A 57671-nucleotide genomic window follows, 5' to 3' on the forward strand; every position below is an offset into this window, starting at 1 on the left:
GTTGCAATAATCCCGACAACAGGCTTTCTCACGACAGGAACAGATGCGTATCCGAAGGTTGCCAAAAGCGCAGTCACTCCTGGTGTCACTCTGGTGCCTTTTCTCAATAAAACGCTCCCTTTTTGGGCGTCTTCACCTGTTTTTGAAATATTGTCTCCCGGCTGAAAGCGACGTTTTAAAGACATAAACGCCTTCCCATTCTCTTCAAAGGTTTGAGTCAGCTCAATCATGACGACAGCATCTGCTCCCTCGGGAATTTGCGCGCCAGTCATAATCCGCACGGCCTGAAACGGGCCAAGTTCTTTTTCAGATACAGCTCCCGCTCCAATATGGTCAATGACCTCAAACCGAACGGGGTTCTCACGTGAAGCTTCAGCCGTATCGCACGCTCTGACAGCAAAACCGTCGTATGGCGAACGGTCAAATGCGGGTACGTGGTGATCCGCTGTTACATCTTCAGCTAAAAATCGATGAAGGCTGCCTTCAAGCTCCACCCATTCTGTTTCCCCTTGTTTTTGAAAATGGCTGACACGCCGAACTGCCTCGTCTACCGGAATTGGTGTTCTTTTCTCCAGCATTCTGACCCCTCCTGTTGTTACAATCCAATTACTCTTGCCAACACGGAATTGGCTTCTTTCACATCATTTGTTCCATGCACCAGTGCCCGTCCGTCATTGAAAATGACGATTCTGAAATCCTCGTAAAAAATATGCAGCAAAAACGCATTGGCCTCGACCTTGCCGATTGTTTTCAGCCGCCCGATGAGCTCCTGTTTCGGAATTCTTTTTAATGACTCCGACCTTATCTGGACTGTATCACGGCCGCACAGTACAGCAGCTTTTGGTGTGTTCCAGTCTTGGAGATAAGGATAAACCGCTTGTGCTCCGCAAGACGGGCAATCCTCACGGCGCACATGATTAACGTTAATCTTCATATGCGAGTTGTTCCAAACATCGAATGTCACAAACCCATGCTGTATCGCTTTTGTTTGCCCTGTTAACAGTTTTAAAGCCTCAGCCTGCTGATAGGCCGAAACGATATGCACAGCGGGCGGAATAATGCCGGCAGTATCACACGTCGCCCCGCCGACAGGAATTTGTTCAAACAAACAAGACAGACATGGGGTTTCTCCCGGAACAATCGTCATGAACATCCCTTGGCTGCTTACACAAGCGCCATAGACCCACGGTGTCTTTGTTTTCTGGGCAAGATCGTTTATCAGCATGCGGGTTTCAAAATTATCTGTCGCGTCGATAACGACATCTGCTTTTTCAATCAGCGGCCCGAGCGTTTCGGCTGTTCCTTCGGTAGCATATGCCTCAATATGTATTCCGCTGTTAATCGCTGATAGATGCGCTTTGGCAGCCATGGCTTTCGGCATGCGGAGCTTGGCGTCGCTTTCTGTATAAAGCTGCTGCCTTTGCAGATTGCTCCACTCCACATAGTCACGGTCAATGATTGTAATGGCACCGACCCCCGCTCTCGAAAGCCCTTCAGCTCCTGCAGTCCCGAGCGCTCCTGCACCGACAACCAGCACATGGCTGTCTGCCAGTCTTTTCTGGCCCTCTTCCCCTATTTGCTTAAATCTAATTTGCCGCGAATAACGCTCCTCCATCAAACCTGTTCTCCTTATCTTTTATGTCATCTTAACATGTTTTTGCCCCATCAGTCCCGCCTGAAGGAGTCCGTTTTTTCTTCCAAACAGCTGAAATCATCACGTGTATTCACGTTGATAAACTCCGCCGGGTTGGCTCCAATTTCTTCAGCCTGTACGTAACAAACCGAAATTCGGCCTAACAAATCTGATATTCTTAATCTCTTCTCAGAAAGCTGATCATATAGAATGGGCATGATTCGTTTATGGTAAATTGCAATCAACGGCTGCTCCCGTCCGTCTGAAATCGGGACGATCGCGTCTGTACCGGGAGTCATCAGACGCTCGAGCTCCAGCATCGTCCTTCTTTGGATCAGCGGCGTGTCACAGGAAAGCACAGTATAAAGCTCGCCGTCTGTCTTTTTAAAAGAGGTATATATACCAGCCAATGGCCCCATGCCTTGAAATGGCTCAGCATCTTGATACACTTCATTTTCACCGTTTTCTTGAAATCTATCAATAAACTCAGGACGGCTGATGATAACCGCATGTTCTCCAAGCGCCTTTTTGGCCCATTCGTATAACATCCTGCCCCTCCATTTCACAAACGCCTTCGGTTCTCCAAAGCGCCGTGAGGCTCCTCCTGCCAGCAGTACGTTTATATGCTCCATATCATCTCACCCCTATTTCGTTAAAAGCATAGCAAAAGCAAGGTCCCAACGCCACTGCTTGTCTGTTTATTAAAGAGGAATAGCTGTTCAGTATTTGCATATTGTAGTGTTAACATCATGAGGGAGATGGTTCGAATGAAAAGATCAGGTCCTTTTTTCCATGACGTGTCTCAGGAGAACCTTTATTTAAAATCAGAGCTTTCAAGATGCCATAAGCTGATTTCCGAACTTGAAGCAACCTACTTCCATCAGAAAAATAACAAACTGCTCAAAGAAAATAACGATATGAAAGAAAAACTTCAGCAGCTGTCTGCCGAATTAACACAAATGTCAACGAAAGAAAAACACGCCTTCCACACCAGCCAAACCCTGCATCAAATAAGAGCTGAACTGCTTGATAAAATCGTTGCGTTGCAAGAGCTCCTTTCTGCTGAAACCTATAAACGCAAAGCCGAAATTGAAGAAAAACATAAACTTCATATTGCTAAAATTAAAATGGAAGAAGAAAATAAAAATCTGCAAAAACGACTCAGCCATCTTCAGGCCTCTATTGAGCAGGAACAGAACGCATTGCTTCAGGCAAAACAGCAAACTGAAAAGATAAAAACCGAAAACGGACGTCTAAAAGAGCAAATGGCAGAAAAAGAATATCAGCTAAAACATATTAAAATAGAAGTCGATCATATGAAAGATCGAATCATAGAAACGAAAGAAAGGCTGCTCGAAATAGAAAAAACAAAAGAAAAATTATTTCACGAAACTATTATATCGTATAAACGGCAGCTTGATGAAAGTGATGCCTGGATTGCTTCTCATTTTGCCGATATTGATGGCGGCACGAAACAAAAAGAAAAAACGGAAGAAGAAGCTCCAGCGGTCTACGAGCAGCCAAATCATGTAGATACTATACTTGAAGATGTCACCAAACAGATACATGCGCTTCAAAAACAGCTCGCCCGCGCCCAATCATCAGATCAGGCCATGAGCCATACAATCGAAGAACTGAAAAGCAGAGCCGCTGAGGAAAAGCCCTATCAAAAATGGGTCTATAAGCTTAATCTTGAAAGAGAAACCAAATCTTCACAGAAAAAAAACCAATAAAAAAACTGCTTGCGCACTATGCCAAGCAGTTTTTCTGTATGTTTATCCATTTGCTGATTCTGCAGATTCAGCTGATTCTGCAGGTTCGATTTCGCCTTCTAAAATGTACTGGCCGCGATACGGCTTTTTCACTTCCGGATACATTTTAATTAAGCTTTGCATGAATGTTGTCATATTAGGGATTTCAAGACCGCTTTCTTTTTCAATCTCTTTTTGAAGCTCGGAGCTCTTAATCGCCGCGTTGTGGCGTTTTAAGGTTTTAATGGCAGCTTCGCGCAGCTTAGCTGCTTTTGATCCGGGTCTTGCCGTTCCTCTTCTTCTTCGTGTTGTTCCGTCTGGTATACCGGCAGGAAGGGAGGAAGCAGATTGAAGCTGAGGCTGAACAGACTGCTGCTGTGAGTGCGGCTGATAGCTTCTGATTTCCTGAGCCGCAAGCTCAGCGAGAACCGGCAAAGAGTCAGGTTTTTTTTCAGAACGAAAATCCTTTTTGATTTCGGAAGGGCTTCCATTTCTGTCCAGCTCTCTTAATTTTGCGTATATTTTATCACGTTCGATTTGATATTCACGAATGACTTTCACTTCAGCTTCATTTAATTGTTCTAACCGCAAGCGCAAAGCTTCTCTTTCATTAAACATTCCTCAATGTACCCCCTATCAAAATTAACATCTTTAATTAAGATATTAGATTACAAAAGTAATTTTATCAACTATTATTTTAGCATTTTACTATTATATTTACTCTATGAAAAATTCCTTATTTTCTGAAAAAAAATCAACTTTTCAAAAGAGTCCTTTATTCTCAAGGGATTAAGCGTCTTTCAAGTTCATTTGGTATAATGTTGAAAATATATATTTTACTTACTTCTTTAATGAAATTTAGTGTATTATCTACAATTTTCGAGTTATGGCATATGAAATTTATCTAAAATTGTGGAAAAACATAAAAAATCAGCTGTTTTTTTAGCGTATCAATCCAATAAATCACCTTTCACTATGCCCATATTTGGAAAAATAAGCTTCTTACCTTTCCGATTACTTTCTTGTACAAATAAAAAAACCTGATGAGATCAGGTTTTTTATGAAGAATTATTCAGAATCCTGTTCTGTTTCAGACAGAACGCGGTTCACACGTTTTTCAAGCATTTTCATCCCGCTCCCGCCAGCTTGAAAGTGACGGAGCTGTCCTGATTTATCAAACACATAGTATGCAGGCACATAATCATTTTCAAATGCATCAGTTAAAGCATGATCACTGTCGACAAAAATCGGCTGAGTGATATCATGTTCATCAGCTATTTCTTTAATTTTGCCGAGGTCAAGGTCATCCTCGGAACGAGGCATATGCACAGCTACAACGTTCAGTTTATCTTGATATTGATCACGAAATACATTCACTTGCGGCATCGCTTCTTTACATAGATGGCAGCTGATGGACCAGAAATGAATAAGTGTCGGTTTATCTCCGATCAATTGCTCTCTCGTTACTTCACCATTGAACCAAGCTTTTTCTCCAGTCAATTCAGGCATTGGCTGACGTAATTTCATTGCTTTACCCTCCTATTAAACAAAAGGCCTAACGAATATGTTAGACCTTTTTTCCTTCTTAGAAAGAATTAAAGTGTTTTTTGGCCCGGTTTCCAGTTGGCCGGACAGAGTCCGCCAGTTTGCAGCGCTTGTAGAACACGTAGCGTTTCATCAACGTCCCGGCCAATGTTGTTATGGAAAACAGTTTGATATTGGAGCTCGCCTTCAGGATTGATAATAAACAATCCGCGCAGAGCCACCCCTTCTTCTTCAATTAAAACGCCATATTCACGGGATACCTCGTGGTTAGTATCAGCCGCAAGCGGATATTTCAGCTGGCCAAGACCATTTTCTTTACGGTCCGTATTAATCCACGCCAAATGAGTATGGATAGTATCAGTTGAAACTCCGATTACTTCTGCATCAAGATCTTCAAATTCGTCATAGCGGTCAGACATTGCTGTAATTTCCGTCGGACAAACGAAAGTGAAGTCCATTGGATAGAAGAACAGCACTGTCCATTTGTCGTTTTTCATGTTTTCCTCAAGACTTACTTTGCCAAATTCTTTACTTGCAAGGACTGCTTCCATTTCAAAACGAGAAGCTTGTTTACCTACCATACGCTCTGCCATATGTATCCCTCCAATTTATAGTTTGGCTTAAAAGCCGGAATCACATGATAATAAAGGGTGTTTACCCATATTTCGTTAACAACATCACAATGCCCATTATAAAGGAGCAGATTTTGCGAGTCAATTTTTAACAAATTATAGATATCTTTGGCTGGGACATTTTTGAATAAACAGTTTAACATGGTCAAACATGGGGTAACAAATCTCAATACGCAGTAATCACTTCAGAAAAAGGAGCTCCAACATGGATTTTATTAAACAATACGATTGGGCGGGACTTATTACAAATGCCAGTGTTCTGCTCGTTAAACTCGTCATTATGATCTTTCTCTACTTTATTGTTCGATCATTTAGCATGAAAATTATAAAGCATCTGTTTGCAAAATTCGAGGATCAGAACAGCTTGTCTAAAGGACGTGCATATACGCTCCAAAGTCTGACTTTTAACATATTTTCTTACATATTGATTTTTATATTCTTCGTCATGGTTCTGGATTTGTTTCATTACAATCCAAGCGCTCTTTTAGCGGGAGCAGGAATTGTCGGACTGGCTGTCGGATTTGGCGCTCAAGGGCTTGTCAGCGACATTGTGACAGGTTTTTTTATTCTGCTTGAAAAACAATTGGATGTCGGAGATTATATTACGGTTTCCACCTTTGACGGGATTGTCGAACAGGTTGGCTTAAGAACAACTCAAATCCGCAGCTTTGACGGAACACTGCATTACATCCCAAATAGAAACATTACAAACGTAAGTAATCATTCCCGGGGAATCATGCAGGCACTGGTTGATATCAAAGTGCCGGCTGAAAGAAACATTGATGAAACGATTCACATTTTACAGCAAGTATGCGATGAAACGGCAGCCGCTCTTCCGCAAATAAAAGAAGGACCTAATGTCATTGGGATTCAAGAACTGGGTACTTCCGAAATTGTGATCAGAGTCATTGCCAAAACAGAAAATATGGAGCAGTGGCGAGTCGAGCGAGTGCTGCGAAAGGAAATAAAAACCGCTCTTGACCGCGCTTTTCCTAAAGAAACAGAGTAAATAAAAGAACCGAAGCTTTTTGCTTCGGTTTTTATTTTACTGAATTCTGCTTTCAACTTCGCTGCAAATTTCTTCAGCAGTCATCCCGGAAGCTGTAATGACAGGTGCTTGTGTTACCGTATCGGCTATGCCTTGCACATTATGATCAAGACCTGTTACGACACAGCAGTCACAGCCTTTTGCATCGTCAGGGCTTTTCATCATGACAACGTCATATCCTTTTTCTTTTAATGCGGCTTCTACATCTGATAACGATTGTTCAATTCCAATTTTTTTTGCCATTATTGAACACCTCCGCTTACTAGAGTGCTCATTTCTTGGAATTTTATTCTTTCATTTGTACTTAATTGGCATAAACAGAAAAATAACCTGTCATAACGTTAACCGCTGTTTCTATCGCATTTTCATCGGGATTCAGCTTTGCGTGATGAAGCCCATGTTCAGAGTCAGCACCTAACCAGAACATGAAGCCGGGATATTTTTTCAGCATGTAGCCAAAATCCTCTCCAGTCATTGCTTCTTTTGCTTCGATTACTGTTGCCAGTTCATGTTCAGCAACAAAAGACATAAATTCTTCTGTCAGTCCGCTCGTATTGTAAACTTGGTGATACACAGACGGATATGTCACTTTTCCTTTGCAGCGGAATCCGATTTCGATTCCTTTCACTATAGCTTCAATCCGTTCCTTTACCTGTTTCATCGATTCTTCAGAAAGCGTGCGGATCGTGCCTTCCAAGTGAGCTGTTTCCGCAATAATATTTTGTGCCGAGCCTCCTGTAATGGTACCCACCGTAATAACCGCGCTGTCCAGCGGATCTGTGTTTCTAGAGATGATCGTTTGCAGCTGTGTGACGAGTGTGCTTGCTGCTACAACCATGTCTTCGGCTAAGTGCGGATAGGCCGCATGTCCCCCTTTTCCTTCCAGATCGATGACAAGCTCTGATGTATTCGCAAAAAGGAGTCCGCTTTTTGTCGCGATCGTGCCCACGGGCAGCTCTGGAGCAATATGCAGTGCGGTGATAACATCAGGCTGCCACTTTTTTAACACATCACTCTCAAGCATTGGTTCCGCGCCGCCAGGTCCTTCCTCTGCCGGCTGAAACAGAAAGAGCAAATCATGTTTTACCGGGTTGTTAATAAAATGGTCAATAATGCCGAGTGCAATCGTCATATGCAAATCGTGGCCGCAGGCGTGCATGTTGCCGTGATGCTCTGATGCGTATGGAAGACCGGTCTGCTCTTCAATGGAAAGCGCATCGATATCCGCTCTATATGCCAGCATTTTTTCCGGCGCTGTCCCGTTCACCTTTACAAAAAGCCCTGTTCGCCATTTCTCAATTTCAATTCTGTCTTGCGGATATTGTTCCAATACATTTAATAAATACTGCTGGGTTTTGAACTCCTGAAATCCAAGCTCCGGTATACGGTGCAGATCTCTGCGGATTGCAATGAGCTCCTCTTTCTTCATTTTCATTCCTCCTGCCTATACGAATAAGGCGTGGATATATCATCCACGCCTTTTTTCATCAAACGATTTGTTACAGCTGGCGTAATTCCTGTTTGATCTCAGTTTTGCCTTTTGTTTTCTCATCAATGTCTTTGATTTTTTTAGCAGGTGTTCCCGCAACGACAGTATATGGCTCAACATCGTTTACGACGATCGCGCCCGCAGCAACAACGGCTCCTTTACCTACTGTTACGCCTTCAAGAACAACAGCATTTGCGCCGATCACAACATCGTCTTCAATGACAACCGGTTGAGCGGATGGCGGCTCAATAACGCCCGCAAGTACTGAACCCGCTCCGATATGGCAGTTTTTACCGACAGTAGCTCGTCCGCCAAGGACAACGTTCATATCAATCATTGTACCTTCGCCAATGACTGAACCGATATTGATAGAGGCACCCATCATGATGACTGCATTATCACCGATTTCAACTTGGTCACGAATGATCGCGCCCGGCTCGATACGCGCTTTGATATTTTTAAGGTCAAGCATTGGAATCGCAGAATTGCGGCGGTCATTTTCAACCACATAGTCTTCGATTTTGCTTTGATTTTCTTCAATTGCTGTTTGGATTTCGCTCCATTCACCGAAAACGACACCAGTGTTTCCGTTGATAAAAGCTTTCGCAGATTCGCCGAAATTGATTCCTTCCAGCTCACCCTTCACGTAAACCTTTACAGGTGTAGATTTTGTACTATTTTGAATAAATGAAATAATTTCATTTGCGTCCATCATTTTCATATGTAAAGTCCTCCTCCTGATTTTCTACCTCATTACTGTATCAAAGGAAAGATGCAAAGACAAGAAAAAAAGGAACAGCCGCTTTAGCAGTTCCCATTGGGCGATTAGACAGCGCATCCGCTTTTCTTTGCGAATTGTCTCCCGAACTCCATTAATTCTTCCTCTTCTTCACCTTCTGGATTATTTTCGATTTTAACTGAAGGCAGCACAATTTCGCCTCCGCGTTCTTTTATTTTTGCTTCGAGCGTATCAACTGCTCCGCAGAAAAATTCATATGCAGTATCACCGGAACCGAATACAGCACATGATTTGCCGGAAAAATCAATCTCATCCATGTCTTCAGCAAGGTCTAAAAATTCATCAGGCAGATCTCCGTCTCCCCACGTATAGGTTCCCATAATAATATGATCATATTCGTTTAACAGCTGTGCATCATCAATATCCATCGCTTCGAAACGGTCTGCTTCCGCTTCCGCCTCTTGAAGCCCCTTCTCAATCAAATCTGCCATTGCTTCAGTGTTGCCTGACATTGTTGCATAAACGAGCAAAATCTTTCCCAATTCTATTTTCCTCCTCTAATGAATCATTGCTGAAACTTCGTACGGCTGGACAAATTTACATTCATACAAGCCTGCACAAAAGAAATTCTCTTTCCGATTGGCCACTCTCCATCCATGCCCCTTAACGGTATCGAACCATTTCAACGACCTGGCTCCGAGATCAGCCTGGTAAATTCTCGAATAACCATTTTCATCTTGCGTTGTAGTAACATATATAATTCCATCATCCTCTGAAATATCAAGGAATGATTCTTCTTTTCTAATCATGCTGGATTGTATAGTGAATTCTTCGTCAGTCAACATATTCCGTACAGTGACAGCACCGTGCTTTCCTTTCACAGACCCCATCGCCGCCACCAGCCATTTTTCATTGAACACGAGCATGGATGCCGTCATCCGGGTTTCTTCTTTTTTAACGATTTGGACAGTGCCACGTTTAAAATCGTAAGCCCAAATGCCTCCAAAATATTTGTGTATTTGCGTGCCGATAAAAAGACTGCCGCCGTGCAGACACAACGAACGAATAACAGGCGGGTGATCAAATTCTGCAAAAGGTTTGGCTACGCGCCACGAAACCCCAAAATCATCCGATACATAAACGCAATGCTTGCCGTGAGCGCAGACAACCCCGTCGTTTCGGCCGGTAATCGCCCACACTGCTGCATTTGTCGGAAAACTCGATATCGTCCAGGTTTTCCCTTCGTCAGACGAGCGAATCACCGTTCCCTTTTCACCGACGCCAAATAAGTAAGGCCCTATGTAACTGATGCAATGTATTTTGCTTTTCAAACGAAAAAGCTTTCTCCAGCCCTGCTCCAAAGAATAATGAAAAATGCCTTCTCTTTGTACCGCCACAAAATAACCAGAAAATACCGATGCTGTGACAGCAGTCGCTCCTTTATGAAACATGGATTTTTTCCTTGTTCAAATAATCTGCCCATGCAAGAAAACCTCTCGCAAACGCTCGGCAGCTTTCCACATCCTCCTCTGTTTCAGGCGCCAGTTCGACTTTCAAAGTTTCCTGATAAACAGCAGCCCCCGCCTCTTGCAGCATGGCACTAAACAAATTAACCGCCTCACAAAACTTTGGATAAGAATAATCGCCAGATCCGAAGCAGGCTGTTTTTAAGCCATTAAGCTGAAGCTGTTTGACCTCTTCAAAAAAGTCCTCCGCTTCGTAAGGCAAATCGCCGTCTCCCCATGTATAGGTGCCAATCAGCACGTAATCATAGGAGGTCAGAGCAGATACATCCGCGTCATCTATCTCGATGCAGTCAATGTCCAACTCATATTCCTGAAATGTATCTCTTATAACAGCCGCAATGTCTTCTGTATTTCCTGACATACTGGCATATGTAATCAAGGCTTTAGCCATGTTATCACCTCATCAATTGATAATGATTTTCAATATCATATGTATCACTTTAAATGATAATGATTTTCATTGTCAATATACAAATTAAAAAAGACAGCATATCGCTGTCTTTTAAAATGGATTTTCTTGATCCAACATATCCTTTATGACTTGAACAAAAGCTTGAACTTGCTTCAGCTCAAAGGCAGGTTCATAGCCTAATAGCCATGTATCCCGCCCAATCGGATGCTCTTTTGTGTCTAACAGAGGCATTTTATTGACTTTATCTTCGTTTTGAAGAGTAACTGACGGCAAAATGGCATAACCGATTCCATGCAGCGCCATCTGTTTGCACGTTTCAATCTGATCAACCAATATCGTCTGTTTTGGCGACGTTTTAAATTTTTGATGCCACCAGTGCTGAATTTCCTGAAAATAAGTGCTGTCACTTTTAAACTGGATAAACGGCCGTTCTGTATGGGCAATATCTTCGATGCAGGAAATTTCAGTGTCCACTAAATACAGGTGATCTGTCATTAAGTAATCTTTACGGCCCTTCCACTCAGGGTTTCCTCTTATAATGCCGATATGAACCTGATCCTCATATAAACTTTTCAGCATTTCGCTGCTCCAGCCGGTAATAAGCGAGACCTTTGCGTTCGGGTACTTTTCCACATACGTCTTCAGGACTTTAGGGAGCCAATGCTGGCCGATTATCGAGGCGACAGCAAGCTTCAATGTGCCGTGAATTTCACCTTCGAGCTCATCAATATTTTCTCTTATTCTTTCCTGCTCTAACGTTGCATCATTCGCAAACTGAATGATTTTCTCACCGGCTGGGGTTACCGTTAATCCTTTTTGAGACCGTAAAAAGATTTTTGTGCCCCACGCCTTTTCAATCGTTTGTAAACGCTGAGATAAAGCCGGCTGAGATACAAAAAGCCGATCCGCCGCCTTTCTCATATTTAACTCCTCAGCTAAAACTACGAGCATATGAAGCTCTTGAAGCTGCATGTCGTCCTCCTTTTTATGATCAATAAGTTTTTCTTATCTCCCATTCTAATAAACTCTCTGGGGCTGATTCAAGTCCTTTTCCGGTTTAAAATATGTATGCGCTTTCTTTGTTGCTCTGCCAATATAATGAAAATAGGCCGCAAAGCCTACTTATTCAATGATCGTATGTGTTTATTTAACTCCTTTAATACCACTCTTCTCGTGAAAATCCCTTCAAACACCTGTTCATCATTTTCAACACAGACAAATCCGTTATTAATGACCATGCTGAATCCCTTCATAATTGGATCATTTATATGGAGGCGCGGAATGTCTGTCAGCATAACTTCCTCAACCGTAATCTGGTCAAGCTTTTCAAACTCAATTCGCTCAAGCCCAAAAATGCTGTTCATAATCATATTTGTACCGATTAAACCATGTAAACGATAGGAAGCATCTAGAACCGGGATGGCTGTGTATCCGGTTTTTGTCAACACTAATAACGCGTGCTCAAGGTTGTTGCCGACTTGAACGTGCGCTACTTTGTCCGCCTCAATCATAAATTGTCCGACTGTTGCCTCAAGAAGCTGGTCTGATTGTAAGCTTATCATGTTTTCGACCCCTTTTCATTTTCATCAACAATACATTCCCTATACTACAATAATATAAGCTTTATCAATAATTGTCGAAAAGTTTCCTTTCAATAAAAAAGATACTCTTTATACGAGTATCAATTATAGAGTGCTCCATTAATTTTCAAATCGAAATCGGTCGTATAGTGTTACAAGTTTTTTGTAGGTGGTTCCGTCAACGTTTTTGGTTCCTGTCTCTATATCGTTGATCTCACTGCTTAAAAGCTCGATAGCATACTCATGGTTGATCAGGATATTCAGCAGAAGTTTTTGTTCTTCTTCTGTAAATCGTTCACCGATAAGACTCATTCGCAATCAGGCCCCCTGTTTTATACTGAATACCTCTGAAAGCAAGACAACTTACTTTCAGCTCTACCGCTAGAATAAGTAATCAGAAAACAAACGTCAACCGCATAATTCGACAATTCCCTTGGCTTTTCAGCCGGAATTATTTTGTGAAACGATTTGCATAGCTGAAGGCAGTGTATGAATCCGGTTTAATTTTTGCCTCTATCCCCATGGAAGTGATGCGTCCTGTCATTTCTTGAATCAGTTCTTTTGTAAGCCCTTTTTTCCCAATATCCAAGTGGACCTCAAAGGTAAGATCCGCTCCCTCACCGGTAAAGGGCAGGAGCAGATCGGTAATATCCATTAAGTGTCCATCAAGAATATAAGCGGCCGTTTCTTGGCTGTACGCCGTTTCTAACGAAATCTTCTCCCGAAGGCTATGTATGGGTCTGTCGACTGTATGATTTTTCAAGCAGCCCCAAGCTCCCTTGCCTGTACGATGCAAATGCAATGCGGTAATAAACTTTGTGTAATCGCGGTAAACCTGTGAATCAGTTCCAATAGATAACACATAGGAGGAACGGGGGTCCTTTCGAATAAAGGCTTTAAGCCGTTCCATCACATCTTGAAAGGTCATCTGTGCTTCTGAAAGATTATAAAACAGAAAAGAATCAGCCATGCCGACACTCCTTTTCAAGGATTTACAACCATGAAACAAGTATGTTCCTTATCGTTTATTGCGATTACTTTTTGCAGAAGCGAGAGCTGGTTCCCCCTATTTCAGGAATCTTACTGAAGAAGTTCAAAGATTTCGATGGAAACCATGTCGATATTATCAAACGGATATGTGTTAGGTTTTTCACCTTTTTGGAAAACCGTCAGCTCAAACGTTTGATTTTTTTCGAAATATTTAACACTGCATATTTTCTCACCATTTACTTCGAAATAACGCTGCATTGGCTCGTTAGCCGCTTCCGCTGTTTCTTGCAGACTTTGCAGCCGTGTGATGATACCCATTAATTGTGACATTCTAAAAAAAGACTCCTTTCAAAAAGCAACTTCAAATCAACAAGTATTTATTATAATACAAGTTCTATTGAGCATCATACCATAAAGTCGGACAGGATGGCATTTTCCCTGCTGAATTTAAGAAAAGAAAAAAAGTGAAAAAACTATTTTTAATTAGTTTGAGGCTTTTTTTGAATGTCATGCACACAATTATGATTTTTTTGATATACCCTCAGAATCAAAAAGCCTATTTGCAACTTCCTAAACATTTTCTTTTGATATTCCTGATGCAAATTCCTCCGGCGTTCTCTGAAATCTGAAATCGGCCCGCCCTTTTGGAGTCAACTTCTGGACCCGTCATACTGGAGATACGAGATCGTAAAACAGTTTTTCATGTCTTCTTGCTTCGAAAGTTAAACGACTGGAACATGGAATGATTCAGAGTGGGCATCACGGCGAAATTCTCCGCCTAATAGGCCTTGCACGGCCGCTGCCGCATTGGCATCGGGGTGTTCGGGCGCGGGACCATTTCTGTTCCTCCGGCGTTCAACGTTTTCCACTAGTAAGATTTATTGTTTCAGTGGATTGTCTTATGCTTTGGTAAATAAAAAAAACTTGGCGGGGGTAGCGCCAAGCTTTTTCGGATCTTGATCTGATAGAGGGGTTGGGGAACAGAGAGTAGGTTCTCTCTATAAACAAATGATAATGATTATCAGTATCAATGTCAATCGTTTTTACATATTTTTTTCAATTTAATAAAAAAACGGCCTTTCAGCCGCTTAAATCAACCCATCCTGCTCATATAAATAAGAATAGGGCAAGTCTATAAATAAATACATCTGATCATCCATCGGATACGAAAACGTTCTGATCATTTCACCTGTTTCCAAATCACTGTACAGATCACTGAAAAACCCTTTTCTGAGATTTCTCATTCTCATAATGTTCTCCAGAAAATAAGGACGCCAGCTCCAATTCTTTTCCGCGTATTCCGGCTGGTAAATCCATTCTCCATCTTGTTTAAACACATTTCCCGTCAGCTGATCGCCTTCTTCATCACACATGTAAATTCTAAAGCTGCAATCTGTCAGCTCTTCCGCCAGCTTTTTAATAAAGTCATCATCAGAAGACAGATTGTTTTTTCTTAAAGATGTCACAGCTTGATGCACTCGTTTGTAAAACTGTTCAGAGTGCTCATGGACGGTTTCAAGCTTCTTTTTCTCATGTGTAATAAATTGGTGAAATTCAGTCTTAAGTCTTCGCTTCAATACATCTCTCTCTAGAAACTTTTCAGATGGAGACAACAAGTAATACCCCTGAAAATAGCGGCCTCCGTTTCTCCAAGCGTACTGAAGCTGGAAGTTCGCTTCAATGTCTTCAAACAGCAGCGCCGCACCGATTTTTCTCGCTAATAAAGATATACTGTACAGCACATGCTCATATGACGGTGACGGCTGTGATACTTTCAGCGCCTGCAAATCGATTTTTAACAGATCTGGTGAAAGCAGTGCGATTCTGTCCAGGTTGCTGCTTTCTTTCCCGATGTTATCAACTGCGATTTTAATTCCGTATGTACGATAGTAGGCAAGCATATGGTAGAGCTGTTCCATATCCCCTTCAAAATTGTGCTCCGTAATTTCAAGCACAAAACGATGAAGTTCGATTCCCTTTGCTTCATACTCTTTCAAAAGCTCCAGAAAGCTTTCACCATGATCAAGCATCAGCAGATTGGCATCCTGATTCATAAAAATCAGCAGATCAGAATCCGCCTCTAAAAAGCAGTCAAGAGCTTGGCGGATAATTCTGTTATCAACCTCTAATTTATATTCTTCGGGTATCCCAGCGTCTAAAAAGAAGGGACCGAGACTTTGGATTTCCGAATCTGCCAGAATTCGTCCAAGCACCTCATAACCGATGATCTTCTGTTCCTCGGCACTGAAAATCGCCTGGTAATATGGAAGGACATCATCAATGTTCGTTAAAATATCAAGTGGATCCAACATGTTATCACCTGCTTCTCTATCTTTGTCTGATTATACCACATTGAATCCAAAGATTAATATGCTTTAAAACGGATAAGGATTCAGCCATTGCCCTCCATCCATTGTGATACAATCCCCGTTTATATAAGATGCTTCGTCAGAAAGCAAAAACGCAGCCAAAGCGGCGATTTCCTCCGGTGTGCCCAGCCGGCCGAGCGGTACACTGTTCATGGTACGTGTCATCGCTTTTTCCGATTCAAATAGTTTCTCCGCACCGCCTGTTCGTTCAATAGGACCGGGGGCTATCGCGTTTGTGCGGATTCCGTATTGGCTCCCCCACTCCACGGCCAGCGTTCTTGTCAGTGACAATACCCCTGCTTTGGCTGCAGCGGAATGGACGACCCCCGCCCCCGCTCCCCAAGCGTATGTGGCGGCCATATTTAAAATGACACCCTTCTGCTGCTGTTCGATCCAATGTCTGGCTGCAGCTTGGCTGCAAAAGAATGTGCCGTTTAAAACAATCTCAATAACGGCTTTCCATCCATTTGGCGTCAGCTTTTCTGCCGGGCAAATAAAATTTCCGGCCGCATTGTTAATCAGCGCATCAAGCCGGCCAAAGGTTTTTATCGCTTCTGTCATCATGTCTGAAGCGGCTGAATCAGAACGGACATCCATTTGAAAACAGGCGACCTGCCCCTCAAAGGTTTCAATGTCTCGTTTCGTTTCCTCAAGTGCTTCCTCGTTCCTCCCTGTCACCATAACGTACCAGCCTAATTCAGCCTGTTTTTTTGCCATTGCTTTTCCCATGCCGCTTGACCCGCCGGTAATAATAACCGTCTTTTTTTCCATGTTTCTCCCCCTTTGTCATGAATGAGTGTTCATTCAATATTATTCTATCATTATATGCCTGCCTCTGTCAGTACATGCTCACATGAGATTTTTTCAAGATACAGATGATATAATAGAAAAACTCTATTAAAGGTTGGTTTGAAAATGAAAAAGATGTCCAGAAGGCAATTTTTGAAAGGAACGTTCGGCGCTCTTGCTGCCGGGGCTTTAGCGGCCGGCGGCGGATACGGCTATGCCAGATATCTGGAGCCGCATATGATCGAGACAACCGAACACACAATCAAAAGCTCTCTCATCCCGCACGGATTTGACGGTTTTAAAATCGTGCAGTTTAGTGATACACACTTGAGTGATTCTTTTACTCTTGAAGATTTAAAGACTGTTATCCAGTCAATTAATGAATATAAACCTGATCTCATTGTGTTTACAGGTGATATCATCGATAATCCTGATACGTACCAGCAACACCAGGCAGTTATTCCATTATTGAGAAAACTACATGCGCCCTTTGGCAAGTTTTGTATTTACGGCAATCATGATCACGGAGGCTATGGAACTGCCGTTTACAAAAGCCTGATGACGGCCGGCGGTTTTACGGTATACCGCAATGGGTATGAAACATTGTCGCTTGCAGATGGCAGCGAAATCGAGATTGCGTCACTTGATGACTTAATGCTAGGAAGCCCGGACTATGAAGGCATCCTTTCAAGGCTAAGCGACAGACTTTTTTCTATTCTGCTCGTCCATGAGCCTGATGCAGCGTTAAAAACAACAGGCTATCCGGTGAATCTTCAGCTTTCCGGACATACACACGGCGGCCAGATTCAGCTTCCTTTTTACGGCCCGATTATTACGCCTCCTTATGGAAAGGTCTACACAGAGGGAATGTATCAAACAGGCAGCACTCATATTTACGTAAACCGAGGCCTCGGGATGACCAGACTGCCTTTGCGGTTTCTAGCCAAGCCTGAAATCACTGTCTTTACCTTAAAAAGCGCAAATTAATGTAGCAGGATGGGCTCCTCATCAATACCTATAAGTAAAAAAGAGAGGATGAGGAAACTGCTTACGTACCAAGTAAAGCAAGGTGAAACACTAAACAGCATCGCGGCTGATTTCAGAATCAGCGCCGCTGCATTGCTCAAGGCTAATCCGTCACTGCAGGCAGGGCTCACTGCGGGACAGTCCATTGCCATCCCCGGGCTGCCGGACCCTAATACGATTCCATATCATATATCAGTCTCAATCGGTGCGAAGACCCTTACGCTCTTCCAGAATGATCAAACAATCAAAACCTATCCGATTGCGGTCGGTAAAATACTGACCCAAACACCGACTGGCGAGTTTTATATTATTAATCGGCAGCGCAATCCCGGCGGCCCATTCGGCGCCTATTGGCTAAGCCTTTCTAAGCAGCACTACGGAATACACGGGACGAATAATCCCTCTTCGATTGGCAAGGCTGTCTCTAAAGGCTGCATTCGCATGCATAACAAAGACGTGATCGAACTCGCTTCAATTGTGCCAAACGGAACAAGAGTCACCATTAACCGGTAATGTTTTCTTATTTGTTTCAAAAACAGGCGGTTTATAATATGATAAAGTGGGACCTTTAGGGTAAGGAGCGTTTTTATGGATATATTTAAAAATCGTAATTTTGTTCGTCTATTTTTCGCAGCACTCGCTTCTCAAATGGGCACGACAGTAGGCAACATGGCATTTGCTTTTTTCTTGCTGGACCGCTTCAGCAGCCAGCCTTCATATACGACCTTGGCAGAGCTGATGTATTCTCTCCCGACCGTATTTGTATTTCTGATCGTGGGAGTCGTCGCGGACCGGTTTGACAGAAAAAAGGTAGCGGAAAACTGCGATTGGATTAGAGCAGGCCTGACTGTCGTCCTTTTTTTCACTTTATTTACCGGCAATATTCCTCTTGTTTTCTGTATTTTATTTGTCAGAAGCGCTGTAACAAAGTTTTTCTTTCCGGCAGAAAACAGTTTGGTACAAGCCATTCTGCCGAAGGAGCATTATGCGAAAGCGGCTGGGCTTAATCAGATGCTTTTTAGTATTTTTATGGTGTTCGGAGTCGGAATAGGTGCTTTTATGTACAACACAATCGGCATTGAAGGCGCCATTATTCTCGATTTTGTCAGCTTTATCATTTCCGGGCTCCTGATCCGCAGCTGCCGAATTCCAAAGGAAGCCCGACAGCCAAATGGTGCATTCAGCTGGAGAAAAGCTTCTGTTAAAGATTCAATAAATGATTTTAGGGAAGGCATTCTCTATATTTCAAAAAACAAACTGCTGGCATCTCTGATTTTCGGCTTCTTCATTTTTGGATTTGTCAACGGGGGATTCGCCGTATTGCCGATGTTTACAATGAAATATGGATTGGCGCCTGACCGTTATGAATGGCATACGTCTGTATTTACGATCGCACTCGGTTTTGGGCTGCTGGCGGGAAGTGTTATCGGCACAATCATCTCAAAAAAAGTGAAACCTCACTTTTTAATGTCGATACCGATTTTCATTGCGGGTTTGTTGATTTTCGTCCTCGGCTATACAAATGTTTTATGGGTGTATTACGCGGCATCCTTTGCCCTGGGAATGTGCATCGGACCGGTCAACATTGCTATCGGAGGCTGGATGCCAAAGATTGTTCATCCTAAGCTGATGGGACGTGTAAGCGGCTTGCAGGACCCTTTTATGATGTTTGCACAGTCTCTGACACTCGGCTTAGTTGCGCTGTTATTCCCTAAGTTCGTTTCAAACATTGATTATCTTTATTACGGCATGGGCGTTATCACCTTGATTGTTTTTATTTTTTATTTTGTTGCACTGCCAAAATACAGTGCACAGGCTGTGGAAGTGAACGTTCAAGAAGCATTTCAAGAGCAGCCCAAAAAGAAAGCAAAATCTGTATAATATAGGTTATAAATGCGCTTTTTTTCTCAGAAAAAAGCGCATTTTTACAATCAATATTTGCATTTCAACTTTAAAAAAGTATAATCTAATCATATAGAACTTGATAAGAGCAAAGGAGAGAAATAATGGACGACCATGCATATACGAAAGATCTGCAGCCAACCGTAGAAAATCTTTCAAAAGCAGTTTACACAGTGAACCGCCATGCAAAAACCGCCCCCAACCCTAAATACCTATATCTGCTGAAAAAACGGGCTTTGCAAAAGCTTGTCAAAGAAGGTAAAGGAAAGAAAATAGGGCTTCATTTTTCAAAAAATCCAAGGTTCAGCCAACAGCAATCGGACGTGCTTATCTCAATCGGAGACTACTATTTTCACATGCCTCCAACTAAAGAAGACTTCGAACATCTTCCGCATTTAGGTACACTTAATCAGTCGTACCGAAATCCTAAAGCTCAAATGTCTTTAACAAAGGCGAAACACCTATTGCAAGAATATGTCGGCATGAAAGAAAAGCCGCTTGTGACAAATCGCCAGCAGCCAGCTTATCATAAACCCGTCTTTAAAAAACTCGGCGAGAGTTACTTTTAAAATAAAAACAGCCGTGCCCCTTCGGGCATCGGCTGTTTTTATTTATTCGATAACATACGTATCCACTTTTTTAATCAAATCACTGATCTCAGGCTTGCTGATTTGCTCATCTGCGCCAACGACTTCTCCGCGGTGACGCAAATCATCGGTAATTAACGATGAGAAAATCATAACCGGAACTTCTGAGCTTTTCGGATTTTCCTTCAACAGCTTTGTGAGCCTGTGTCCGTCCATTTTTGGCATTTCAATATCAGTGATGATCATATCAATCTGTTCTGATAAATCCGTTTCGTTTTCAGCAAGGTTCATAATGTACTCATAAGCCTCTTTTCCGTTTTCAAACGAAGAAACATTGTTGTACCCTGCTTCTTTTAACTCATCCTGCAAAAGACGCATCAAAAGCGGTGAGTCCTCTACAATGATAAGCTTTTTATCAGCTCTTCTTTGATCGAAGCCCTCGGTATGCATATTGTACGTATCCACACCTGAGTCTGATTCAATATCATAAATAATTTTTTCATAGTCAGGCAAAAAGATCATCAAGTCTTCAAGCTTAATAATTCCGGTAAGGTGCCGCTCCATTCCTTGATTTAACGATGTCGGCTTTTCAATTGCTTCCCAGGATACTCTGTGAATTTGAGAAACAGAGCCGACATGGAAAACAATTTTCCTTTTATTAAATTCAGTCACGATATATTTCTCGTCTTTTGATCCATCAGGCTCAACTCCAAAAAATGAGAAGAGGCTGATCACAGGGAGAATTTCTCCTCTGATCTTAATCATGCCTTCTACATGCTGATGGGAGTGAGGCACTGTTGTCACCTCGACTGGCTGAATAATTTCTCTTACCTTCATGACGTTAATTCCGAAAGCATTATCGCCCACGCCAAACTTCACAATTTCTAATTCATTTGTACCAGAATCCAATAAAATCTCGTATTGTTGTAACGACACTTCAATCCCTCGCTATTCGCATTCAGTATTGTACTGTATATATCGGCGTAAATTGTAAAAAGTGAATGGCATGGCTCTTCAAAATCGGATTCGGATAGCGTCTTGCCGCGTTTCTTAAAAAAAGAAACTTTTTTCCTAATAACCATTGACTTTCCAACTAGCAGTGATAAAATAGTCAAGGATTTTTCCAAAGAAGGGTGTAAATAATGGGTACCTTAGTAATATTTAAAGTAAATGAAATGACTGTTTTAGAAGATATCAGTGAAGAGACTTACCTGGATATGAAGAAAGAATCAGCTGACCTTCAAGAAGAGCATCCCCCGTATATGATTTGGCACCAAGACCTTCATTTTGATTATGGTTATTAATGAAATCGGCACATATAAACAATAATAGAACATGATACAATAAAGACAATCAAAGCGCTGGTTGTCTTCTTTTTTTCTGTAAAGAAAGGTATGTTTAGAAAAAAGGTGCATACAATCGAAATATATCGGCTAAAAAGATGACAAATGGTCAGCTAGTGGTAAAATAGGATAAACTCATTATATTTGTTAAGGTGATGAATTATGGAACATTTGCTGAATCCGAAAGCAAGAGAGATTGAAATTTCAGGAATACGCAAATTCTCAAATCTTGTAGCTCAACACGAAGATGTCATTTCACTTACAATCGGCCAGCCTGATTTTTTTACGCCGCATCATGTGAAAGCTGCCGCAAAAAAAGCCATTGATGAAAACGTGACGTCATATACTCCGAACGCCGGCTATCTTGAGCTGAGACAAGCAGTACAGATTTATATGAAGAAAAAAGCGGATTTCAACTATGATGCTGAATCTGAAATCATCATCACAACAGGCGCAAGTCAAGCCATTGATGCTGCATTCCGGACGATTTTATCGCCTGGTGATGAAGTGATTATGCCAGGCCCGATTTATCCAGGCTATGAACCTATTATCAATTTGTGCGGCGCTAAGCCTGTTATTGTTGATACCAGGTCACATGGCTTTAAGCTTACTGCCCGCCTGATTGAAGATGCTCTGACTCCTAACACCAAGTGTGTCGTGCTTCCTTATCCGTCAAATCCTACCGGTGTGACTTTATCTGATGAAGAGCTGAAAAGCATCGCCGCCCTTTTAAAAGGCAGAAATGTCTTCGTATTGTCTGATGAAATATACAGTGAATTAACATATGACAGACCGCATTACTCCATTGCTACGCATTTGCGGGATCAAACGATTGTCATTAACGGCTTGTCAAAATCACACAGCATGACTGGCTGGAGAATTGGATTTTTATTCGCGCCGAAAAACATTGCAAAGCACATTTTAAAGGTTCATCAATACAATGTGTCATGTGCGTCATCGATTTCTCAAAAAGCCGCGCTTGAAGCTGTGACAAACGGCTTTGACGACGCCCTGATTATGAGGGAACAATACAAAAAACGTCTGGACTATGTGTATGACCGCCTTGTTTCCATGGGACTTGACGTTGTCAAACCGTCAGGCGCGTTTTATATCTTCCCTTCTATTAAATCATTTGGAATGTCTTCATTTGATTTTAGTATGGCTCTTTTGGAGGATGCTGGTGTGGCACTCGTGCCGGGCAGCTCATTCTCAAAGTATGGTGAAGGATATGTGAGACTGTCTTTCGCATACTCGCTGGACACGCTAAGAGAAGGGCTGGACCGCTTAGAAATATTTGTATTAAAAAAACGGGAATCCATGCAGACGATAAACAACGGCGTTTAAGCCGTTGTTTTATTTTTTTGGAAATGAAATTTTAAACGCTGTGCCTTTTTCCGGCTGGCTGTCTACATGGATGACTCCCTGATGATTTTCAATGATATTATATGTAACCATCAGTCCAAGCCCCGTGCCTTTTTCTTTTGTCGTTAAAAATGGTTCTCCAATTCGGTTCAGCACCTTTTCAGGTATGCCTTCTCCTTCATCTTTGACAGTGACATGAACAGAATGCTCATCCTCAGTTATGATAATGTCTACTGTTCCCCCGTCAGGCATTGATTCAACCGCATTTTTAATTAAATTAATGAATACCTGCTTTAATTGATTCTGATCCCCGTTTATATAAATGCTGTCTCTTTCATAGCTGGTTCTGATAAAAATGCCATTCAAATTTGCCTGCGTTTCCAGCAGGGCCGAGACCTCACCTATTAATTTTTTCAGGTTCAAATATTCTTTAACGGCATTTTGCTGGGGTTTCGCCAGCATGAGAAGCTCACTGAGTATTAATTCAATGCGGCTGAGTTCAGAAAACACAATATCAAAGTAATGTTCATTTTCTTCCATTGTCGGTTTCATCAGCTGCAAAAATCCTTTGATCGCTGTCAGCGGGTTGCGGATCTCATGGGCGATTCCCGCCGCGAGCTGCCCTGCGATTGATAATTTTTCCGATTGCAGCATCAATTCTTCTGTTTGTTTTCTCTCAGAAATGTCCCGAAGAATGACTTGGACAGCCGCTTCACCAAAAAAGGTCGTCGGAATGCAGACCATCTCCGTATAAATGACCCTGTTCTGGAAGGTGAACCAGGATTGCTTGACAATTTCTGATTCTGTTTTTTGCTCGGCGATGTTTTGAATTCTCTCTTTTACGTCCTCATGATCGCAAGGGTGCAGCTGATCATATATGTTTTTGCCAATTAAATCCTCATAGGTAGCCGCTTCAAACAGTGAAATTCCCGACTCATTCATAAACACCCATTTTCCATTATGAATCACCGCAATGGTATCGATTGAATTTTGAATGAGCAGCTGATATCGTTCACGGCTTTTTTGCAGGATAGTTTGGAATTTTTTTCTTGAAGAGATATCGATCAGCAGCAGCAGTTCAGCCTGCTGGTTTTTGTAGACGGTCGGGGACGCTTTCACTTCTAAATGAACAGGTGTGCCATCAAGCCTTTTCCACGTCTGTTCAATCATTCCGACTTCCATTCCTTTTTGCATTCTTATAATCCTGTTTTTCACGATATCGTGATATTCTTCTTCAATAAATTCATAGGACCATTTGCCAATAATAGCATCCTTGCTTTTCGCTCCGAGCATTGAAAGCATTGCGCTGTTTGCATAGACGATCTTGCCTTTGACACTGATGCATAGCGGACTCGGGAGATTTTCAACTAACCGCTCATAATCATCCGTTATATATGTAGTCGATTCCGGGCTTGCAGGCTCGATTTCATGTTTTTCGCAGTTTAGGGATTGATGGCCTTTTTCTTCTTCAAGAACTTTCATTTTCAAAATGATTTCCCGTTCTGTCCGCTCAGCTCTTGTCGTAACAATTTCTACCGCAGCCTCCACCCACACAATTGTATGGTCTTTTTTTATAAAACGAAAGGTACACGGCATCAGGTGATGTTCATTATAAAAATAGCTTTCAACTAAAAATTGGTCTTCCTCATGCAGGAACGTTTTGAGGAATGATCCGATCATCTCTCCTTGGAGATAGCCCAAATGCAGTTTGGAGTTGGCAGATATATAAATGATACGTCCATTAGAGGCCAAGACTGCATGAATATCGGTTTTTGTTTGAAATGGTTTAACATGCTGCGTATCCTGTTCCACAGAATCCCTCCTTTGCATGATCATCTTGTTTCACATATACAGATTGACTTTTACCTAGTATGATTCGCTAGAAAATGAGTATTCTCCTTCTATTCTTATAGTGAACGTCAATTTTTGAATAAATGAAAGGGCGCACAATCTTTCAGATGTGCACCCTCTTTTTACTTTTTATTGTGTTTCTTTTCGAGCTCTGCGTAAGCGTGAATAGCTCTTTTGGCAATGAGTTTGTTAATTGGATCGTGGTCGTTTGCTACAGAAGGTACAACAACACTGAAAGCCACTTTTGGATTTTTCGACGGGTAATAGCCTACAAAAGTTAGGTTATATGTTTTTTTCCCCCACCAATTACGGTTCGTACCGTAGTAAAATGTTTCCGCTGTTCCTGTTTTTCCAGAAACATCTTCTGTAAACGTATTTTTAGCAGTCCCTGAAGCGGTAACTAATTTCATTCCGGTCTTTACCTGCTGTATGTCACTGTCTGTATTGTTAATTTTATTGAGAATATTTGGCTTTCGTTGTTCAATTGTTTTTCCGAGGCCGTCTTTATTGCTGGGCTCATGAACACTTGTAACAATTCTTGGCTGAATACGGTAGCCTCCATTAGCAATGGATGAGATGTACTGCGCCATTTGAAGCGGTGTGTATGTATCGTATTGGCCGATTGCCAAGTCTAAAATTAACCCCCCTACAGTTTCAGGCGTGGTTTGCATACCGGCTGATTCCTGAGGCAGATCAATACCTGTCTTTACACCCAGGCCAAACTGACTGTAATAATTTCTCATTTTATTCAAATCCTTCTGATCAGCAGGCAGAGGTCCATGCGGCTTATATGTTACACCTGCAATGTGCATGGCGACATTAAACATATATACGTTAGAGCTTTTTTGCAAAGCGGTTAATTCATTGATCGTTCCCATGTTGGTATAGGATTTTTTTATGAGATTTGTTCCTAAATACATCGGCCCATCAAAGAAATATTTATAATGCGGAATCCCGTCCTGATAGCCGGCAAGTACAGTCGCACCCTTTACTGCTGAACCCATTTCATATTGGGTTGTGAATGCTCCTATTGCATAATCTTGAACTTTATTTGTTTCTAAATCTATCTTTTTTCCTGCCATCGACAAAATATCGCCGTTATTCGGATCCATCATCACAACAAAGGCCCGGTCAAGCATATAGTTTCCGCGTGCACGGCTGTTTCTCACTTCTTCTTCAATAATTTTTTCTATCTTTGCCTGAAGCTCCATATCGAAAGAAAGCCGTAGATCGTATCCCCTGCTGCCTTTATCAATGGTTTTTTGGCTGACGACATTTCCTTTATTGTCTTCTACGTATTGCACTTTTTCTTTATGGGAATTTAAGTAGTCTTCATATTGATACTCTAAATAACTTTTCCCCACTCTGTCATTATTCGCATAGCCTCTTGTTAAGTAGAAATCTTTCCGGTCGCTCAGCAGGCCCTGTTCAGGTGTTGTGACGCCTCCGAAAACGGAATAGAGGGTTTTGTCATAAGGATATTTTCGTGTCCAATCGTTTACAATGTCAATCCCCGGAAGCTCTTCTAAATGCTCAGAAACAATTGAAATTTCATCATATGTTAAGTCATTTTTTGGTCTTTGGCTGGAGCTTTTCTTCTCATCAAGCAGCGTTCCGTTTTTTCCATTGCTGTTGCTTTCATTTGGGTTCATCGCCTTTACGATTTGAGGTTCGTAAGCATTACCGCTTGAAAACCTTGTATATATCGCTGCGATTTCCATTTCTTCGTCATTTCGCTGAATAGCCTTCAAATCTTCATCCGAAACACGCTCAATTTGGAGCTTGTAAGCCTCAGCCCCTTTTAGATCGCTTTCAGATTCCTTAAGCAGAGCGGCAGCTTTTTTCGGATGGGATGCGATCCAGTAATCACGCAAATCTCTATCCTTCAAAAATTCAGTATCAATATGAATGAAAGCAGCAAGCTTCTTCGCTGTTTTGATTTTATCCTCTGTTTTTGTGCTCGATGTTGAAACATAGACAATTTCAGGTACGCTCTGGTTATCGACAGCAACTTTCTGATTTCTGTCATACATCTTCCCTCGAGGCGCGGGATAATACGCTGTTTTTGCATTTGCTATCTCAGCGTCTTGTTCATGCTGTTCGCCTTCAACAATTTGAACAACGCCAAGCTTAAAGATTAATGCAGTGAATAGAAGAAAGACAGCAAGGAAAAAAAGGTTCATTCTGATGGCTCTGTTTCCTTTGCTCTTTTTCTTTGGTTCACGTCCTATTTCAGTCACTTCTGGTTACCCCTCTCAAATCATTCAATATATTTACATATACTGAGATTAATTGTAACACCTTTGTAATAGTTGTTACAGCAAAAAGGGATAAAAAAAGCTGTCAATATAAAAGCATATTTAAATTTAACTAACGATTCAAAAAAAAGGAATACATGTAACAGTGTGATAAAACATGATTTGCAGCTGATTCCCTGCTTTTCAAGGATTCAGCACACATTGGTTACAAAAATGACAATCTCTCTTTGTCAAAGGGAAGTGATGGATACTTTATGACAAAAAAGCTATGTTATGATTTTTTTGTAGCAACAAACAACTCTAGGAGGTTATGAACTAATGAAGAAAGCATTTATTTTATCTGCTGCCGCTGCGGTTGGATTATTCACATTCGGGGGCGTACAGCAAGCATCAGCGAAAGAACTCTCCTGCCAGCATGTGGTAAAGGTGAAAATGGGGAACACAGTGCAAAACATGTCTCTTAACGATATAGTAAAAAAACTTCATATTAAAACAAATATCAAAACATTAAACGCTGCAAATGAAAAAGAGCTTAAGCAGCTTCTTCAAAAACATGCGAAGCAGTCTAACATGAACATTCAGGATGTTCAAAAGACAGAGACTGCAAAACCTGCGCAAAAAACTACAAAAAAAGCAGCTGCTGAAAAAAACACTGCTGCTAAAGCACCTGCTACTGAACAAAATACTGCTGCTAAAGCACCTGCAGCTGCTGAAAAAACAAACAAAACAACATCTGCGCCTTCATCTGTAAGCGCGTATGAGAAAAAAGTTGTTGAGCTTACAAATGCAGAAAGACAAAAACAAGGCTTAAAGCCGCTTCAAATTGATGAAACGTTAAGCAAATCTGCACGCGCAAAATCTCAAGATATGAAAGACAAGAACTATTTTGACCACCAAAGCCCAACTTACGGCTCACCGTTTGATATGATGAAATCTTTCGGTATCAGCTACAAAACAGCAGGTGAAAACATCGCTAAGGGTCAAAAAACGCCAGAAGAAGTAGTAAAAGCTTGGATGAACAGTGAAGGACACAGAAAAAACATTCTAAACGCTAACTTTACTCATATTGGTGTCGGTTACGTTGAGTCCGGAAGCATCTGGACACAGCAATTTATCGGAAAATAATACAAAAAAGATTGCCTGTACGGTACAGGCAATCTTTTTTCATTTCACCCAAAGCTTATATATACTTTGAGTCCCGCTGTTTTCTTCGCCTTGTGCAGCGAGCTTGTCATATAAGGATTTCGCAAGGGACAAGCCTGGCATTTCTTCTCCCATTAATTCCGCTTCCTCCAACGCAATTCCCATATCTTTAATAAAATGCTTCACATAAAAACCCGGTTCAAAGTTGTCTTGCAGCATACGGGGAGCAAGATTTGACAATGACCAGCTTCCGGCTGCGCCCGTTGTGATGCTTTTCAGGACATTTTCCGGCTGCAGGCCTGATTTTTGAGCATATGCCATCGCTTCCGCCACACCGATCATGCCGGCTGCGATTGCAATCTGATTACACATTTTGGTATGCTGTCCGCTTCCAGCCGGTCCTTGATATTGAATATTTTCTCCCATTAAAGAGAAAATCGGCATGCAGGCTTCAAATGCATCTTTTTCTCCGCCAACCATAATCGCGAGTGTTCCGTTTTGTGCACCGATATCTCCGCCGGAAACAGGGGCATCTAAAGCGAACAATGCTTTTTCTTTGGCTGCTTCAGCAATCTTCTTCGCAAGCGAAGGTTTAGATGTGGTCATATCAATGAGATACGCGCCTTCTTTTGCGTTTTCAATAATTCCGTCGCTTCCAAAATACACTTCTTCAACATCACTGGGATAGCCGACCATTGTGATGATAACATCCGCTTCTTTTGAAAGATCTTTGACTGTTTCTTTCCATACTGCGCCTTTTTGCAGTATGCTGTCTGCTTTTTCTTTTGTCCGGGTATACACCAATACAGGATGGCCGTCATTCAGAATATGTGATGCCATGCTTTTTCCCATCACTCCAAGACCGATAAAACCAATTGTTTTTTTCAAGGTCATTCCTCCCAGATGTTTCGTTTTGATTTTAGTTAAAATTTATCATATTTCCTTCATTTTCTAGACTACCATATCTATTTATCTTATAGTAACTCTTAAAATAAAAAAATCCCCAAGTTTTTTGGGGATTTAATTGGATTACAATGTGAATTTCGTAATTGTGCTCATTAGCTCTTGGCTTGCATGCTTTAATGTTTCCGTTGAGTGTTTGACTTTATCAAGGGTGATCAGCTGTTCATCAGTCGATGCATTCACTTCCTCTGCTGCAGCTGCCGATTCCTGTGATATGGCCGAAATACTTTGAATCGCTTCAGAAATCGCGAGCTGCTCTTCACTCATTCTTTGAATTTCTTCGTAAATGTGATCAATGCCTTGAACCAGTGACTGCATTTCCACAGTAATCGTGTTTAATACCTCTCCTGTCTCATGAATGGCACTGTTTTGTTCATCATTCATTCTGCTTGCCTCAACCATTGCGTGAGAGGCCTCTTTCGTCTCAACCTGGATAAGCTTCACAGTCTCGCTGATATGCTTTGTAGAAAGCGCTGATTGCTCGGCAAGCTTTCTCACTTCTTCAGCTACGACGGCAAAGCCGCGTCCGCTTTCTCCGGCTCTGGCTGCCTCAATGCTGGCATTTAAAGCAAGCAAGTTCGTTTGATCAGAAATATTTGAAATAGCTGTAACGACTTCTTCGATATTCTTTGTTTGATTTTCTAAATCAAGCAGCATCGTTTCAACCTTTTTCGTTTCCGTGTTGGCTTCGTTTGACTTCATCAGCAGCTGGCCGAGCGCGTCAAGTCCTTTATAGCTTGCATTCTCAGACGATTTTGAGCGTTCTTTCATTCCGCCTGCCTCCGCAGCAATTTGTCTGATTTTAGTTGACAGACTTTCTGATTTTTCGTTAATAGTCTCTACTTCAGAAGCCTGCTCTGATGCCCCTGCGGCTACTTCTTCAATCGCTTTTGCAATTTGTCCGCTTGTTTCATTGGTTTCCGCAGAGACCACTGTTAACTGCTCAGAGGTATCAGATACTTTCCCTGAAGATAGTCTCACTTGTTCAACCATATCCTTCATATTTTCAACCATCTGATTAAAATCTCTTGTTAAAATCCCGACTTCATCCTTGGATTTTGATTCAGCATGAACGGTTAAATCGCCTTCGGAAACTGCCTTCGTTTTTGCGATCAGCTGCTGTATCGGACCGGTTATCGTTTTGGCCAGGAAGTAGCTGAGAATGATCGTAGCGATAAGCGCAATCAATGATATCCAAAGATTCGCCCGATTCATTTTATCGGAAATCCACATTAATTTATCGGTATCAAATTGCGTTCCGACTTTCCAGCCCGTTTCACCAATCGTTTGGTACACAATCATTTTCCCATTTTCATCCTGTATCCCTTTTTTCTCAGATGCAATGGTTTTCAGTGTTTGATCCTTTGATATGTTTTTTCCTTGGTTTGACGGGTGTGCTAAAAGATTGCCGCTCGCATCAGCTAAAAAGGCAAATCCCTTGTAAGGCACCTTTTGCTTATTGACCATGCTCTGGATGGCAGAGAGTTTCAAATCGTAGCTGGCAACCCCCATCACTTTTTGCCCGTCAAGAACCGCTTTTGATGCTGTGACAATCATATCTCCTGTCACGACATCTTGATAAGGTTCCGTCCAAACGACTTGGTCCGGGGTTTCAGCTGCAAGCTTATACCATGGTCTCGATGTCGGATCATAATCATCAGCAAAATCGGCTTTCGGATATGTAAACATTTCTTTTTTTGCGGTGCCTATGTAAGCCATCGCAACATAATCATCGTTATCTTTGATTTGTTTAATATCATCGTTAAACAGCCGAGAAGCTTCTTTACTTGGTTTTGTTACAAATGTACGAGTTAATTCCCCATTAGCCAATCTCGATAACGATATGGCATAACTCTTTAATTGCAATTCAATATTTTGTTCAAGTGACTGCGTCACGTTTTGAGTTGTATTTTTCCCATCCTCTGTAATCATCGGTTTCAGCGTCAGATAAGAAGACAGCATTAAAAGAACAACTGTGACAATTAACATGATCGAAACAAAAACAGCAATCTTTATATGAAGTTTTTTAAACAAACCAATCCCCTCCTAATTTCTATATCGGCCCTTTCGTTTGAAAAATGAATAATCAAAAAAATAAATTATATGAACATCGAAATATATTTATTGAGAATTCAGACTTATATATAATGAAAACAACATACGGAGGGTGATGATCATACGAAAACAATGTACGTGCACAACGGCAGAAAATTTGAGGCTCTTCCATCAGAAACTATTCAGAGACTGACATAAAAGGTCTGATTTCTTCAAAAAGATTGTTTTCCTCCTCCGTTTTCTGAAGAATTGTTGTGGTCAGAGGAACAGCTTGACACCACATCAAAACCTTTCCGGAGGGCGCGCGACAGACAGCGGATCAATTAAAAATCATGATCCTCATGGAAATCCTTTATATGTAGTGGATATTTCAGTTTCTCCTCAGTATCGGAAGCTTGGAATCGGAAAATGGCTGATGAAACACGATGTATGAGCTGACTGTTGACAAACGGCTCGAGCGCCTTCTAGGCGGCGGGCGTATTCCTTTTTATCATAAATACGCACACGAGATCAGCGCTGTACGATACGTTGAAGATGTGATGGATGCAGGAAAAAAGGCCCTATGCTGTTCTTTCTCCCTCATTGCGGCCGTTCACCGATTCGTCTAGTCGGCAATAATTTAGAGGATAAAGAATCATTGAATTTCGGCGTTTTAATGAAATGAAAAAATCCTTTTTATAAAAAAGCGAGCTGTTCATCATCACAGCCCGTTTAAGTGAAATATTCGATTTTCGCATTAGGGAAATAAGTATCAATATAGGATTCAAGCTTTTCCCGAAGATCATGCTCTTCATCTTTCTGATAAATATATTTCCCGATTCCGTAACGGCCCCATTTATAACGTCGCTTTTCTTCATCTAATTCGAGCTTTGTCTTAGGATAATTCTTCTCAATCACTCGTTTGGCCGGCTTTGTAAAACGGTGCTGAATTAATTCAAACGTAATATCATGTCTGACATCCTGCGGCAAAGCAGCATCAAGTTTTTCAAACAAATGTCTGTATCCTTCTTCCCAGCCTTCATGAATATAAATCGGTGCAACAATAAAGCCTAGCGGATATCCTGCTTTTGCCACTTTTACTGCGGCTTCTATCCGTTTATCAAGAGGTGAGGTTCCCGGCTCAAAGTTTTTAATCACATAGTCGGCATTAATACTGAATCTGAATCTCGTTTTCCCGTTATGCTTTGCGTCTAATAGGTGATCGACATGATGAAATTTCGTTACAAATCTGAGCTTTCCGAGCTCACTTTGTCCAAAATGTTCAATGGCGTGCTTCAGCGAGTGTGTCAGATGATCAATTCCTACTATGTCTGACGTACATGAGGCTTCAAACCTTGTGAACTCCGGCGCGCGCTCCTTCATATACTTATCAGCCTGGTCTAATATCTCTTCAACGTTTACATAGGTTCTAATATACGGCTTTGACCCCATGGTTGTTTGCAGGTAGCAGTAATGGCAATGCCCCATACAGCCTGTGGCAAACGGAATGGCGTATTCAGCCGAGGGTTTGGAAGAGTCAAACTTTAATGTTTTTCTGACACCGATGACTAAAGTTGATTTCGCGTTGCGATATTGCTGAAGATGATTTTTCCCTGGAATATTACGCACCTGATTGTGGGATGTCGTTTCTCTGATTTCAATGCCCATGTTCTCAAATTTATCCTGTAATTCTTGGGCCAGCGGATATTCCAGCGCTCTCGGTTCAATATAAACAAGTTGCGGAACAAATGGGTTCTGCATAATGCCACATCCTTTTCCTTTACTACCGTTACTTTTCTCATAAGACGGAAAGGATATGAGTTGTAATGATTTCCTTGTTACTCGTATGGATCGATATCAAATAGTTCTTTGTAAAGTGATTTCGCTTCTTCATAGCTTGCAAACACAGCATCATCCTCTGCAAACGGATGATAAGTTTCAAAAATAAACAGGGAAAGCTCACCTTCATGGTATGGATGGTGCATAATTTCGGCTTCCTTAATATGGGCAACATTGGCGGCGTGCGGATTTCTGTAGATCACGTACACTGTATCTCCTGCGTTAAATTGGTTTGACATACTATCCCTCCTCGCCATGTTATTGTGCCCTTCTATACCCTTGCTTATGAAAAAAACCAGACAGGCCGAAGGGCCGTCTGGTTTTTATATACATTACTTGAATGTTTCTTTTACGAACGCGACAACTTCTTCTGTCGTGCTCATAGATAAAATTTTCTCTTTGAATGACTCAGCTTCTTGTTTAGACAATTTGCTGATTTGTGTTCTTGCCGGAAGGATAGAAGTTGCGCTCATTGAGAACTCATCTAAGCCTAAGCCGAGAAGGATCGGGATCGCAATTTCGTCTCCTGCCATTTCTCCGCACATGCCAACCCATTTTCCTTCTTTGTGTGCCGCTTCAATTACGAGTGTAATCAAGCGAAGGATTGCAGGGTTGTATGGCTGATACAGATAAGATACACGCTCATTCATACGGTCAGCAGCCATTGTGTATTGAATCAAATCGTTTGTTCCAATACTGAAAAAATCAACTTCTTTAGCAAACTGATCAGCGATGACTGCAGTTGACGGAATTTCAACCATCATACCGACTTCAATATCGTCAGATACAGTCTGTCCCGCTTTGACAAGCTTTTCTTTTTCTTCAAGAAGGATCGCTTTTGCTTCTTTAAATTCGTTAACTGTCGCAATCATAGGGAACATGATTTTCAGGTTTCCGTATGTACTTGCACGAAGCAGCGCGCGAAGCTGTGTTCTGAAGATTTCTTGCTCTTCAAGGCAAAGACGAATCGCTCTGTATCCCAAGAACGGGTTCATTTCTTTAGGAAGATGCAGGTAAGGAAGCTCTTTGTCTCCGCCGATATCAAGTGTCCGCACGACAACTGATTTTCCTTCCATACGCTCAAGAACCGTTTTATATGCATCAAACTGCTCATCTTCTGTAGGCAGCTGATCTCTTCCCATGTAAAGGAATTCTGTACGGTAAAGGCCAACTGCTTCCCCGCCATTTTCAAGAACGCCTTTCACATCATCAGGAGTCCCGATGTTCGCTGCAAGCTCTACATGATGTCCGTCTTTTGAGACAGTCGGTTCATTGACAAGCTTCGCCCATTCAGCTTTTTGAGCCAAATAAGCATTATGTTTTTCCTCATACTCTTTTACAGTTTCCGCAGATGGGTCGATAATGACATCGCCATTAATACCGTCAACGATAACAGTTACGCCGTTTTGGATCGTGCCTGTAGCCGCTTTCGTACCAACAACTGCAGGAATCTCAAGAGAACGCGCCATGATGGCAGAGTGAGATGTGCGTCCGCCGATATCAGTTGTGAATCCTTTTACGAACTCACGGTTTAATTGAGCTGTGTCAGACGGTGTTAAGTCTTCAGCTATAATAATAACCTCTTCTGAGATCATGCTCGGGTTTGGAATTTCGACGCCAAGCAGGTGGCCGGTTACGCGTTTTGTTACGTCACGGATATCAGCCGCACGCTCTTTCATATATTCGTTGTCCATTGATTCAAACATAGTAACGAACATAGAAGACGTTTCTTTTAAAGCGAATTCAGCGTTCACTGAATCAGTGCTGATTTTTTCTTTCACAGGGTTTAGAAGCTCAGGGTCACTGAGAACTAAAAGGTGAGCAGAAAAAATGTCAGCTTTATCCTGACCAAGTTCTTTCAGAGCGTGCTCTTTGATTTTTTCGAGCTCTTCTTTTGAACGTGCAATCGCTTCATCAAAACGGCTTACTTCCGCTTCAGAATCAGAGATGTTTTTCTTTTCAACCGTTAAATCTGGCTCTTCAAGCCGGTACGCTTTTGCAATCGCGATGCCGGCTGAAGCGCCAATCCCTTTTAATTCTTGCATTACTCGCCGAGTCCTTCGCTTTTCATTGTTTCTTCTAAAGCGTTAAGAGCATCGTTTTCGTCAGCGCCAGTAGCAGAGATTGTGATCTCAGCACCTTTAGCGATACCTAGAGACATAACACCCATAATAGATTTAAGGTTTACTGTTTTGCCGTTATATTCTAAATTCACGTCAGCGTCGTATTTGCTTGCAGTTTGTACAAGAACTGTCGCAGGACGAGCGTGGATTCCAGAATCTGCAGTTACTTTAAATGTTTTTTGTGCCATTTTTATCATTCTCCTTTTAACTTAAAGCTATATTACTTCACAATATTATATCATACAGCCGTACTTGTCATCTGACAAGCACAGCGTACTAACACCTTATTTTTCAATCTTCACAATTTCTTCTTGTTCTCTGTTGACTGAGCCGCTTGCCTTAATGCTGACTGTTTCGCCTTCAGCAAGGTTCGTAAACACAATCGGTGTCATAAGAGACGGTACATTTGGTTTGACTGCGTCCAGATCAACTTCAAGAAGTTTCTGTCCAGGCTCAACGCGGTCTCCTTCTGATACGAAAGACATAAATCCTTCGCCCTTCAGGCTGACAGTATCAATACCAAAGTGGATCAAAATTTCTCTTCCGCCGTCTGATTGCAGGCCGATCGCATGTTTCGTCGGGAACACATTTAGAATTTTTCCTCGAACCGGTGATACGACAATACCTTCTGAAGGGAGAACCGCAAAACCGTCACCCATCATTTTTCCTGAGAACACTTGGTCAGGAACATCAGTAATCGGGTGAATTTCTCCGGCAATCGGAGAAACGAAAACTTCCTCGCCGATTTCATTTTGCAGCGGTTCTGCAATGACTTCCTCAACCTGCTGACTTACTTCTTCTTGAGCAGATGTTGTCGGTTCAGGTCTTGGCTTGCGTCCCGCAATGATATCTTGCATTTGTGTTTTTAAACCGTCAGAACGAGGTCCGAAAATAGCCTGAATGTTGTTGCCGACTTCCAGCACGCCGGAAGCGCCAAGCTGTTTCAGACGGTCTTTATCAACCTTTTTCTGATCGTTTACAGTCACACGCAGACGAGTGATACAAGCATCAAGGTGTTTGATATTTTCCTGGTCACCCATTGCCTGCAGGATCTCATAAGGAAGATCTCCAGCTTCACCTGTTTTCCCAGTAGATGCAGTTTCAGCCGCAGCATCCTCGCGTCCAGGTGTTTTCAGATTAAATTTGCGGATGGCAAATCGGAACCCGAAGTAGTAAATGACCGCAATCGCTAAGCCGACAGGAATGACAAGCCACCATGCCGTCCGGTTCGGTAAAATACCGAATAGGAAGTAGTCAATTAAACCGCCGGAGAATGTCATACCAATCTTAACATTCAACAGCTGCATGACCATGAATGAAAGTCCCGCGAACACACAGTGAATCGCAAACAAGATAGGGGCAACGAATAGGAATGAGAATTCCAATGGCTCTGTGATCCCTGTTAAGAAGGATGTCAAGGCCGCTGAACCCATAATACCTGCAACGAGTTTTTTGTTTTTCGGTTTTGCTTCATGATAAATCGCAAGCGCCGCAGCAGGCAGACCGAACATCATAAATGGATATTTACCTGTCATGAACGTACCTGCTGTTAACTGTACGCCGTCTTTAATCTGCGCCATAAAGATACGCTGATCCCCGCGGATGATTTCTCCGGCAGCACTCTTATAGCTGAAGAATTCATACCAGAACGGCGAATAGAAAATGTGATGCAAACCGAATGGAATAAGTGAGCGTTCGATCACCCCGAAGATAAATGCAGCAAGGGTTGGATTCGCTTCCACTAATCCTGTTGAAAAGGAATTCAATCCATGCTGGATCGGAGGCCAGATCACTAACATAATAAGACCCAGAATCAGTGCAGAAATTGACGTAACAATTGGAACGAAACGTTTACCCGCAAAGAAACCAAGATATTGCGGCAGTTCAATTGTGTAAAATCTGTTGAATAATAATGCCGCTAACACACCGACGATAATACCGCCGAACACGCCTGTCGCCAAGGTAGGTATACCAAGCATGTTTACATATGCAGGATGGTTTTCCGTGAAGAACTTGGCTCTTTCGATTGAATCGGAAGGAATGGTTCCGTTTGCAACAAGAACCGCACTCATGGATACGTTCATCACCAGATAACCGATAATTGCAGCAATCCCTGCAACTCCATCACCGTTGGCAAGCCCGATGGCTACACCTACTGCGAATAGAAGCGGAAGATTATCAAAAACAATCTGTCCAGCGCTTTCCATAACACCTGCTACGAGCTGGACATTGTCATTGCTCAAGAAATGCAGGACTTCAATCATGTCCTTATTTTGCATCGCATTTCCGATCGCAAGCAAGATACCCGCAGCCGGAAGGATCGCAACTGGAAGCATAAGCGCACGCCCGATTTTTTGAAGAACGCCGAATAATGCTTTAAACATAAGAATTGACCTCCTCTTTTTACTAGTCTGACCTTACAGCTAAAAATCATGACAACGAATTCACAGGCGTAAGTCTCCCAGTTTAACCGTTTACATTTGCCCTTTTACACAACAAAAAGGGCATGAGCAAAATCGGGTGCACAAAAGAACGAGAATAGACTTCCCGTTTTTTCCCCTCAATCACTCATGCCTGATCGGATCAGTAACACGTTATAAGGATAAACTGAATTTATGAAATTTTATTGGTTAATCGGTACAGATGAAGCGTCAGATAAACCGCTTCCGCCTCATGAACTGGTTTCTTCAATGTTTGCTGCAAGATTTTAATCAATTTCCAAGCTGTATTGTAGCATAGTGGATATTCATTTTTCAATAACAACATTAATTTTTCTGGTTCTTTAGTCGGTTCTTCTTTTTTAATTCTTTCTATAGTAAATCTGATATGCCGGATCAGCCGCAAATAGTGGACACTTTCCTTGTTTACTTTCATTTGAAATGAGTCTTCAATCACCTCGACAAGCTGCGCCATCAGCTGCGAGTGCTGATTGACTTCGGACAGCGGACGGTTTGTCAGGGCCGAATGGATATGCAGGGCAATAAAACCGATCTCCCCCTCCGGAAGACAGATTCCCGCTTTTTCATTGATCATTTCTATGACTTCTTTGGCTATTTGGTATTCATCAGGATATAGTGACTGAGTCTCCATTAAAAATGGATTTTTCATATCAAAGCCCTGCTGCTGTCTTTTGATCGCAAATGCGATATGATCTGTCAGCGCAATGTGAATATGTTCATTTAATGAGTGGTTCGTCCTGTTGCTGATGTGATAGATGACATCGTTTGAAATATCAACGAGCTTTTCATCAACATAGTCAAGGAGCTTTTTAAACTGTTTTTGTTCCTTCTCGTCCTTTAAAATGAACATTTTTTCGTAGCCTTTATCTTCAATGACATCATCTTGTTTTTTTCCGAAACCAATACCTTTTCCGATTAAAACGACTTCGCTGTATTTATGATGAGAAGCAATTAATACGTTATTATTCAGTACCTTTTTCACTGTAAAGGACCCATTCACGATCCTCAGCTCCTTTGTCATTCAATACCTCATATCGTACATAACGAACGGAATGCACGTCAAACCTTTTTTCGATGCTTCACTAAACAGTCGATCTTTCGATGAGGCGGTAATCGAGAACTTTCCTCTCAATCGGCTGTCCCTGAATTCTTTTTTCCAGCATGGCAAACGCCTGCTTTCCCATTTCTTTTGTTTGAATATCGATCGTTGTGACACCAAGCGATTGACTGATTTCATGGTTATCAACGCTTAAGATGGCAAGCTCATCCGGTACCGATATCCGCTGGGCCTTTGCTTCAAGTAAAAGCCCTGCTGACACTTGATCATTGGCAACAAAAATAGCCGTCGGTTTTTCCTTCCACTTTTTCCACTTATGAAAAAGCGCCTTTCCATCATTGATTGTAATCGCTTTCTCAATCACCCAGTCTTCATGAAAGGCCTCTCCGATCTCTTCCAATGCTTCTTTATAGGCTTTGATTCGAAAATGGCTGTTCATGCCCTTTTTTCTTGCCAAACAGATTGCTATTTTTTTATGCCCTTTGGTAATTAAATAGTCCAAGCCGCACCTGAATGCTTGGTGGTGAGGAATGCTGATGGTTGGAAAACGGCCGATATCTGAATTCTGGCAAAGCAATATCGGGCCCTCCCATTCGATGAGCTTCTCATCAGCAAGCGATTTCGAACAAAAAATCAACCCGTCAACCTGCCGTTGCTTTAACTGGGACAGCGCAAAAATTTCTTTCTCCACATCATAGTTTGTTTGGAATAAAGAGAGGTGAATTCCGGATTCCGCGGCTGCGTCGGCTATCCCTGCAATCAGCTCTGCAAAATAAGGGAGATTAATCGTCGGCAAGACAACGCCAATCAGGTTTGAAAATCCTTTCGATAAATGCACAGCGTGAATATTTCTCGCGTACGCCAATGCTTCCATTGCCTCAAGCACCCTATTTCTTTTGTCTTCACTGACGTAAGGATGATTGTTTATGACTCGGGAAACCGTTGTAACGGAGACACCGGCTTTTTCTGCAATGTCTTTAATATTAGCCATAGATTCCCTTCTTTCTAAATCCCTTGATCTGGAATGCGTTTCATACAATATGATATGAACATACCAGACATATTTTATGTTTTCAGCTGAAAGGAGAAGATTACATGGGTTTCTTCATTTTAATCGGGTTATGTCTGACTGTTCTTGGCGGCAGCTGCCTTGCTGTAAAACCTCTCGATCAAAAACATGAAATTAAACCATTTCGAACATTTGATGATTTTTTTATTTAATGCAGACAAAAAAGGACGATGTCGAGAACAAAGTCCTTTTTTATTTCCTGTTACGGCAGTATGATTAATTCCTTTGGATATTGGGTCAGAGCAACCGCTCCGTCCTTTGTTACATGAACGTCATCCTCAATGCGCACGCCGCCGATCTCAGGCACATAAATCCCCGGTTCGATCGTGTAGACCATGCCTTCCTGCAACAATGTATCGTTGGCTTGGCTCATTGATGGGTACTCATGGACAGAAATCCCAAGTCCGTGCCCCAGCCGGTGAGGAAAATAATCTCCGTATCCCGCTTTTTCAATGATTCCTCGGGCAGTTAAATCAAGATCGCCGATTCTGACACCGGGTTTACTTGCCTCCATTGCGGCTTTTTCCGCTTGAAGCACCGTCTCATAAATCTCCTCTTGCTTCGGATTGATGGTCTTGTATGCAAACGTTCTTGAAATATCAGAGCAGTAGCCGTCAAGAATAACACCGAGATCAAATAAAACAAAATCACCTTTCTTCAATGTGGCTGAACCCGGGTTTCCGTGGGGCTGGCCTGATTTTGTTCCGAATAAAACCATTGTGGAGAATGACATGCCCTGGATTCCTTTTTTCTTCAGCTCATACTCGATTTGAGCGAGCACTTCCACTTCACTAATGCCTTCACGCAAAGCGGCTGCGCCAACTTCAACACCGTAATCAGCAAGCTTCGCCGCCTCTTTCAGCAAACGTATTTCCTTGTCGTCTTTAATCAGGCGAAATTGGTTAAGTGTTTCTTCAGCTGATACAAACTGAGCCCCGCCGGCAGAATGCTTCAGCTGATCTGCGCGTGATAGTGAAATCGAATCCTTTTCTACTGCTAGTGTATGTATGCTGATATTTCGCTTTTTCAAGGCTTTCTCTATCAGCTCCCACGGATTTTCGTGATCCGCATAGCCAATGATTTCATAATTCCAGCCTGCGTTGCGGGCCTGGTCTGCTTCCATACCGGGACACACAAAGAAAGGCTCCTCTTCTTGAAAAATAAATAAACCCATCAATCTTTCATGCGGTTCTGTGTAAAAACCGGTTAAGTAAAAAACATTTTCTTTCGTATGAATAAATGCGGCAGTATGCCTCTGTTCCTTCAGCCATGAAGAGACGCGTTGTATTCTATTCACTTCTTGTCCTCCTTGCCATTTCAATGCATCGTTCTGTCTTCCATTGTAACAGGTTTTACAGGTGTTTGCCTTTCGCGGGGCCTTCATTTTCCGATCCATTTTATTTCCTTCCCCTCATCCTGTATACTGACAGTAGAGTTCAATCGCAGGGAGTTGTTCGTTTTGCTGATGAATTTTTTCAGACGAAAAGCAGTCATGCTCTTAACGGTTTTGGGGATTTCGGCTCCTTTTATCGGTATGAAGATGGCCGGCTTTTATTATTACAGCTCGATCATAGGCTGTGCAGCGGGTTTCCTTTGCTGCATCCTTGCGCTTATCATGGTTACGAAAAGATCTGATCAAGACAAAAAAGAAGGTAACATTTAATCCATAAAAAAACAGCAGCCCGATTGGACTGCTGTTTTTATTTTAAAAGCCTTAATCCGTTCAATATCACCAAGATTGTACTTCCCTCATGACCAATCACGCCAAATGGCAATTCCATCACCTGTAAAAAGTTTGCACAAATCAGCAGGCAGATCACAGCTAGAGAGAACACGATATTTTGTTTGACAATCCTGTTCATTTTCCGTGACAAGCGGCACATGTTAACAAGTTTTTTCAAATCATTTTGCATGAGGACCATATCAGCGGTCTCAAGAGCGACATCTGTCCCGCCGCCCATTGCAATGCCAATATCCGCCGCTTTAAGGGCCGGCGCATCATTGATTCCGTCACCGACCATTGCAATCGTTCCGAATTCTTCTTTTAATCGTTTGATCTCATTCACTTTTTGGTCAGGCAGGCACTCTGCCGCAACAGTTGTCATTCCGGCTTCCTTCGCTATTGCTTGAGCCGTATCCTCATGATCTCCTGTCAGCATGGCCGTTTTAATCCCTAGTCGGTTCAATTCTTCCATGACCTCTTTTGCTTCAGTCCTGATTTGATCTTTCAGTGCGATACAGCCCGCTATTTGATCATCCTTTTTCACAAATACAACCGTTTGGCCGCTTTGAATGACTTCTGATGCTGTTTGATTTATAAATTGTGCTGCCTTTTCCTCGCCGATAAAACCTGCTTTACCGATCTTCCATTTCGCGCCCGACACTTCTGCCATAACACCAAACCCTGATGTTTCTTCTATAGATATGTAGCCGGGCTGATTCACGCCGCGGCTTTCAGCGTACGCTGTTATGGCTTGAGCGAGCGGATGGCTTGATTGTGTTTCGATGGCATAGACGGCCTCTAGAACCTCCGTTTCGCTGAATCCTTCTGCGATTCTAAGAGTTTCAACGGCAGGCTGGCCTTTTGTTACAGTGCCCGTTTTGTCAAAGGCGATCATTTGCACAGAGCCCAGCTGCTCAAGAAAGACGCTTCCTTTTACAAGCATACCGTTGCGGGCGCCATTTGAAATCAAGGAAAGCGCCGCCGGCATAATAGAGGCGACAAGCGCACAAGGTGAGGCGACAACCATAAACACCATTGCGCGGTAGAAGGTTTCACTCCAGCTCCACCCCAGCGTAAAGTGCGGCACGAATAACAAGAGCCCCACCGCAATCAGCACACCTTTTACATAAGCATTTTCAAATCGTTCGATGAAAGCCTGCGCGGGTGAAACACTGCTTTGCGCAGATTCAACCAGTTTGATGATTTTTCTGAATAACGAATCTTCATTTGCTTTTGTGACACGGACGGTCAAGGAGCCGTTGCGATTCACAGTCCCCGTAAATACAGCGTCACCGGTGTTTTTTTCCACAGGCATTGACTCACCTGTTAATGCTGACTCATCAAGGCTTGTTGAGCCCGATTCAATGACACCGTCTGCCGCTACTCGTTCTCCAGGTTTGATCACAATCATATCACCGGCCTGCAAGTCGGAAACCGCAACTCTTTTGGTTTCGCCATTGACCATCAGTGTCGCTTCTTCTGGCTCAAGCTGCATCAAAGAAGTTAAATCTCTGCTGCTTTTATGCATCGTGTATGTTTCTAAAGCTCCGCTTAAGGAAAAAATAAATATTAAAATAGCACCCTCTGCCCAATATCCGATCACGGCGGAACCAATGGCAGCGAAAATCATTAAAAGTTCTACATTCAGTGTTTTGGATTCGAACGTTTCTTCGATTCCTTCCTTTGCTTTAGCAAACCCGCCGATCACAAAAGCCAGCAAGTAAAGCGTTACTGATAATACTTGATGTCCGGATAAAAGCCATCCGGCCAAAATAAGAGCGCCTGACACGAGTGCTGCAATAAGCTCGGCATGCTGCGCCCAGTTTTTTTCTCTCTGTTCTGTTTTTAATGGCTCGTGCGGATCGTGTTGAGCGATAACCTGTTCATTCATATTAAATTCCCCTCTCTAATTGAGAACGCAAATCATCTTCATTTCCCTTATAAAAACAAAATTGCCGCCCATAAGGCAGCTTTATCGTCAATTATTTCTCGATGTCTTCCTTTATTATAGCACGCACGAAGAGAATTTCAATTATAATTATTTTAATTTCTTTTTGATAATAATTATCATTAATGTTTATCCAATTCGTCATGATATGAAAAAAGCTGAGAGTTTATGCTCTCAGCTATTCTTCCGTCCATTCTTTCAGTTGTTCTGCCGTCATCGGGCCTACTTTTGTTTTTTCAATTTCGCCCTTTTCATTCAGCATAAACGAAGTTGGGATCGTTATGATATGATATTCCTTCATCAATTCTCCTTTTGAATCAAGAACAATCGGAAATGTCAGCTTGTTTGCTTTAATAAAGTCTTCAACGGTTTGCTGATTTTGTTCGGCGTTCACTAAATTCACCGTTATCAGCTTTACACTGTCTGTTTGATGGGCATCATAATATGATTGAAACTGGGGAAGCTCCTTTTTGCAGGGCGGACACCACGATGTCCAAAAATGCAGGATCGTTTTTTGTCCTTTATTCGGGATCGAGATATCCTCCCCTTCTATTGTTTTCATAAGAAAAACAGCGGGAACTGCAGGCTGTTTATCCTCAGCGGCTGCCACATCGGGAAAAAACGCAATCATCCCCAATAACATAAGGCATACAGTAAGCAAACGCTTCGTCAACATGGAATCTTCCTTTCATGCTTTTCAATTAGCTTGCCCCGCTTTTTCTTTATCATCCTTCAATTCGCGGCGTTCTGTTTCCTCCTGTAAGGAAAACAGATACTCGCAGCGCTTTGCAGATCGTGGCATAGTGCAGGCTCGTCAGCAAAATCATGCCGGTGTTCATCCCTAGGATAATACCGAGCATTTGCAGATTCTCCATTGATCCCAGCACATACATCATACTTAGCGCAACGATATGACTCCATACATTGTGATAAAAAGCTTCTTTCACAAACCCCATCCCGATTAAGCACGCCTGCAGCGGCATGACAAACAGATGAAAGAGAAAGTATGGCCACAACAGCTGCAAGTAATACTGCGCTTCAGGAGAGTGAAAAAACAAATGTGTCAGGGGTCCTGCAAACTGAAACATGATCCAGACAGCCGGTATACCATAGCCAAGTGTAATAAAAATCGACTGCTTCAGCCTTTTTAATACGATGTCATACTGTGAAAGCGCATAAGCTTCGGAAATATTCGGTATCATGACAACCATTAACGAATGGGCAATAAAAGCGGGGAACGAACCTATTGTTACAGCCACACCGGCGAGCATTCCGTATTGATCAATCGCCGCTGTCCCGGCAACGCCCGCTGCCAAAAGCGCCCCTTTTACTAAAAAGGGTTCAATCGCATTGACAACGGCATGAAAAATACGCAGTCCTGTTGTAGGAATTGAAACGGCAAGCAGTCTTTTCCTTACATCCTTTCCGCGCAAATGAATGTGCTGCTGGCCGGATACCGCCCGCCTCGCCATGATAAATTGTGAATATAAATAAACAAGCACGACCACGTCACTCACGACTAGGACAAACAAGGAAATCAGCACGGCCATGTCCAACTCGAATGAGTACCATTGAAAAAAGAGGAATAAGCACAGGAGCTGAATGATTTTTTTCAGCGCATTGGCGATTGCGATCTTTCCCATTTTTTGCACACCCATAAAGTAGCCTCTGGCGATTGAAGTAAAAGCGACAATAGGAATTAAGCCAACGACAATCCCTTTAATAAACGGGTGGTATGTATCAAATACGGGAATAAACGGAAGCGCAATACTGGCGGCGGCAGTAGAAAACGCTGTAAAAACGGCTGTCATTCTGAAAGCGTGCCTCAGCATGCTTTCATGTAGCTTAGGGTTTGATTCGGCAATGAATTTAGAAATCGAAATCGGCAGTTCCAAGCTTGCGATGACGATAATTAAAAAAATCGTAGGCAATATACTCATGTAAAGCCCCATCCCATGCTCGCCAAGCTCCCGCGCCAAAATCATATTCACGACAAATTCAAGGCATTCAGCGAAAAAGGCGGCAATGGATAAAAGAATGATCCCTTTCACAAATCGATTCATGATGTCTCTCCTTGTCTCTTGTACTACCAACATCATATGAGACAAGTTCAAAAATTATTTTATTTTTACTCTTTATATAAAAAAAAGCATAGAAGAGACTAATTGTCTATTCTATGCTTAGATGGCAAAAACGTGCCTGCCGATTCTTTCTACAATTTTTCTTGAGCGAATCCAATCATCTGACGCTGTTTTCGGATTATAAAAAAATACGGCATCTGTTTCTCTATTTTCTGAGGACAGCGCTTCTTCGGCAGCGGCAATTGAATCTTTATCAGGCTTTTGATTAATGCTTCCGTTTGAAACCGGTTCAAAGGCGTTTGTCTGATAAATCACGTCTCTTATGGTATCAGGAAAACCTTTTTTCTCTGTTCTGTTCAGCACAACGCTTGCTACAGCGACCTTGCCTTTATATGATTCTCCTTTTGCCTCTGCGTGTACGAGACGGGACAGCAAATCTTTTTCAGAATGAGTATATGTTTCTTTCTTTTCATTTGTTTTGGCTGGCTTGTCTTTCTCTTTCTTTTCAGTGTTTGCTGATAGCTTGATCGGTTTTATTTTTTTCTCGTCCTTATCAGCAGACAGTGAAGGGAAAGATCTGTCTGTGTCTCGTTCTATATGTGTAAGCCATTTGGCTTCTTGTTTTGTCTTCTTTGTGCTCATTAGTGAAGCTTGTGTATGTTCAATTTTTGCTGTAGGCATGAAACAAAGAAGAAAAACAGCCAGAGCAGTGAATTTCGTCGTCATACAGTTTCCTCCTTAAAGTGCTCAAAAAACACTTCATAACCTTAACAAGAGATCAATTCATTTTCACGGAAAAAGATTTTCCAACTCTCCCAAGGAGGCATCAGGATGGAATATACCGGATGACAGGCTTGTTAATGGAAGAAAAACAGCCTGAAATTCTATAAATATTGTCAATCAGAAACATGTTTATCCATTTTTGGCGTTTTACATTTTATTTACGCCTGTTACAGCTTCGTGTAATAAAGAGCCTTTATCCTGTCATATATGATAAAAAGGCTTCTCACAATTGAGAAACCTTCAGCTTCTTGGCTGTTCTAAGTATTGAAATATCACATCTCCACCTTGCTGGGCAATTCCTCGGAAATGTTTAAAATCATCTTGTTTGGATAACACGGCCCTGAAATCCAGGAAATGCTCCTTCTGGACTCTCAGTTCGTTTATTGCGCCGGTTCGCAGCTGTTCAATCATTTGTATTATCTCTTCGGGACGCAACGAAAATTCCCCCCTTTCTTTTTTTTGACGAAAATCAATATATCATCTTTATCGCCTCAGGACAATTCATTAGGGAGATAAAACTCCTTATCGCTTTACTTCTTAATGAAAATACTGCAAAATACTTTCAAAAGGCATTATTATGTTAAAAGGAGAGGAAGCTTGTGAAAATCGCTAAGGTTGGAAACGTCATTGAATTTAAAAATGGATTAACCGGTGTTGTTGAAAAAGTAAATGAGAATTCTGTAATCGTTGATGTGACGATTATGGATAACTACCGGGATCTTGAGTTAGATTCATTGACAGTTGTTAATCATAAGAATTATAAGATCATCAGAGACTCCTATAAAACCTCCTAATCTCCCACATTCATTCGCAAAAACTGCAAGACCGACAATTAGACACCTTACATATGAAATTCGCTTTCTCAAAAGCTGCCGGCCGGCAGCTTTTTTACATAAAAAACACTGATTATGAATCGGCGTTTTGGTCTGTTTCCGTTATTTCTATATGGAACTCACTGACGGATCCTGATTCATACAGGTTGGTCATTGACGTTGAGTAATTTGTGATTTCACCCCGGAAGGCAAGATTCTCGTCAGGAACCTCGACGTTGAACGTTTTATCATATAACAGGACAGCGATATCGTGGTAAGTCTCACTCGTAACATTTAGGGTGAAAGCGATTTTGCGCTTCGGCTCGCTTTCCACTTTATATGCATCCATTTCTAGCGTTACATCGTTTAATCGCAATGTCTTCACTTCGTATCACTCCTTTAAAGTCCATGCATCTTAGCATACCTTAGCGAACGTTTACAATGAATCTGTTCTGACAACAGTTATGTTACCCATTTCTTTAGAAAAGACACCTTTACAAACGTATGTTCGATAAATTATAATAAAACAGACGAGCTGCCATCCAGCATCCCGTCTTTTCATGAGAAAGCGGCGAGTGGAATTCCCCCGGATTCACTCGTCTTTTTTTACATAAGTCCCATCAATGAATACGGTTTTAGGACATGGTTTTTAGGATAAAATGAAAAGATATGTGCTCGGCAGTGCAGATACGGATACAAGATAGCGGACGTTCACCTTTTTCCTCTCGGATCATGTTGTTGATATATAATAGGCGAAGATACTCATTTGTCTGACAAAAACCCGCCTTTAATCGAGCCAAGCTCTTTTGCTCGCCTTGATTGACAATCAGTCAGTCCCCTCATATTCAGCACCGTAATAGCCTTCGATGCTAACATCTCCGCAGCCAGATCCTTTCGTAATGTCCAAGTAATGGTTTCTCAACTTGGTTCCCGGTATATAATCGGCGGCGCTATAATCAAAATGGTTGCCAGTAAACGCTTTCTCACTTATCGTAATAAAATCTCCGCCTAATGTCATCCTCTGCATTTTCATGGTAAGCGTGCACCCTTCTGCATTCAATATTGTAAATCTGTAATAGAGCCATCCTGGATCATAAGGGTTATTATGGTTTGCTATAAAAAAACCAGTTTGATCTTTTGTCATAATAAAACTGACTTTTGTTTCATCCTTAGCAGCCAATGCAATCGTAGTTTGGACATTCAAACTTAGCGCAAGACATAACAACATACAAACCAATAATTTTTTCATCAGCAGCCCCCTTTTCCATATTATAATCCGATTTCAATATTAAGGAAATAAAAATTCAAAAAAGACGAATTGGGGTACTTTGAGCAACAAAAAAATAGACGTGCTATTACACACGTCTATGACATAACATTTGGATTCATTATCGATTATCAACCGTCTCCGGATACAAATCATGATTCATCATACGGTATTCAGCCATTTTCTCATACTTCGTTCCCGGCTTTCCGTAGTTTGTGTACGGGTCAATGGAAATTCCGCCTCTTGGTTCACATCTATAGTGAAGGGGGTTATTTCAATTATTTAGCCTTAATACTTCTCAAAAAAGCACTTCTGTTCTCTATGGCATTTGTCAACATAGTCGCATTTTCATTAAGCCTTTGTACTAACGCTTCTTTCGCTTTCCCTTCAAATGAAGAGAGTAAAGCAACATACACCTCGGCAATAACCTGTTCCGCTGAAGAAAAATCTGATGCGTTTTTTGTGTCTTCTTTTAGATTTTGACAATGGGTTTTTAGACTTGCACCTACCAGTTTTTTTAATTCTTCATTTTGTTGCAACCGTCTATAAAACTCATCTGCATCCATATTAACTCCATATGGCAATTTAAATCCCCCTTACAACCGTAACCAGCTTGCTAGTTCATTATCCTTATCTTTTAAATCCTCAGCCATTTTAACAATGAACTCACTGATATCCTCTAAATCTCTTATCAAGTAGTGAAGAGAAGCCTCAGTTTGATAATGCTCTTCTGAGTCATAAAATGCTGCCCCCTCTTTCACATAAGGTGCATGAAACAATACAGCTTTATCAACATCGCTTGGATCTAGATCCTTGAATTCTCCTAATCTCTTCCCGCAAATTGATTTTACGTCATAAACCATTTTGCTGTGATCATGAGGGAATTGTTCAATTGCTTGTTTCTTTGTTTTTAAGTCTTCGATAGCTGCCTGTAAACGTTTAGCCAGTTCTTTTGCATACTTAGCATCCACTTTAATGGTTTGTCCATTCATACCTGAATAAGATGAGAACGATTCGATATTCTGGTTATACACTCCGTTTCTGCCATCAACACTTTGGATATGACCATTCTTATCAAACTTAAAGTTCGAATCATTTAAACTATGAGTATCAGGATTTTTTGCAAATGCTTGGCCATAGAAGGAGGTAATAAGACTCCCTAAAACACCGGGAATCCCCAGAGACGTATTAAGCCGGTTAGCACGATCTTGGCGGGCGATGCTTGGGTCTTTCGTGTATATAGTTGTTCCGTTGTGTCGGTCGTATTCTAAAAACCAGCCCGAACCCACCATATCATCAGGATTAATGATTGCTTTGTGATACAAATCAAATTCGCCATTTCTGATTTTCTTCTGTGTTTCTTCATCATGCAGCTTAACGATGGAAGGGTTGTTAAAAGCCACACTGTAAACGTCGTTGTTTACACCAGCGTATTCCGCATCTGCTCCTCCAAGTGAGTGACCTGTTGTCGAAATCACTGTGTTAGTACCAGCATACTTCTTCACTTCATTGGCAACGAGCTTATCACCCTGATCAAATTGGGATGTCTTAGTGACAATTTTGTATTCTCCGCTCTTAATCATCATTGCTTGTTCCATACTGCCGTTATACTTGGCAATAGCTTTAGAGTTTTCAGATGCATCTTTTTTCATTATGTATTGGACTTTCTTTTTCGGATCTTTGCCCATTACTACGTTTCCGCCATCTGCACTTATAACATCAGCTTTAATTTGTTCCTGATTTGTTCCTTGAAAACCTACGACAACATTTTCTGGTTCTTTTGGTTTTACCCATTTGCCTTCTTTTTTCTTGGCTTGGACAAATACGTATACATCTAGCCCTGTGTCTGGGTCTTTTTTGATTTTATCTATAAAATATTGTTTTCCTGAATTAATCTTAACGGGTATTTTTTTCGAGAAATGTTTTTTCAAATACTCATCTCGATAAGTTAGTTGACTAATACTATAATAATCTTGGTCAGATATATTAGGAACCTTAGCCTTCTTGCTCATGTACATTGACACACTCCTCATGTAAAATAAGCACTGAAAGGATGGTTTTATGAAAAAATACATTATTATCCTGTTGTCAGCAATCATCATTATAACACTTGGGGGAATATACATGAAACACCAATATGATGAAAAGCAAGAAAAAGTTAAGACTGCAGAACTAGAACTATTTGATAAAGCTAAAAAACGAATGACTGATTACATAAATGCTAACTATGAAGGTATAGATAAAATTGAGTTCTCGGACAAATATGAAATAGATCCAATGGGCGGTATTAATGCAGAGGGGTATTTGAACGGAAACAAAGAAAAAGAGTTTTGGGGGATTTATGACAAGTCAAATGACACTATAACTTCATCGTATGTTGATGCTAAAGAAAAGCCAGAATGCGAAGAAAAACCATGTGAATATTAAAAAACACCCCTTCACATCATAGTGAGGGGTTTATTTGTTTGGACGATATTTCTGATTAGCTTCAAGTTCCTTTTTCAAGGTCTCTACATCCTGTCTCAAAAATAAGCTTGTCCTTCCGATTTTCTTAACCGGTATTATTCTTTCCGTATTAATCAATGCGTTCAAAGAAATAACTGCATTTGGTAAACCTAAAATATATAAACCAATTAAAAGTCTAGATTACGAGTGATGTCCTTTGCAGGGCATTTTTTAGTGGATAAAATAAGAAAAGACGTACTAAATCGTACGCCTTAAACTGCTTCTGTTCTATCAATTTTCAGCTGCAAAAAGTCACAGTTCAGGTTGCACCTCAGGTCACAGTCGGGCCACATTCCCGCCTAAAATTGACGCTAAATGTCAGTATTTTACAGCGACATCACTTCGTCTCACACAACGGATTCCTTATCGATTATCAATCGTCTCCGGATACAAATCATGATTCATCATACGATACTCGGCCATTTTCTCGTACTTCGTTCCCGGCTTTCCGTAGTTTGTGTACGGGTCAATGGAAATTCCGCCTCTTGGCGTAAATTTGCCCCATACTTCAATGTAGCGCGGGTCCATTAATTCGATTAAGTCATTCATGATGATGTTCATGCAGTCTTCGTGGAAGTCACCATGGTTTCTGAAGCTGAATAGGTACAGCTTTAATGATTTGCTTTCAACCATTTTTTCATCAGGAATATAGCTGATGTAGATTGTTGCAAAGTCAGGCTGTCCTGTTTTCGGGCATAAAGATGTAAATTCTGGGCAGTTGAATTTTACAAAGTAATCACGGTTTACATGTTTATTCGGGAATGACTCCAGCACGTCCGGCGCATATTCAAACAAATAGTTTGTTCCTTGGTTGCCAAGCAGTGTGACACCTTCTAATTCTGATTCTTTTCTTGTCGTCATATTTATCTTCCTTTCTATTATACGCCGCGTTTGTTGCCCCATAACAGGGTGTGCAGCTGCGGAAGCACTCTGACGAGATTCAGCTCCGCATCGGCAGCTACCTTATCAACAAGCGCTTCGTATTTTCCAAGCAAATGTGCAATCAATGTCTGATCATCTGTCGTATGAACGTCATCATTACCGACTTGTAAATAAAACGGGATTCCCGGGTAACGCTTGTGCACGGTTTTGGCAAACGCCATATCTTCATCATTAAAAATGACAACCTTTAAGCTGACAGCATGCTGTCTGTTATTCTCTTTAAGTGATGTCAAAATATGATCAAGCTTTTGAAAGTTCGTTACCATTTTTGAGCTTGGCGGTTTTGGAGAAATTGTAAGGTCATCGATCAGCGTAAACCACTCCTGATAAACAGTCCCCTGGGTTTCAAGCGCTGCACGAATGTTATTTTCCTTCAGCAGTTCGATAAAAGCACCCAGCTGTTTTAACAGGGCCGGGTTGCCGCCCGAGATCGTCACGTGGGAAAACGCGTCTCCCCCAATGTTTTTAAGCTCTGCAAAAATCTCCTCAGCCGTCATCCAGCGAATATCTTTTTTAGCAGACCCGTCCCAAGTGAAGGCAGAGTCACACCAGCTGCAGGAATAATCACAGCCGGCTGTGCGAACGAACATCGTTTTTTGTCCGATCACCATGCCTTCTCCTTGAATCGTCGGGCCGAAAATTTCTAATACAGGAATTCCTTTAGCCATTCAAACCACCCTTTTTCGGACGGTAGACACAGTAACTTGTCGGTGTTTCCCGGACAAACACCTGTACACAGCTTGGCTTATTCTCCAATGTGTCTAAATAAGCCTGTACGTTGTCATAAATCGTTTTCGCCACAACTTCAGTTGTCGGCACCGAATACCGATCGTCCTGAGAAAATTCTTCATGATCATTTAAAAGCGTATGATCATAGTTTCCGTGCACCAGTTTTTTGAGCACGCTGAAATTGACAAGGAAGCCGGAGTCGTCAAGTTCGTCGCCGGCAACGGTTATATTGACGGTATACGTATGCCCGTGGACCCTGCTGCACGCTCCAGCACTTTCCCGAGGGATAAAATGAGCAGCTGAGATGTGCATGTCCTTATTCAATTCAAATGAATAAGGATGCTGGGCCTGGGGATAAATTTGAGATAACAATTTATGCACGCTCTCCTTTCATCGCCATATATTCTTCATAGCCTTTTAAACGAAGGTGACATGCCGGACATTCGCCGCAGCCGTCTGCGATGATGCCGTTATAGCATGTCAGCGTGTTGTTTTTCACAAAATCAAGGGCGCCAAGCTCATCTGCAAGCTTCCATGTTTCCGCCTTATTGAGCCACATGAGAGGCGTATGAATCACAAACGGCTTCTCCATTGCCAGGTTTACCGTTACGTTGCAAGATTTCACGAATTCATCACGGCAGTCAGGATAACCGCTGAAGTCTGTCTCGCAGACTCCTGTAATAATGTGGCGCGCGCCAATTTGATATGCCAGAATAGATGCAAAAGATAAAAATACCAAATTCCGTCCCGGAACAAATGTGGATGGCAGTTCACCGTCTTTTGCCTCTATCTCAATATCATTTCTTGTCAGGGCATTCGGTGCAAGCTGATTTAAAAGTGACATATCGAGCAAATGGTTTTTCACACCAAGCTTTTCCGCAATCGATTTTGCCACTTCAACTTCCTGCGAATGACGCTGATTATAATGAAAAGTCACCGTTTCGACTTCTTTGAATTCCTTTAAAGCCCACAGTAAGCAAGTGGTACTGTCTTGACCGCCGCTGAATACGACAATTGCTTTTTCTTTTTTCATGATTCCTCTCCTTTTCCGCAATAAAACCATCGGCGAGAGACATCGCTACAGCTGATTCACACAAAAAAACACCTTTTCGGAAGGTGCTCTAGAAAAACATAAAAAAGGCCGTATCCAAGGATACAGCTCGTCCTTAGTTTTTTATAGAGGGTGTAGCTAGAACCTCTCCCGCATATCGCACGGATTTTCTTCAATTTTTCACTTCTGCTATCTTACCATAATGTTGTTTTTCTTGACAATAAAAAAGTAAGCCCTGACTTCCCGATCAATCATTGTTCTGCAATGACGGCTCACTTCATTACTTGTATTTACAAACTGCGCCGCCGGGGAACCTTTTTGCAAATCAGGGCGCCTATGAACGCCAGACTCACATAGCCAAACAATGGATAAATCGTTGAAATGAGCTTGCCGTATCCTATTTGGCTCGTAATATAAGCCGTGGTCATAATGGCTGCAAAGATATATTTGCTTTTCATTGGAAGAAAGCTCTGCACTTGTTTTTCCAATCCATATAGATTGCCGATAACCGATGTGAACACTTCACCGAAAATAATGAGCAAATAAATCAAATGGACAGACCGCGCAAAGAGATAAACGACTTGAGCCATCGGTATATCGTACAAAAATACATCCGGGAGCATCGACAAAGACAGAAAACTCGCGGACAGCACAATCGTCAGCATCGCCCCTCCGACTAAAGCGCCCTTTTTTATCACTTTTTCCGATGACATTTCATTCGCCAGCGGAACCAAAACCGCTTGGGCAAGCGATAAATTTAAAGCGCCGTAAGAAAACGCTGATAACAGCCAGTCCCAACGGTGCGGCCATCCCCACTGCGCTGCGTTCCGCGACTCGCTGAAAATAAAAGAGTCGGCCACCACAATCATAGAAAAGATGATTAAAAGAGGAACAACAAACACATTGACACCGAAAATGCCTTTTACTCCTCCAGTCATCACAATTAAGCTCAAACCGATTGTAATCAGCATCCCAATCTGAGGGGACAGCCCCAGCTGTTCCTCAAAAAGCGCCCCTGCCCCGGAAAGCATAACAGAAGTGACGCCGAGGAGTACAAACAGCATAAACACATTAATAAACCGCCCAGCCTTCGCCCCGAACAAGAATATGTTCATTTCTTGATAGGACTTGGCATTGATTCGTTTTGAAATAATCATCAGCTTGGCCCCGAGAAACGTAAACATTCCGCCGCTGACGATAATACCGAATAAACCGAACCAGCCGAACTTCAGAAAAAACTCAACAATTTCCCTGCCAGTCGCAAACCCAGCTCCGACTACTGTGCCGACATACACAAAGGCAAGCTGACTTGCTGACCCTTTTGATTGTTCCATTTCTCCCCTCCGAACGAACCGCAGTTTTGTCCACATGTGCCTTTTATAACCTATGAGACAAGTTCCTTGAAAAGAAGGGGAAAACTTGTTTTACTTTGTAAACAATTTAAAAACATTTTGCGCAAATGACTTGAAAGTCAAAGAAGGTCAGAGTATACTATGAATCAAAGTTGGTCAAACTAGCCGGCCTTTTTTAAAAACCAATTGGTCAAAGTTAGTCAAATAGTCAGACTGCTCTGAGCATATTGTTTTGAAAGCCGATAAGTTTCCCGTATACTAATAGTCAAAGAAGGTCAAATTCAATCGGCCTTTTTATTCACATTCATTGGTCAAAATAGATCAAATTTTTAAGGAGGTTTTGGCAAATGCGTTGTCAACATTGTCATCAAAACGAGGCGACGATTCGCCTTAACATGCAAATTAATTCCGTTCATAAACAAATGGTATTATGTGAAACTTGCTATAACGAACTGACCCGTAAACCTTCAATGAGCATGGGTCCTCAATCTTTCGGTTTTCCGTTTGAACAAGCGTTCCAGCCGAAAGAACAAAACGCAGCAAAACAAAGCGAGAAAAAAGGGTTGCTTGATGAGCTGGCTCAAAATATCACAAACGGTGCAAAAGCCGGTCTCATTGACCCCGTCATCGGCCGTGATGAAGAAATCGCTCGCGTGATCGAAATTCTGAACCGCCGCAACAAAAACAATCCTGTTCTCATTGGTGAGCCGGGTGTAGGGAAAACCGCCATCGCCGAAGGACTCGCTTTAAAAATTGCTGAAGGCGATGTTCCAAACAAACTGAAAAACAAAGAACTTTACTTGCTTGACGTTGCATCCCTTGTTGCAAACACAGGAATCAGAGGCCAATTTGAAGAGAGAATGAAACAGCTGATCACTGAGCTGAAAGAACGAAAAAATGTCATTCTGTTCATTGACGAAATTCATCTTCTCGTTGGCGCAGGCTCTGCAGAAGGCTCTATGGATGCAGGCAACATTCTCAAACCCGCCCTTGCCAGAGGCGAACTGCAAGTCATCGGTGCGACAACACTGAAAGAATACCGTCAAATCGAAAAAGATGCCGCGCTGGAAAGACGTTTTCAGCCTATCATGGTGCAGGAACCTTCAATAGAACAGGCCATCCTCATTCTGCAAGGGATCAAAGACAAATACGAAGCATACCATGGCGTGACATTCAGTGATGAAGCAATCAAAGCATGTGTGACTTTATCATCCCGCTATATTCAGGACAGACACCTGCCGGATAAAGCAATTGACTTATTAGATGAAGCTGGTTCAAAAGCCAACCTGTTAATTGATGAGCTGAATGATGAGGATGCGGCGGAACGCTTAACTGCGATTGAAGCCGAAAAAGCAAAAGCGCTGGAAGAGGAAAATTACGAACTGGCGGCAAAACTCCGTGATGAAGAAATCGCATTAGAGAAAAAAACAAACAGCTCTTCCTCTCATTCCGCTGTCACTGTGGAAGCTGACCATATTCAGGATATCATTGAACAAAAAACAGGCATCCCTGTCGGCAAGCTGCAGGCGGATGAACAAACAAAAATGAAAGAGCTTGAAGCAAAACTTCATGAACGTGTGATCGGACAAGAAGCCGCTGTTCAAAAAGTGGCAAAAGCGGTAAGACGAAGCCGCGCCGGATTAAAATCCAAAAACAGACCCGTTGGCTCCTTCCTCTTTGTCGGTCCTACTGGTGTAGGGAAAACAGAGCTTTCTAAAACGCTGGCGGATGAACTATTCGGCACAAAAGACGCTATTATCCGTCTTGATATGAGCGAATACATGGAGAAACACGCCGTATCTAAAATCATCGGTTCACCGCCTGGTTATGTCGGCCATGAGGAAGCTGGACAATTAACAGAAAAAGTGCGCCGCAATCCTTACAGCATCGTGTTGCTGGATGAGATTGAAAAAGCACACCCTGACGTTCAGCATATGTTCCTGCAAATCATGGAGGACGGCCGTCTGACAGACAGTCAAGGCAGAACCGTAAGCTTTAAAGACACTGTGATTATTATGACAAGCAACGCGGGTGCTGGTGAGAAACAAATGAAAGTCGGTTTCCAATCAGATGACAGTGTATTCGAAGAACAAACATTGATTGATTCACTCAGCATGTTCTTTAAACCTGAGTTCCTCAACCGTTTTGACAGCATTATTGAGTTCCGCTCACTGGAAAAAGGACATTTGGTCAAAATCGTCAGCCTGCTGCTCGGAGAACTTGAAGAAACATTGGCAGAACGCGGAATCACCTTGAGTGTGACAGACGAAGCGAAAGAAAAAATCGCTGAGCTGGGCTACCACCCTTCATTCGGCGCACGTCCGCTCAGAAGAACCATCCAAGAATGGGTGGAAGATGAAATGACCGATCTCCTGCTTGACAATAGCGAGATCACAAGTTTCCATGTGACTGCAGAAGATCATACAATCAAAGTGCACGCGAAATAACAATGAGCGGTTTCCTGTTTAGGAAGCCGTTTTTTTGTGGATTCATACTCTTGACGGAGAAAATACCGTCCCTTCCCCCGAAGTGTTACTCCCCTTTATCATTTACACTTTTTCTTAAGGAGGGATGGAACATGTTTATATACAGTGAATATTTATTTCTATTATGTTATGAAAACCGTCTGAAGGACATCTTGCGAGCAAGCTGCCAATTTCAATACCGCTAAACCCGCGGGCTTTTCAATTTTTGAAAGGCCCCGAATTTGTTTATTTCTCCCTTCTATGCCTCTTCCTTGAATATTTCATGAACAAATTCACAATCTCCCTAAAGTTCCGGGTACCGAAACCGATATTAACCATAGACAAGCTAGAAAAAAAGGATTTGGTGAAAACTATGGATAAAACTTCGTTAATTGGTGTTATTCTTGCTTTTGTGGCATTGAGCGTGGGGATGGTTCTGAAAGGCGTCAGTTTCAGCGCGCTTGCAAACCCCGCTGCCATTTTAATTATTATCG

At 42.0% G+C, this 57671-nt stretch carries 61 protein-coding genes, 3 pseudogenes and 1 riboswitch (2 of these 65 running past the window's edge); of the genes and pseudogenes, 16 read left to right on the forward strand and 48 right to left on the reverse strand.

From position 1 onward, the window contains the following. The 3 genes in view from V6D44_RS02215 to V6D44_RS02225 are tightly spaced (at most 50 nt apart) and all read right to left on the reverse strand, a layout consistent with a single transcriptional unit that may run on beyond the window. Window positions 1–578: the start of a molybdopterin molybdotransferase MoeA gene (locus tag V6D44_RS02215; RefSeq protein ID WP_087992232.1), read on the reverse strand. The gene continues 715 nt to the left of window position 1, outside the view; only the first 578 of its 1293 coding nucleotides appear in the window; the start codon lies at window positions 576–578; its stop codon lies beyond the left edge, outside the window. 17 nt (window positions 579–595) lie between these two features. Continuing rightward, window positions 596–1615: a MoeB/ThiF family adenylyltransferase gene (locus tag V6D44_RS02220; protein WP_087992233.1), complete on the reverse strand. Its 1020-nt coding sequence runs from the start codon at window positions 1613–1615 to the stop codon at window positions 596–598. Window positions 1616–1665: 50 nt separating this feature from the next. Next, window positions 1666–2265, reverse strand: a complete 600-nt coding sequence (locus V6D44_RS02225) for a molybdenum cofactor guanylyltransferase (RefSeq protein ID WP_087992234.1) — start codon at window positions 2263–2265, stop codon at window positions 1666–1668. A gap of 135 nt (window positions 2266–2400) precedes the next feature. Between V6D44_RS02225 and V6D44_RS02230 the strand changes: the two genes are divergently transcribed. Continuing rightward, window positions 2401–3366, forward strand: a complete 966-nt coding sequence (locus V6D44_RS02230; RefSeq protein WP_087992235.1) for a sporulation protein — start codon at window positions 2401–2403, stop codon at window positions 3364–3366. A 42-nt stretch (window positions 3367–3408) separates the two neighbouring features. Here V6D44_RS02230 and rok read toward each other — a convergent pair whose 3' ends face one another. The 3 genes from rok to ahpA all read right to left on the reverse strand — a co-directional run bounded on the left by rok (window position 3409) and on the right by ahpA (window position 5522). Next, window positions 3409–4002, reverse strand: coding sequence for a transcriptional regulator Rok (rok, locus tag V6D44_RS02235; protein WP_087992236.1), 594 nt, complete (start codon window positions 4000–4002; stop codon window positions 3409–3411). Between the two features lie 450 nt (window positions 4003–4452). After that, on the reverse strand, window positions 4453–4911 hold the full coding sequence (locus V6D44_RS02240; protein ID WP_202328618.1) for a TlpA disulfide reductase family protein: 459 nt from the start codon (window positions 4909–4911) through the stop codon (window positions 4453–4455). Window positions 4912–4979: 68 nt separating this feature from the next. After that, window positions 4980–5522, reverse strand: a complete 543-nt coding sequence (gene ahpA / locus V6D44_RS02245; protein WP_087991034.1) for a biofilm-specific peroxidase AhpA — start codon at window positions 5520–5522, stop codon at window positions 4980–4982. 244 nt (window positions 5523–5766) lie between these two features. Here ahpA and V6D44_RS02250 point away from each other — a divergent pair, with 244 nt between their 5' ends. Further along, window positions 5767–6570, forward strand: coding sequence for a mechanosensitive ion channel family protein (locus V6D44_RS02250; protein ID WP_087991033.1), 804 nt, complete (start codon window positions 5767–5769; stop codon window positions 6568–6570). Between the two features lie 36 nt (window positions 6571–6606). Here V6D44_RS02250 and V6D44_RS02255 read toward each other — a convergent pair whose 3' ends face one another. The 14 genes and pseudogenes from V6D44_RS02255 to fadH all read right to left on the reverse strand — a co-directional run bounded on the left by V6D44_RS02255 (window position 6607) and on the right by fadH (window position 16485). Then, window positions 6607–6852, reverse strand: coding sequence for a YkuS family protein (locus tag V6D44_RS02255; protein ID WP_087991032.1), 246 nt, complete (start codon window positions 6850–6852; stop codon window positions 6607–6609). 61 nt (window positions 6853–6913) lie between these two features. Then, window positions 6914–8038: an N-acetyldiaminopimelate deacetylase gene (locus V6D44_RS02260; protein WP_087991031.1), complete on the reverse strand. Its 1125-nt coding sequence runs from the start codon at window positions 8036–8038 to the stop codon at window positions 6914–6916. Window positions 8039–8108: 70 nt separating this feature from the next. Next, on the reverse strand, window positions 8109–8819 hold the full coding sequence (gene dapD, locus V6D44_RS02265) for a 2,3,4,5-tetrahydropyridine-2,6-dicarboxylate N-acetyltransferase (protein ID WP_087991030.1): 711 nt from the start codon (window positions 8817–8819) through the stop codon (window positions 8109–8111). A 104-nt stretch (window positions 8820–8923) separates the two neighbouring features. Continuing rightward, complete coding sequence (locus tag V6D44_RS02270; protein WP_202328617.1) at window positions 8924–9379, reverse strand: flavodoxin; 456 nt, start codon at window positions 9377–9379, stop codon at window positions 8924–8926. 15 nt (window positions 9380–9394) lie between these two features. Then, the gene (locus tag V6D44_RS02275; RefSeq protein ID WP_087991028.1) at window positions 9395–10288 is read right to left on the reverse strand and encodes a hypothetical protein; all 894 of its coding nucleotides are present in this window, start codon (window positions 10286–10288) and stop codon (window positions 9395–9397) included. Continuing rightward, window positions 10278–10754, reverse strand: coding sequence for a flavodoxin (locus V6D44_RS02280; protein WP_087991027.1), 477 nt, complete (start codon window positions 10752–10754; stop codon window positions 10278–10280). The genes V6D44_RS02275 and V6D44_RS02280 overlap by 11 nt, the downstream gene beginning before the upstream one ends. A 111-nt stretch (window positions 10755–10865) precedes the next feature. Then, window positions 10866–11747, reverse strand: coding sequence for a transcriptional regulator CcpC (gene ccpC, locus V6D44_RS02285; RefSeq protein WP_087991026.1), 882 nt, complete (start codon window positions 11745–11747; stop codon window positions 10866–10868). A 146-nt stretch (window positions 11748–11893) separates the two neighbouring features. Continuing rightward, window positions 11894–12337, reverse strand: coding sequence for a cyclic-di-AMP-binding protein CbpB (cbpB, locus tag V6D44_RS02290; RefSeq protein WP_010328502.1), 444 nt, complete (start codon window positions 12335–12337; stop codon window positions 11894–11896). A 138-nt stretch (window positions 12338–12475) separates the two neighbouring features. Then, window positions 12476–12673, reverse strand: coding sequence for an AbrB antirepressor AbbA (abbA, locus tag V6D44_RS02295; protein ID WP_010886502.1), 198 nt, complete (start codon window positions 12671–12673; stop codon window positions 12476–12478). A gap of 133 nt (window positions 12674–12806) precedes the next feature. After that, window positions 12807–13325 carry a ribonuclease H-like YkuK family protein gene (locus V6D44_RS02300; protein ID WP_087991024.1) on the reverse strand — a complete coding sequence of 173 codons (519 nt, stop codon included), beginning with the start codon at window positions 13323–13325 and terminating at the stop codon, window positions 12807–12809. Between the two features lie 110 nt (window positions 13326–13435). Beyond that, window positions 13436–13675: a YkuJ family protein gene (locus V6D44_RS02305; protein ID WP_003218671.1), complete on the reverse strand. Its 240-nt coding sequence runs from the start codon at window positions 13673–13675 to the stop codon at window positions 13436–13438. Between the two features lie 339 nt (window positions 13676–14014). Next, window positions 14015–14214, reverse strand: a pseudogene (locus tag V6D44_RS02310) (manganese catalase family protein); the annotation flags it as partial. A gap of 219 nt (window positions 14215–14433) precedes the next feature. Further along, entirely contained in the window at window positions 14434–15657 is a 1224-nt protein-coding gene (locus V6D44_RS02315) for an EAL domain-containing protein (RefSeq protein ID WP_087991023.1), read from the reverse strand. Between the two features lie 63 nt (window positions 15658–15720). Continuing rightward, the gene (fadH, locus tag V6D44_RS02320; protein ID WP_087991022.1) at window positions 15721–16485 is read right to left on the reverse strand and encodes a 2,4-dienoyl-CoA reductase; all 765 of its coding nucleotides are present in this window, start codon (window positions 16483–16485) and stop codon (window positions 15721–15723) included. A 144-nt stretch (window positions 16486–16629) separates the two neighbouring features. Between fadH and V6D44_RS02325 the strand changes: the two genes are divergently transcribed. The 4 genes from V6D44_RS02325 to V6D44_RS02340 all read left to right on the forward strand — a co-directional run bounded on the left by V6D44_RS02325 (window position 16630) and on the right by V6D44_RS02340 (window position 20000). Then, window positions 16630–17490 (forward strand): metallophosphoesterase, encoded by an 861-nt coding sequence (locus V6D44_RS02325; RefSeq protein WP_202328615.1) that lies wholly within the window; start codon window positions 16630–16632, stop codon window positions 17488–17490. 57 nt (window positions 17491–17547) lie between these two features. Next, window positions 17548–18042, forward strand: a complete 495-nt coding sequence (locus tag V6D44_RS02330) for a L,D-transpeptidase family protein (protein WP_087991048.1) — start codon at window positions 17548–17550, stop codon at window positions 18040–18042. A gap of 75 nt (window positions 18043–18117) precedes the next feature. After that, window positions 18118–19410: an MFS transporter gene (locus V6D44_RS02335; RefSeq protein ID WP_087991020.1), complete on the forward strand. Its 1293-nt coding sequence runs from the start codon at window positions 18118–18120 to the stop codon at window positions 19408–19410. A gap of 125 nt (window positions 19411–19535) precedes the next feature. Then, window positions 19536–20000, forward strand: coding sequence for a YkyB family protein (locus V6D44_RS02340; RefSeq protein ID WP_087991019.1), 465 nt, complete (start codon window positions 19536–19538; stop codon window positions 19998–20000). Between the two features lie 42 nt (window positions 20001–20042). Here V6D44_RS02340 and cheV read toward each other — a convergent pair whose 3' ends face one another. Beyond that, window positions 20043–20954 (reverse strand): chemotaxis protein CheV, encoded by a 912-nt coding sequence (gene cheV, locus V6D44_RS02345; protein WP_087991018.1) that lies wholly within the window; start codon window positions 20952–20954, stop codon window positions 20043–20045. A 206-nt stretch (window positions 20955–21160) separates the two neighbouring features. Between cheV and V6D44_RS02350 the strand changes: the two genes are divergently transcribed. After that, window positions 21161–21322, forward strand: a complete 162-nt coding sequence (locus tag V6D44_RS02350) for a hypothetical protein (RefSeq protein ID WP_087991017.1) — start codon at window positions 21161–21163, stop codon at window positions 21320–21322. A 201-nt stretch (window positions 21323–21523) separates the two neighbouring features. Then, on the forward strand, window positions 21524–22705 hold the full coding sequence (locus V6D44_RS02355) for an aminotransferase A (RefSeq protein WP_087991016.1): 1182 nt from the start codon (window positions 21524–21526) through the stop codon (window positions 22703–22705). A gap of 9 nt (window positions 22706–22714) precedes the next feature. Here the strand turns inward: V6D44_RS02355 and kinA are convergent, their stop codons facing one another. Continuing rightward, a complete protein-coding gene (gene kinA / locus V6D44_RS02360; protein WP_253269050.1) occupies window positions 22715–24535 on the reverse strand; it encodes a sporulation histidine kinase KinA in 1821 nt (606 codons plus the stop codon). Window positions 24536–24696: 161 nt separating this feature from the next. Then, the gene (locus V6D44_RS02365) at window positions 24697–26814 is read right to left on the reverse strand and encodes a peptidoglycan D,D-transpeptidase FtsI family protein (protein ID WP_141113383.1); all 2118 of its coding nucleotides are present in this window, start codon (window positions 26812–26814) and stop codon (window positions 24697–24699) included. A gap of 336 nt (window positions 26815–27150) precedes the next feature. Between V6D44_RS02365 and V6D44_RS02370 the strand changes: the two genes are divergently transcribed. Beyond that, window positions 27151–27957, forward strand: coding sequence for a CAP domain-containing protein (locus tag V6D44_RS02370; protein WP_087991015.1), 807 nt, complete (start codon window positions 27151–27153; stop codon window positions 27955–27957). Window positions 27958–27996: 39 nt separating this feature from the next. Here V6D44_RS02370 and V6D44_RS02375 read toward each other — a convergent pair whose 3' ends face one another. Next, on the reverse strand, window positions 27997–28863 hold the full coding sequence (locus V6D44_RS02375; RefSeq protein ID WP_087991014.1) for an NAD(P)-dependent oxidoreductase: 867 nt from the start codon (window positions 28861–28863) through the stop codon (window positions 27997–27999). Window positions 28864–29004: 141 nt separating this feature from the next. Continuing rightward, a complete protein-coding gene (gene mcpC, locus V6D44_RS02380; RefSeq protein ID WP_202328610.1) occupies window positions 29005–30972 on the reverse strand; it encodes a methyl-accepting chemotaxis protein McpC in 1968 nt (655 codons plus the stop codon). 153 nt (window positions 30973–31125) lie between these two features. Here mcpC and V6D44_RS02385 point away from each other — a divergent pair. Then, a pseudogene (locus V6D44_RS02385) lies at window positions 31126–31657 on the forward strand (GNAT family N-acetyltransferase). Between the two features lie 47 nt (window positions 31658–31704). On the opposite strand, the gene splB reads toward V6D44_RS02385, so the two are convergent. From splB to V6D44_RS02420, 7 genes are all read right to left on the reverse strand, one after another. Continuing rightward, window positions 31705–32733, reverse strand: coding sequence for a spore photoproduct lyase (gene splB / locus V6D44_RS02390; protein WP_087991012.1), 1029 nt, complete (start codon window positions 32731–32733; stop codon window positions 31705–31707). A 77-nt stretch (window positions 32734–32810) separates the two neighbouring features. Then, complete coding sequence (splA, locus tag V6D44_RS02395) at window positions 32811–33050, reverse strand: splAB operon transcriptional regulator SplA (protein ID WP_087991011.1); 240 nt, start codon at window positions 33048–33050, stop codon at window positions 32811–32813. 93 nt (window positions 33051–33143) lie between these two features. Next, on the reverse strand, window positions 33144–34856 hold the full coding sequence (gene ptsP, locus V6D44_RS02400; RefSeq protein ID WP_087991010.1) for a phosphoenolpyruvate--protein phosphotransferase: 1713 nt from the start codon (window positions 34854–34856) through the stop codon (window positions 33144–33146). Beyond that, entirely contained in the window at window positions 34856–35122 is a 267-nt protein-coding gene (locus tag V6D44_RS02405) for a phosphocarrier protein HPr (RefSeq protein WP_003218637.1), read from the reverse strand. The genes ptsP and V6D44_RS02405 overlap by 1 nt, the downstream gene beginning before the upstream one ends. A 96-nt stretch (window positions 35123–35218) precedes the next feature. Then, window positions 35219–37318 carry a PTS glucose transporter subunit IIABC gene (gene ptsG, locus V6D44_RS02410; protein WP_333516251.1) on the reverse strand — a complete coding sequence of 700 codons (2100 nt, stop codon included), beginning with the start codon at window positions 37316–37318 and terminating at the stop codon, window positions 35219–35221. Between the two features lie 229 nt (window positions 37319–37547). Continuing rightward, a complete protein-coding gene (gene glcT / locus V6D44_RS02415; protein WP_087991008.1) occupies window positions 37548–38414 on the reverse strand; it encodes a glucose PTS transporter transcription antiterminator GlcT in 867 nt (288 codons plus the stop codon). Between the two features lie 61 nt (window positions 38415–38475). Then, window positions 38476–39441 (reverse strand): LacI family DNA-binding transcriptional regulator, encoded by a 966-nt coding sequence (locus tag V6D44_RS02420; RefSeq protein ID WP_333516252.1) that lies wholly within the window; start codon window positions 39439–39441, stop codon window positions 38476–38478. Window positions 39442–39545: 104 nt separating this feature from the next. Here V6D44_RS02420 and V6D44_RS02425 point away from each other — a divergent pair, with 104 nt between their 5' ends. After that, window positions 39546–39671 (forward strand): hypothetical protein, encoded by a 126-nt coding sequence (locus V6D44_RS02425; protein WP_277986990.1) that lies wholly within the window; start codon window positions 39546–39548, stop codon window positions 39669–39671. Between the two features lie 50 nt (window positions 39672–39721). On the opposite strand, the gene papB is transcribed toward V6D44_RS02425, so the two are convergent. Then, window positions 39722–40816 carry a di/tri-peptidase gene (papB, locus tag V6D44_RS02430; RefSeq protein ID WP_087991046.1) on the reverse strand — a complete coding sequence of 365 codons (1095 nt, stop codon included), beginning with the start codon at window positions 40814–40816 and terminating at the stop codon, window positions 39722–39724. Window positions 40817–40978: 162 nt separating this feature from the next. On the opposite strand from papB, the gene V6D44_RS02435 reads away from it, so the two are divergent. Next, on the forward strand, window positions 40979–41182 hold the full coding sequence (locus tag V6D44_RS02435) for a hypothetical protein (RefSeq protein ID WP_087991006.1): 204 nt from the start codon (window positions 40979–40981) through the stop codon (window positions 41180–41182). 37 nt (window positions 41183–41219) lie between these two features. On the opposite strand, the gene pfeT is transcribed toward V6D44_RS02435, so the two are convergent. The 5 genes from pfeT to V6D44_RS02460 all read right to left on the reverse strand — a co-directional run bounded on the left by pfeT (window position 41220) and on the right by V6D44_RS02460 (window position 46489). Beyond that, window positions 41220–43133 carry a metal-transporting ATPase PfeT gene (gene pfeT, locus V6D44_RS02440; RefSeq protein WP_087991005.1) on the reverse strand — a complete coding sequence of 638 codons (1914 nt, stop codon included), beginning with the start codon at window positions 43131–43133 and terminating at the stop codon, window positions 41220–41222. Window positions 43134–43368: 235 nt separating this feature from the next. Then, window positions 43369–43866, reverse strand: a complete 498-nt coding sequence (gene stoA, locus V6D44_RS02445; RefSeq protein WP_087991004.1) for an endospore biogenesis thiol-disulfide oxidoreductase StoA — start codon at window positions 43864–43866, stop codon at window positions 43369–43371. Between the two features lie 49 nt (window positions 43867–43915). Continuing rightward, window positions 43916–45253, reverse strand: a complete 1338-nt coding sequence (gene ykvU / locus V6D44_RS02450) for a sporulation protein YkvU (protein WP_087991003.1) — start codon at window positions 45251–45253, stop codon at window positions 43916–43918. Window positions 45254–45370: 117 nt separating this feature from the next. Further along, window positions 45371–45997: a cell wall hydrolase gene (locus tag V6D44_RS02455; RefSeq protein WP_087991002.1), complete on the reverse strand. Its 627-nt coding sequence runs from the start codon at window positions 45995–45997 to the stop codon at window positions 45371–45373. A 297-nt stretch (window positions 45998–46294) separates the two neighbouring features. After that, window positions 46295–46489 carry a hypothetical protein gene (locus tag V6D44_RS02460; protein ID WP_087991001.1) on the reverse strand — a complete coding sequence of 65 codons (195 nt, stop codon included), beginning with the start codon at window positions 46487–46489 and terminating at the stop codon, window positions 46295–46297. Between the two features lie 164 nt (window positions 46490–46653). On the opposite strand from V6D44_RS02460, the gene V6D44_RS02465 reads away from it, so the two are divergent. Then, complete coding sequence (locus V6D44_RS02465) at window positions 46654–46848, forward strand: YkvS family protein (RefSeq protein ID WP_010328531.1); 195 nt, start codon at window positions 46654–46656, stop codon at window positions 46846–46848. Window positions 46849–46960: 112 nt separating this feature from the next. On the opposite strand, the gene V6D44_RS02470 is transcribed toward V6D44_RS02465, so the two are convergent. From V6D44_RS02470 to V6D44_RS02490, 5 genes and pseudogenes are all read right to left on the reverse strand, one after another. Continuing rightward, window positions 46961–47251, reverse strand: a complete 291-nt coding sequence (locus tag V6D44_RS02470) for a DUF3219 family protein (protein WP_202328601.1) — start codon at window positions 47249–47251, stop codon at window positions 46961–46963. A 441-nt stretch (window positions 47252–47692) separates the two neighbouring features. Then, window positions 47693–48115, reverse strand: a complete 423-nt coding sequence (locus V6D44_RS02475; RefSeq protein WP_087990999.1) for a hypothetical protein — start codon at window positions 48113–48115, stop codon at window positions 47693–47695. Window positions 48116–48254: 139 nt separating this feature from the next. Beyond that, window positions 48255–48380 (reverse strand): annotated as a pseudogene (locus tag V6D44_RS02480) (preQ(1) synthase); the annotation flags it as partial. 31 nt (window positions 48381–48411) lie between these two features. Beyond that, on the reverse strand, window positions 48412–48717 hold the full coding sequence (locus V6D44_RS02485) for a hypothetical protein (RefSeq protein ID WP_087990998.1): 306 nt from the start codon (window positions 48715–48717) through the stop codon (window positions 48412–48414). Between the two features lie 12 nt (window positions 48718–48729). Continuing rightward, window positions 48730–50151, reverse strand: coding sequence for a lipase (locus V6D44_RS02490; protein WP_437124951.1), 1422 nt, complete (start codon window positions 50149–50151; stop codon window positions 48730–48732). 43 nt (window positions 50152–50194) lie between these two features. Here V6D44_RS02490 and V6D44_RS02495 point away from each other — a divergent pair, with 43 nt between their 5' ends. Continuing rightward, a complete protein-coding gene (locus V6D44_RS02495; protein WP_253269048.1) occupies window positions 50195–50560 on the forward strand; it encodes a DUF1433 domain-containing protein in 366 nt (121 codons plus the stop codon). A 441-nt stretch (window positions 50561–51001) separates the two neighbouring features. Here V6D44_RS02495 and queF read toward each other — a convergent pair whose 3' ends face one another. The 5 genes from queF to V6D44_RS02520 all read right to left on the reverse strand — a co-directional run bounded on the left by queF (window position 51002) and on the right by V6D44_RS02520 (window position 54694). After that, a complete protein-coding gene (queF, locus tag V6D44_RS02500) occupies window positions 51002–51499 on the reverse strand; it encodes a preQ(1) synthase (RefSeq protein WP_003218613.1) in 498 nt (165 codons plus the stop codon). A 17-nt stretch (window positions 51500–51516) separates the two neighbouring features. Further along, entirely contained in the window at window positions 51517–52248 is a 732-nt protein-coding gene (gene queE / locus V6D44_RS02505; RefSeq protein ID WP_253269047.1) for a 7-carboxy-7-deazaguanine synthase QueE, read from the reverse strand. Then, window positions 52241–52690 carry a 6-carboxytetrahydropterin synthase QueD gene (gene queD / locus V6D44_RS02510; protein WP_087990992.1) on the reverse strand — a complete coding sequence of 150 codons (450 nt, stop codon included), beginning with the start codon at window positions 52688–52690 and terminating at the stop codon, window positions 52241–52243. The genes queE and queD overlap by 8 nt, the downstream gene beginning before the upstream one ends. After that, entirely contained in the window at window positions 52683–53342 is a 660-nt protein-coding gene (gene queC / locus V6D44_RS02515; protein WP_087990991.1) for a 7-cyano-7-deazaguanine synthase QueC, read from the reverse strand. Before queC ends, queD begins: the two co-directional genes overlap by 8 nt. A gap of 127 nt (window positions 53343–53469) precedes the next feature. Continuing rightward, window positions 53470–53514: riboswitch (PreQ1 riboswitch) on the reverse strand. Between the two features lie 136 nt (window positions 53515–53650). Further along, the gene (locus V6D44_RS02520; RefSeq protein ID WP_087990990.1) at window positions 53651–54694 is read right to left on the reverse strand and encodes a YkvI family membrane protein; all 1044 of its coding nucleotides are present in this window, start codon (window positions 54692–54694) and stop codon (window positions 53651–53653) included. A gap of 365 nt (window positions 54695–55059) precedes the next feature. Between V6D44_RS02520 and clpE the strand changes: the two genes are divergently transcribed. Both clpE and motA read left to right on the forward strand, forming a co-directional pair. Beyond that, a complete protein-coding gene (gene clpE, locus V6D44_RS02525) occupies window positions 55060–57159 on the forward strand; it encodes an ATP-dependent protease ATP-binding subunit ClpE (protein WP_087990989.1) in 2100 nt (699 codons plus the stop codon). A gap of 391 nt (window positions 57160–57550) precedes the next feature. Then, window positions 57551–57671 carry the start of a flagellar motor stator protein MotA gene (motA, locus tag V6D44_RS02530; protein ID WP_087990988.1) on the forward strand. The gene runs 692 nt beyond the window's last position, so 121 of the gene's 813 nt are visible here — the first part of the coding sequence; it begins with the start codon at window positions 57551–57553; its stop codon lies beyond the right edge, outside the window.

The organism is Bacillus sp. 0209A (genome assembly GCF_036765095.1).
GTDB classification, from domain to species: domain Bacteria; phylum Bacillota; class Bacilli; order Bacillales; family Bacillaceae; genus Bacillus; species Bacillus subtilis_G.

Coding starts and splice junctions, on each gene's coding strand:
- V6D44_RS02220 (WP_087992233.1), bottom strand. CDS start 1,615: ATGGAGGAGCGTTATTCGCGGCAAATTAGATTTAAGCAAATAGGGGAA.
- V6D44_RS02225 (WP_087992234.1), bottom strand. CDS start 2,265: ATGGAGCATATAAACGTACTGCTGGCAGGAGGAGCCTCACGGCGCTTT.
- V6D44_RS02230 (WP_087992235.1), top strand. CDS start 2,401: ATGAAAAGATCAGGTCCTTTTTTCCATGACGTGTCTCAGGAGAACCTT.
- rok (WP_087992236.1), bottom strand. CDS start 4,002: ATGTTTAATGAAAGAGAAGCTTTGCGCTTGCGGTTAGAACAATTAAAT.
- V6D44_RS02240 (WP_202328618.1), bottom strand. CDS start 4,911: ATGAAATTACGTCAGCCAATGCCTGAATTGACTGGAGAAAAAGCTTGG.
- ahpA (WP_087991034.1), bottom strand. CDS start 5,522: ATGGCAGAGCGTATGGTAGGTAAACAAGCTTCTCGTTTTGAAATGGAA.
- V6D44_RS02250 (WP_087991033.1), top strand. CDS start 5,767: ATGGATTTTATTAAACAATACGATTGGGCGGGACTTATTACAAATGCC.
- V6D44_RS02255 (WP_087991032.1), bottom strand. CDS start 6,852: ATGGCAAAAAAAATTGGAATTGAACAATCGTTATCAGATGTAGAAGCC.
- V6D44_RS02260 (WP_087991031.1), bottom strand. CDS start 8,038: ATGAAGAAAGAGGAGCTCATTGCAATCCGCAGAGATCTGCACCGTATA.
- dapD (WP_087991030.1), bottom strand. CDS start 8,819: ATGAAAATGATGGACGCAAATGAAATTATTTCATTTATTCAAAATAGT.
- V6D44_RS02275 (WP_087991028.1), bottom strand. CDS start 10,288: ATGTTTCATAAAGGAGCGACTGCTGTCACAGCATCGGTATTTTCTGGT.
- V6D44_RS02280 (WP_087991027.1), bottom strand. CDS start 10,754: ATGGCTAAAGCCTTGATTACATATGCCAGTATGTCAGGAAATACAGAA.
- ccpC (WP_087991026.1), bottom strand. CDS start 11,747: ATGCAGCTTCAAGAGCTTCATATGCTCGTAGTTTTAGCTGAGGAGTTA.
- cbpB (WP_010328502.1), bottom strand. CDS start 12,337: ATGATAAGCTTACAATCAGACCAGCTTCTTGAGGCAACAGTCGGACAA.
- V6D44_RS02300 (WP_087991024.1), bottom strand. CDS start 13,325: ATGGCTGATTCTTTTCTGTTTTATAATCTTTCAGAAGCACAGATGACC.
- V6D44_RS02305 (WP_003218671.1), bottom strand. CDS start 13,675: ATGTCACAATTAATGGGTATCATCACACGGCTGCAAAGTCTGCAAGAA.
- V6D44_RS02315 (WP_087991023.1), bottom strand. CDS start 15,657: ATGTTGGATCCACTTGATATTTTAACGAACATTGATGATGTCCTTCCA.
- fadH (WP_087991022.1), bottom strand. CDS start 16,485: ATGGAAAAAAAGACGGTTATTATTACCGGCGGGTCAAGCGGCATGGGA.
- V6D44_RS02325 (WP_202328615.1), top strand. CDS start 16,630: ATGAAAAAGATGTCCAGAAGGCAATTTTTGAAAGGAACGTTCGGCGCT.
- V6D44_RS02335 (WP_087991020.1), top strand. CDS start 18,118: ATGGATATATTTAAAAATCGTAATTTTGTTCGTCTATTTTTCGCAGCA.
- V6D44_RS02340 (WP_087991019.1), top strand. CDS start 19,536: ATGGACGACCATGCATATACGAAAGATCTGCAGCCAACCGTAGAAAAT.
- V6D44_RS02350 (WP_087991017.1), top strand. CDS start 21,161: ATGGGTACCTTAGTAATATTTAAAGTAAATGAAATGACTGTTTTAGAA.
- V6D44_RS02355 (WP_087991016.1), top strand. CDS start 21,524: ATGGAACATTTGCTGAATCCGAAAGCAAGAGAGATTGAAATTTCAGGA.
- V6D44_RS02370 (WP_087991015.1), top strand. CDS start 27,151: ATGAAGAAAGCATTTATTTTATCTGCTGCCGCTGCGGTTGGATTATTC.
- splB (WP_087991012.1), bottom strand. CDS start 32,733: ATGCAGAACCCATTTGTTCCGCAACTTGTTTATATTGAACCGAGAGCG.
- splA (WP_087991011.1), bottom strand. CDS start 33,050: ATGTCAAACCAATTTAACGCAGGAGATACAGTGTACGTGATCTACAGA.
- ptsP (WP_087991010.1), bottom strand. CDS start 34,856: ATGCAAGAATTAAAAGGGATTGGCGCTTCAGCCGGCATCGCGATTGCA.
- V6D44_RS02405 (WP_003218637.1), bottom strand. CDS start 35,122: ATGGCACAAAAAACATTTAAAGTAACTGCAGATTCTGGAATCCACGCT.
- ptsG (WP_333516251.1), bottom strand. CDS start 37,318: ATGTTTAAAGCATTATTCGGCGTTCTTCAAAAAATCGGGCGTGCGCTT.
- glcT (WP_087991008.1), bottom strand. CDS start 38,414: ATGACAAAGGAGCTGAGGATCGTGAATGGGTCCTTTACAGTGAAAAAG.
- V6D44_RS02420 (WP_333516252.1), bottom strand. CDS start 39,441: ATGGCTAATATTAAAGACATTGCAGAAAAAGCCGGTGTCTCCGTTACA.
- V6D44_RS02425 (WP_277986990.1), top strand. CDS start 39,546: ATGGGTTTCTTCATTTTAATCGGGTTATGTCTGACTGTTCTTGGCGGC.
- pfeT (WP_087991005.1), bottom strand. CDS start 43,133: ATGAATGAACAGGTTATCGCTCAACACGATCCGCACGAGCCATTAAAA.
- stoA (WP_087991004.1), bottom strand. CDS start 43,866: ATGTTGACGAAGCGTTTGCTTACTGTATGCCTTATGTTATTGGGGATG.
- ykvU (WP_087991003.1), bottom strand. CDS start 45,253: ATGAATCGATTTGTGAAAGGGATCATTCTTTTATCCATTGCCGCCTTT.
- V6D44_RS02455 (WP_087991002.1), bottom strand. CDS start 45,997: ATGACGACGAAATTCACTGCTCTGGCTGTTTTTCTTCTTTGTTTCATG.
- V6D44_RS02475 (WP_087990999.1), bottom strand. CDS start 48,115: ATGAAAAAATTATTGGTTTGTATGTTGTTATGTCTTGCGCTAAGTTTG.
- V6D44_RS02490 (WP_437124951.1), bottom strand. CDS start 50,151: ATGTACATGAGCAAGAAGGCTAAGGTTCCTAATATATCTGACCAAGAT.
- V6D44_RS02495 (WP_253269048.1), top strand. CDS start 50,195: ATGAAAAAATACATTATTATCCTGTTGTCAGCAATCATCATTATAACA.
- queF (WP_003218613.1), bottom strand. CDS start 51,499: ATGACGACAAGAAAAGAATCAGAATTAGAAGGTGTCACACTGCTTGGC.
- queE (WP_253269047.1), bottom strand. CDS start 52,248: ATGGCTAAAGGAATTCCTGTATTAGAAATTTTCGGCCCGACGATTCAA.
- queC (WP_087990991.1), bottom strand. CDS start 53,342: ATGAAAAAAGAAAAAGCAATTGTCGTATTCAGCGGCGGTCAAGACAGT.
- V6D44_RS02520 (WP_087990990.1), bottom strand. CDS start 54,694: ATGGAACAATCAAAAGGGTCAGCAAGTCAGCTTGCCTTTGTGTATGTC.
- clpE (WP_087990989.1), top strand. CDS start 55,060: ATGCGTTGTCAACATTGTCATCAAAACGAGGCGACGATTCGCCTTAAC.